Origin of the sequence: Streptomyces ovatisporus (genome assembly GCF_042653885.1) — a bacterium.
In the GTDB taxonomy this organism is placed as follows: domain Bacteria; phylum Actinomycetota; class Actinomycetes; order Streptomycetales; family Streptomycetaceae; genus Streptomyces; species Streptomyces ovatisporus.
Window position 1 is genome coordinate 283,275 of the sequence record NZ_JBHSFH010000015.1, and the last position, 57,671, is coordinate 340,945.

The 57,671-nt window shown below is 70.4% G+C and carries 43 protein-coding genes, 2 pseudogenes and 1 riboswitch (1 of these 46 only partly in view); of the genes and pseudogenes, 15 read left to right on the forward strand and 30 right to left on the reverse strand.

The window, feature by feature from the left end; all coding sequences use genetic code 11:
* Window positions 1-22: 22 nt before the first annotated feature.
* Entirely contained in the window at window positions 23-3,565 is a 3,543-nt protein-coding gene (dnaE, locus tag ACFPA8_RS25320) for a DNA polymerase III subunit alpha (RefSeq protein WP_386452157.1), read from the reverse strand.
* Between the two features lie 265 nt (window positions 3,566-3,830).
* Here dnaE and ACFPA8_RS25325 point away from each other — a divergent pair, with 265 nt between their 5' ends.
* The 4 genes from ACFPA8_RS25325 to ACFPA8_RS25340 all read left to right on the forward strand — a co-directional run bounded on the left by ACFPA8_RS25325 (window position 3,831) and on the right by ACFPA8_RS25340 (window position 8,827).
* Window positions 3,831-5,183 (forward strand): DUF2252 domain-containing protein, encoded by a 1,353-nt coding sequence (locus tag ACFPA8_RS25325; RefSeq protein ID WP_386452159.1) that lies wholly within the window; start codon window positions 3,831-3,833, stop codon window positions 5,181-5,183.
* Between the two features lie 82 nt (window positions 5,184-5,265).
* On the forward strand, window positions 5,266-5,982 hold the full coding sequence (locus tag ACFPA8_RS25330) for a hypothetical protein (RefSeq protein WP_386452161.1): 717 nt from the start codon (window positions 5,266-5,268) through the stop codon (window positions 5,980-5,982).
* 179 nt (window positions 5,983-6,161) lie between these two features.
* On the forward strand, window positions 6,162-6,962 hold the full coding sequence (locus tag ACFPA8_RS25335) for a thioredoxin domain-containing protein (RefSeq protein ID WP_386452163.1): 801 nt from the start codon (window positions 6,162-6,164) through the stop codon (window positions 6,960-6,962).
* A 179-nt stretch (window positions 6,963-7,141) separates the two neighbouring features.
* On the forward strand, window positions 7,142-8,827 hold the full coding sequence (locus ACFPA8_RS25340; RefSeq protein ID WP_386452165.1) for an alkaline phosphatase D family protein: 1,686 nt from the start codon (window positions 7,142-7,144) through the stop codon (window positions 8,825-8,827).
* 145 nt (window positions 8,828-8,972) lie between these two features.
* Here the strand turns inward: ACFPA8_RS25340 and ACFPA8_RS25345 are convergent, their stop codons facing one another.
* Entirely contained in the window at window positions 8,973-9,545 is a 573-nt protein-coding gene (locus ACFPA8_RS25345) for a dienelactone hydrolase family protein (RefSeq protein ID WP_386452166.1), read from the reverse strand.
* A 111-nt stretch (window positions 9,546-9,656) separates the two neighbouring features.
* On the opposite strand from ACFPA8_RS25345, the gene ACFPA8_RS25350 reads away from it, so the two are divergent.
* Window positions 9,657-10,739, forward strand: coding sequence for a mechanosensitive ion channel family protein (locus ACFPA8_RS25350; RefSeq protein ID WP_386452168.1), 1,083 nt, complete (start codon window positions 9,657-9,659; stop codon window positions 10,737-10,739).
* 21 nt (window positions 10,740-10,760) lie between these two features.
* Here ACFPA8_RS25350 and ACFPA8_RS25355 read toward each other — a convergent pair whose 3' ends face one another.
* The 4 genes from ACFPA8_RS25355 to ACFPA8_RS25370 form a co-directional block, all read right to left on the reverse strand.
* On the reverse strand, window positions 10,761-12,353 hold the full coding sequence (locus tag ACFPA8_RS25355; protein WP_386452170.1) for a Na+/H+ antiporter: 1,593 nt from the start codon (window positions 12,351-12,353) through the stop codon (window positions 10,761-10,763).
* 3 nt (window positions 12,354-12,356) lie between these two features.
* Complete coding sequence (locus tag ACFPA8_RS25360; RefSeq protein WP_386452172.1) at window positions 12,357-13,298, reverse strand: RluA family pseudouridine synthase; 942 nt, start codon at window positions 13,296-13,298, stop codon at window positions 12,357-12,359.
* A 103-nt stretch (window positions 13,299-13,401) separates the two neighbouring features.
* Window positions 13,402-13,983, reverse strand: coding sequence for a signal peptidase II (gene lspA, locus ACFPA8_RS25365; RefSeq protein WP_386452173.1), 582 nt, complete (start codon window positions 13,981-13,983; stop codon window positions 13,402-13,404).
* Window positions 13,984-14,048: 65 nt separating this feature from the next.
* On the reverse strand, window positions 14,049-14,915 hold the full coding sequence (locus ACFPA8_RS25370) for a TraR/DksA family transcriptional regulator (protein WP_386452175.1): 867 nt from the start codon (window positions 14,913-14,915) through the stop codon (window positions 14,049-14,051).
* A 445-nt stretch (window positions 14,916-15,360) separates the two neighbouring features.
* On the opposite strand from ACFPA8_RS25370, the gene ileS reads away from it, so the two are divergent.
* Window positions 15,361-18,504 (forward strand): isoleucine--tRNA ligase, encoded by a 3,144-nt coding sequence (gene ileS / locus ACFPA8_RS25375; protein ID WP_386452177.1) that lies wholly within the window; start codon window positions 15,361-15,363, stop codon window positions 18,502-18,504.
* A 298-nt stretch (window positions 18,505-18,802) separates the two neighbouring features.
* On the opposite strand, the gene ACFPA8_RS25380 is transcribed toward ileS, so the two are convergent.
* The 16 genes and pseudogenes from ACFPA8_RS25380 to rsmH all read right to left on the reverse strand — a co-directional run bounded on the left by ACFPA8_RS25380 (window position 18,803) and on the right by rsmH (window position 36,921).
* The gene (locus ACFPA8_RS25380) at window positions 18,803-19,918 is read right to left on the reverse strand and encodes a DivIVA domain-containing protein (RefSeq protein WP_386452179.1); all 1,116 of its coding nucleotides are present in this window, start codon (window positions 19,916-19,918) and stop codon (window positions 18,803-18,805) included.
* A 52-nt stretch (window positions 19,919-19,970) separates the two neighbouring features.
* Entirely contained in the window at window positions 19,971-20,255 is a 285-nt protein-coding gene (locus ACFPA8_RS25385; RefSeq protein ID WP_028435711.1) for a YggT family protein, read from the reverse strand.
* Window positions 20,256-20,328: 73 nt separating this feature from the next.
* The gene (locus ACFPA8_RS25390; protein WP_189039847.1) at window positions 20,329-20,964 is read right to left on the reverse strand and encodes a cell division protein SepF; all 636 of its coding nucleotides are present in this window, start codon (window positions 20,962-20,964) and stop codon (window positions 20,329-20,331) included.
* Between the two features lie 155 nt (window positions 20,965-21,119).
* Complete coding sequence (locus tag ACFPA8_RS25395) at window positions 21,120-21,848, reverse strand: YggS family pyridoxal phosphate-dependent enzyme (RefSeq protein WP_386452181.1); 729 nt, start codon at window positions 21,846-21,848, stop codon at window positions 21,120-21,122.
* 3 nt (window positions 21,849-21,851) lie between these two features.
* A complete protein-coding gene (pgeF, locus tag ACFPA8_RS25400) occupies window positions 21,852-22,583 on the reverse strand; it encodes a peptidoglycan editing factor PgeF (protein WP_386452183.1) in 732 nt (243 codons plus the stop codon).
* Complete coding sequence (gene ftsZ / locus ACFPA8_RS25405; RefSeq protein ID WP_386452185.1) at window positions 22,580-23,797, reverse strand: cell division protein FtsZ; 1,218 nt, start codon at window positions 23,795-23,797, stop codon at window positions 22,580-22,582. The genes pgeF and ftsZ overlap by 4 nt, the downstream gene beginning before the upstream one ends.
* Before the next feature lie 237 nt (window positions 23,798-24,034).
* On the reverse strand, window positions 24,035-24,868 hold the full coding sequence (locus ACFPA8_RS25410) for a cell division protein FtsQ/DivIB (protein WP_386452187.1): 834 nt from the start codon (window positions 24,866-24,868) through the stop codon (window positions 24,035-24,037).
* Window positions 24,869-24,884: 16 nt separating this feature from the next.
* Window positions 24,885-25,979: an undecaprenyldiphospho-muramoylpentapeptide beta-N-acetylglucosaminyltransferase gene (murG, locus tag ACFPA8_RS25415; RefSeq protein WP_386452367.1), complete on the reverse strand. Its 1,095-nt coding sequence runs from the start codon at window positions 25,977-25,979 to the stop codon at window positions 24,885-24,887.
* Between the two features lie 6 nt (window positions 25,980-25,985).
* Window positions 25,986-27,556 (reverse strand): annotated as a pseudogene (ftsW, locus tag ACFPA8_RS25420) (putative lipid II flippase FtsW).
* Window positions 27,557-27,608: 52 nt separating this feature from the next.
* Entirely contained in the window at window positions 27,609-29,045 is a 1,437-nt protein-coding gene (gene murD / locus ACFPA8_RS25425) for a UDP-N-acetylmuramoyl-L-alanine--D-glutamate ligase (RefSeq protein ID WP_386452189.1), read from the reverse strand.
* A 44-nt stretch (window positions 29,046-29,089) separates the two neighbouring features.
* Window positions 29,090-30,154: a phospho-N-acetylmuramoyl-pentapeptide-transferase gene (gene mraY, locus ACFPA8_RS25430; RefSeq protein WP_386452191.1), complete on the reverse strand. Its 1,065-nt coding sequence runs from the start codon at window positions 30,152-30,154 to the stop codon at window positions 29,090-29,092.
* Window positions 30,151-31,578, reverse strand: a complete 1,428-nt coding sequence (locus ACFPA8_RS25435; protein WP_386452192.1) for a UDP-N-acetylmuramoyl-tripeptide--D-alanyl-D-alanine ligase — start codon at window positions 31,576-31,578, stop codon at window positions 30,151-30,153. Before ACFPA8_RS25435 ends, mraY begins: the two co-directional genes overlap by 4 nt.
* Window positions 31,579-31,583: 5 nt before the next feature.
* Entirely contained in the window at window positions 31,584-33,278 is a 1,695-nt protein-coding gene (locus tag ACFPA8_RS25440) for a UDP-N-acetylmuramoyl-L-alanyl-D-glutamate--2,6-diaminopimelate ligase (protein ID WP_386452194.1), read from the reverse strand.
* A 138-nt stretch (window positions 33,279-33,416) separates the two neighbouring features.
* Window positions 33,417-35,558, reverse strand: a complete 2,142-nt coding sequence (locus tag ACFPA8_RS25445; RefSeq protein ID WP_386452196.1) for a peptidoglycan D,D-transpeptidase FtsI family protein — start codon at window positions 35,556-35,558, stop codon at window positions 33,417-33,419.
* Window positions 35,555-35,929, reverse strand: coding sequence for a cell division protein FtsL (gene ftsL, locus ACFPA8_RS25450; protein WP_386452198.1), 375 nt, complete (start codon window positions 35,927-35,929; stop codon window positions 35,555-35,557). The genes ACFPA8_RS25445 and ftsL overlap by 4 nt, the downstream gene beginning before the upstream one ends.
* Window positions 35,926-36,921 carry a 16S rRNA (cytosine(1402)-N(4))-methyltransferase RsmH gene (rsmH, locus tag ACFPA8_RS25455; RefSeq protein ID WP_386452368.1) on the reverse strand — a complete coding sequence of 332 codons (996 nt, stop codon included), beginning with the start codon at window positions 36,919-36,921 and terminating at the stop codon, window positions 35,926-35,928. The genes ftsL and rsmH overlap by 4 nt, the downstream gene beginning before the upstream one ends.
* A gap of 328 nt (window positions 36,922-37,249) precedes the next feature.
* On the opposite strand from rsmH, the gene ACFPA8_RS25460 reads away from it, so the two are divergent.
* The 4 genes from ACFPA8_RS25460 (at window position 37,250) to ACFPA8_RS25475 (ending at window position 42,840) form a co-directional block, all read left to right on the forward strand.
* Window positions 37,250-37,822: a beta-class carbonic anhydrase gene (locus tag ACFPA8_RS25460; RefSeq protein ID WP_386452200.1), complete on the forward strand. Its 573-nt coding sequence runs from the start codon at window positions 37,250-37,252 to the stop codon at window positions 37,820-37,822.
* A gap of 73 nt (window positions 37,823-37,895) precedes the next feature.
* Entirely contained in the window at window positions 37,896-38,927 is a 1,032-nt protein-coding gene (locus tag ACFPA8_RS25465) for an AAA family ATPase (RefSeq protein WP_386452201.1), read from the forward strand.
* Window positions 38,927-40,444, forward strand: a complete 1,518-nt coding sequence (locus tag ACFPA8_RS25470) for a DUF58 domain-containing protein (protein ID WP_386452203.1) — start codon at window positions 38,927-38,929, stop codon at window positions 40,442-40,444. Before ACFPA8_RS25465 ends, ACFPA8_RS25470 begins: the two co-directional genes overlap by 1 nt.
* Window positions 40,441-42,840, forward strand: coding sequence for a transglutaminase TgpA family protein (locus tag ACFPA8_RS25475; protein WP_386452205.1), 2,400 nt, complete (start codon window positions 40,441-40,443; stop codon window positions 42,838-42,840). The genes ACFPA8_RS25470 and ACFPA8_RS25475 overlap by 4 nt, the downstream gene beginning before the upstream one ends.
* Before the next feature lie 256 nt (window positions 42,841-43,096).
* Here ACFPA8_RS25475 and ACFPA8_RS25480 read toward each other — a convergent pair whose 3' ends face one another.
* The 3 genes from ACFPA8_RS25480 to ACFPA8_RS25490 all read right to left on the reverse strand — a co-directional run bounded on the left by ACFPA8_RS25480 (window position 43,097) and on the right by ACFPA8_RS25490 (window position 45,414).
* The gene (locus ACFPA8_RS25480; RefSeq protein ID WP_386452206.1) at window positions 43,097-43,513 is read right to left on the reverse strand and encodes a DUF3040 domain-containing protein; all 417 of its coding nucleotides are present in this window, start codon (window positions 43,511-43,513) and stop codon (window positions 43,097-43,099) included.
* Between the two features lie 290 nt (window positions 43,514-43,803).
* Window positions 43,804-44,565 (reverse strand): methyltransferase, encoded by a 762-nt coding sequence (locus tag ACFPA8_RS25485; protein WP_386452207.1) that lies wholly within the window; start codon window positions 44,563-44,565, stop codon window positions 43,804-43,806.
* 165 nt (window positions 44,566-44,730) lie between these two features.
* On the reverse strand, window positions 44,731-45,414 hold the full coding sequence (locus ACFPA8_RS25490; protein WP_386452209.1) for an SAV_6107 family HEPN domain-containing protein: 684 nt from the start codon (window positions 45,412-45,414) through the stop codon (window positions 44,731-44,733).
* A 275-nt stretch (window positions 45,415-45,689) separates the two neighbouring features.
* Between ACFPA8_RS25490 and ACFPA8_RS25495 the strand changes: the two genes are divergently transcribed.
* The 4 genes from ACFPA8_RS25495 to ACFPA8_RS25510 all read left to right on the forward strand — a co-directional run bounded on the left by ACFPA8_RS25495 (window position 45,690) and on the right by ACFPA8_RS25510 (window position 51,292).
* Window positions 45,690-46,526: an ATP-binding cassette domain-containing protein gene (locus ACFPA8_RS25495; protein WP_386452210.1), complete on the forward strand. Its 837-nt coding sequence runs from the start codon at window positions 45,690-45,692 to the stop codon at window positions 46,524-46,526.
* A complete protein-coding gene (locus ACFPA8_RS25500) occupies window positions 46,498-48,579 on the forward strand; it encodes a YhgE/Pip family protein (protein WP_386452212.1) in 2,082 nt (693 codons plus the stop codon). The genes ACFPA8_RS25495 and ACFPA8_RS25500 overlap by 29 nt, the downstream gene beginning before the upstream one ends.
* Before the next feature lie 28 nt (window positions 48,580-48,607).
* Window positions 48,608-49,357, forward strand: coding sequence for a TetR/AcrR family transcriptional regulator (locus ACFPA8_RS25505; RefSeq protein ID WP_386452214.1), 750 nt, complete (start codon window positions 48,608-48,610; stop codon window positions 49,355-49,357).
* A gap of 399 nt (window positions 49,358-49,756) precedes the next feature.
* Window positions 49,757-51,292 carry a phytoene desaturase family protein gene (locus ACFPA8_RS25510; protein ID WP_386452216.1) on the forward strand — a complete coding sequence of 512 codons (1,536 nt, stop codon included), beginning with the start codon at window positions 49,757-49,759 and terminating at the stop codon, window positions 51,290-51,292.
* Between the two features lie 1,197 nt (window positions 51,293-52,489).
* Here ACFPA8_RS25510 and ACFPA8_RS25515 read toward each other — a convergent pair.
* The 5 genes and pseudogenes from ACFPA8_RS25515 to ACFPA8_RS25535 form a co-directional block, all read right to left on the reverse strand.
* Window positions 52,490-52,742, reverse strand: a pseudogene (locus tag ACFPA8_RS25515) (hypothetical protein); the annotation flags it as partial.
* A 40-nt stretch (window positions 52,743-52,782) separates the two neighbouring features.
* Window positions 52,783-53,700: a methylenetetrahydrofolate reductase [NAD(P)H] gene (metF, locus tag ACFPA8_RS25520; protein WP_386452218.1), complete on the reverse strand. Its 918-nt coding sequence runs from the start codon at window positions 53,698-53,700 to the stop codon at window positions 52,783-52,785.
* A 151-nt stretch (window positions 53,701-53,851) separates the two neighbouring features.
* Window positions 53,852-54,541 (reverse strand): thiamine phosphate synthase, encoded by a 690-nt coding sequence (gene thiE / locus ACFPA8_RS25525; RefSeq protein WP_386452219.1) that lies wholly within the window; start codon window positions 54,539-54,541, stop codon window positions 53,852-53,854.
* Window positions 54,542-54,870: 329 nt separating this feature from the next.
* Window positions 54,871-55,236, reverse strand: a complete 366-nt coding sequence (locus tag ACFPA8_RS25530) for an Rv2175c family DNA-binding protein (protein WP_045864131.1) — start codon at window positions 55,234-55,236, stop codon at window positions 54,871-54,873.
* A gap of 68 nt (window positions 55,237-55,304) precedes the next feature.
* Complete coding sequence (locus ACFPA8_RS25535; protein WP_386452369.1) at window positions 55,305-56,489, reverse strand: NAD(P)/FAD-dependent oxidoreductase; 1,185 nt, start codon at window positions 56,487-56,489, stop codon at window positions 55,305-55,307.
* A 193-nt stretch (window positions 56,490-56,682) separates the two neighbouring features.
* Window positions 56,683-56,794, forward strand: a riboswitch (TPP riboswitch).
* On the opposite strand from ACFPA8_RS25535, the gene thiO reads away from it, so the two are divergent.
* Window positions 56,792-57,671, forward strand: partial view of a glycine oxidase ThiO gene (gene thiO / locus ACFPA8_RS25540; protein ID WP_386452220.1) — the 5' portion only. It continues 443 nt past the right edge of the window; 880 of the gene's 1,323 nt are visible here — the first part of the coding sequence; the start codon lies at window positions 56,792-56,794; its stop codon lies off the right edge, out of view. It overlaps the preceding riboswitch by 3 nt.

Here is a 57,671-nt window from a genome sequence, read left to right on the forward strand (position 1 = left end):
GCCCTCCTCCCGTACCTGCCGCTCAACCCGCCATGCAGGAGGGGCCGAGCAGCTCCTTGAGGTCGCCGAAGAGAGCGGGGTCGGGTGTGACGCGGTGCCGGTCCAGACGGAGCACCGTCGTCTTGCGCGCACCCTGCAGACGGACGCGCACCTCGCTCGATCCGCGGTGGTGGGTGAGCACTTCGCCCAGCTTCTCCACCAGCGGCGGCGTGATCTTCACCGTCGGGATGGTGATGGTGACGGGGGCGCTGGCCGACGCCTCGCTCAGGTCCGGGATCATCAGCTCCATCGCGACGAGCCGGGGCACGTCCTCCCGCTTGTCCAGCCGCCCCTTGACGAACACCACGGCGTCCTCGACCAGTTGGGTGGAGACCAGCTGGTAGGTGGCGGGGAAGAACATGCAGTCGATCGAGCCGGCCAGGTCCTCGACGGTGGCGATCGCCCAGGCGTTGCCCTGCTTCGTCATCTTGCGCTGCAGCCCGGAGATGATGCCGCCGATGGTGACGATGGCCCCGTCGGAGTAGTCGCCGCCGGTCAGTTGGGCGATCGCCGCGTCCGCCTTGTCGTTGAGGACGTGCTCCAGGCCGAAGAGGGGATGGTCGGAGACGTAGAGCCCGAGCATCTCCCGCTCCTGCGCGAGGAGGTAGGTCTTCTCCCACTCCTCCTCGGAGAAGGTGACGTCCAGCCCGAAGCCCGGCGAGTCGTCTCCGCCGTCGCCGCCGAGGTCGCCGAAGAGGTCGAACTGGCCCTCGGCCTCCTTGCGTTTGACCTGCACCACGTTGTCGATCATCGGCTCGAACTGGGCGGTCAGTCCCTTGCGGGTGTGCCCCATCTCGTCGAACGCACCGGCCTTGATCAGCGATTCGACGGTGCGCTTGTTGCAGACGACCGCTTCCACCTTGTCGAGGAAGTCGGGGAAGGAGGAGTACTTCCCTTTCGCCTTGCGGCACTTGACGATCGAGTCGACCACGTTCTGTCCGACGTTCCGCACGGCGGTGAGACCGAAGACGATGGTCTGGTCGTCCCGCGAGGTGAAGTTGGCCTCCGACTCGTTGACGTCCGGCGGGAGGACCTTGATGCCCATCTTGCGGCACTCGTTGAGGTAGACCGCCGACTTGTCCTTGTCGTCGCGCACCGAGGTGAGCAGCGCCGACATGTACTCCGCGGGGTAGTTGGCCTTCAGATAGGCCGTCCAGTACGTGACCAGCCCGTACGCCGAGGAGTGCGCCTTGTTGAAGGCGTAGCCCGCGAAGGGCACCAGGACGTCCCAGACGGCCTGCACGGCGTCGTCCGAGTAGCCGTTGTCGCGCATGCCCTTCTGGAAGTTCACGAACTCCTTGTCGAGAACCTCCTTCTTCTTCTTGCCCATGGCGCGGCGGAGCAGGTCGGCCTGGCCGAGGGAGTAGCCCGCCAGCACCTGCGCGGCCTTCTGCACCTGCTCCTGATAGACGATCAGGCCGTAGGTGATGTCGAGGACCTCTTTGAGGGGCTCCTCCAGCTCCGGGTGGATCGGGGTGATCTCCTGCTGGCCGTTCTTGCGCAGCGCGTAGTTGATGTGGCTGTTCATGCCCATGGGGCCGGGCCGGTACAGCGCCGAGACGGCGGAGATGTCCTCGAAGTTGTCGGGCTTCATCATGCGCAGCAGGGAGCGCATGGGGCCGCCGTCGAACTGGAAGACCCCGAGTGTGTCGCCGCGGCAGAGCAGTTCGAAGGTCTTGGGGTCGTCGAGCGGAAGATCGAGGAGCCTGAGGTCGACGTCCTTGTTCTTGCGGATCATCTTGACCGCGTCGTCCATGATCGTGAGGTTGCGCAGGCCCAGGAAGTCCATCTTGAGCAGGCCCAGCGCCTCACAGCTGGGGTAGTCCCACTGCGTCACGACGACGCCGTCGTTCTTCGGGGAGAAGACCGGCACGTGGTCGATCAGCTTCTCGCTGGACATGATCACGCCCGCCGCGTGCACGCCCATCTGCCGCACCAGGCCCTCGATGCCGCGTGCCGCGTCGATCACCTTGGTGACGTCCGGCTCGTTCTCGTACATCGAGCGGATCTCGCCCGCCTCGCTGTAGCGCGGGTGGTCCTTGTCGGTGATCCCGGACAGCGGGAGGCCCTTGCCGAGGACGTCCGCGGGCATCGCCTTGGTGATGCGGTCGCCCATCGCGTACGGGTAACCGAGCACGCGGGCCGAGTCCTTGATGGCGTTCTTGGCCTTGATGGTGCCGTACGTGCCGATCATGGCGACCTTGTCGGCGCCGTACTTCTCCGTCACGTACCGGATGACGTCGCCGCGCCTGCGCTCGTCGAAGTCGATGTCGACGTCGGGCATGGTGACGCGCTCGGGGTTGAGGAACCGCTCGAAGATCAGCCCGTGCGTCACCGGATCGAGGTCGGTGATGCCCATGGCGTAGGAGACGATCGAGCCCGCCGCCGAGCCGCGGCCGGGGCCCACCGCGATGCCGTTGTCCTTCGCCCAGTTGATGAAGTCGGCGACCACGAGGAAGTAGGCGGGGAAGCCCATGGAGACGATGACGTCCATCTCGTACTCCACGAGCTCCTGGCGGTCCTGCGGGACGCCGCCGGGGTAGCGGCGGGCCATGCCCCGCTTGACCTCCTCCTTGAACCAGGAGACCTCGTCGTACCCCTGGGGCACGTCGAAGCGCGGCATCAGGTTCTTCGTCTCGAACATGCCGGCCGTGTCGACGCGTTCGGCGATGAGCAGCTGGGTGTTGCGGCAGCCCTGCTGCCACTCCTCCGAGGAGTCGATGGCGTACATCTCCTCCGCGGACTTCAGGTAGTAACCGGCGCCGTCGAAGCGGAAGCGGTCCGGGTCGGAGAGGTTGCTGCCCGTCTGGATGCACAGCAGGGTGTCGTGCGCCGACGACTCACGTTCGTAGGTGTAGTGCGAGTCGTTGGTGACGACGAACGGGGCGTCGATCTTCTTCGCGACCTCTTCCAGGCCGGCCCGCGCCCGCTTGTCGATGTCGATGCCGTGGTCCATCAGCTCGACGAAGAAGTTCTCCTTGCCGAAGATGTCCTGGAACTCCCCGGCCGCCTGGACCGCCTCGTCCATCTGCCCGAGGCGGATCTTCGTGCTCACCTCGCCGGAGGGGCAGCCGGTGGTGGCCATCATCCCCTGCGCGTACTCGGCGAGCAGCTCGCGGTCCATGCGGGGCTTGCGGAAGAAGCCCTCGAGGCTGGCGCGGGACTGCGCGCGGAAGAGGTTGTGCAGGCCCTCCTTGTCCCGGGCCCACATGGTCATGTGCGTGTACGCACCGTTACCGGAGACGTCGTCCCGCTTCTGGTGCGGCGTGCCCCACTTGACCGGGCGCATGTTGCGGCGGTGGTCCGGCGCGACGTACGCCTCGATGCCCATGACGGGGGTGACCCCCGCGTCTTTCGCCTGGTGGAAGAAGTCGTAGGCGCCGTGGAGGTTGCCGTGGTCGGTCATCGCGATGTGCGACATGCCCATGTCCTGACAGGCCTTGAACATGTCCTTCAGCCGCGCCGCGCCGTCCAGCAGCGAATACTGAGTGTGCACGTGCAGATGTGTGAACGGCTGCTGGGTCACGGCGCGGGACACCTCCGGGCAGATTGCTGGAACGGCTCCGGAGTCTACGTCCCGGCACCGACATCCCGTGTCTGCGCACCCGGCCCCAACTACCCCCGGAATGTGGCCTTCCGGTCCGGCCCGTGCCGGCCCGGACGTCTGCAGGCACTCCTCCGCCGCCCCGCCCGTTGAAGCGTGCGAGCGGCCACCCGGTACGTTGCCGCTGCTGGTCAGTCAGCTGAACGCGTCAACGAGCCGACGGCATCCCACTCGGAAGGGCACCCCCATGGCAACGCAGCAGGACGGCACCGCGGACAATCGCGCCGAGCGCATTCTCGAGGTCTTCGACCGCGCCTTCGGTGAGCTGCTGGCCGCCGACCCGGCGGCCTTCCAGGTCAAGTTCCGCAAGATGGCCGCCTCCGCCTTCGCCTTCTACCGGGGCACCGCCTGCCTCTTCTACGCCGACGCCACGGCCGCCGACGGGGAGTCCGGCAAGCACACCGGCCCCTACCTCGACGACCGCACGGGCAGGGTCTGGATCCACGGAGACCTGCACGCCGAGAACTTCGGCACGTACATGGACGCCAACGGCCGTCTCGTCTTCAACGTCAACGACTTCGACGAGGCCTTCGTCGGGCCGTTCACCTGGGACCTCAAGCGGTTCGCGGCCTCCGTGGCGCTGCTCGGTTACACCAAGGCGCTCAGCGACGGCCAGATCTCCGGCCTGGTGCGCACGTACGCCGCCGCCTACCGCGACCGCATCCGCGCCCTGGCCGGCGACGCCGAGAACGAGGACGTGCCGTCCCTCACCCTCGACACGGCCCGGGGTCCCGTGCTCGCCGCGCTGCGCTCCGCCCGGTCCAACACCCGGTTCGGCCTGCTCGAGACGATGACCGAAGTCCGGGACTGGGAGCGCAGGTTCACGCCCGGCGGCGGAGCCGTCGAGCTGGACTCCGGTACCCGCGGCAAGGTGCTGGAGGCCTTCGACACCTACATCGGCACGCTCCCCGGCAGCACCCGGTTCCGCTCCGACGCCTACCGCGTCAAGGACGTCGTGGGGCGGCGCGGCGTCGGCATCGGGAGCGCCGGGCTGCCGTCGTACAACATCCTGCTGGAGGGGCACAGCGACGCCCTGGAGAACGACCTGGTCATCTACATGAAGCAGGCGCAGACACCCGCGGTCTCCAGGCACATCACCGACCCGGAGATCCGCGGATACTTCCGGCACGAGGGCCACCGCACGGTGATCTCCCAGCGCGCCCTCCAGGCGCACGCCGACCCCTGGCTCGGCTGGACGGAGCTGGACGGCGTCGGCCAGCTCGTCGCGGAGGTCTCGCCCTACGCCGTCGACCTCGACTGGACGGACCTGGACGAGCTGGGCGCGATCACCCAGGTCGTCGGCGACCTCGGCCGGGCCACCGCCACCATGCACGCCGCCGCCGACGACGAGAGCGGCCACTCGCTGGTGCCGTTCTCCACGGAGAACGCCATCGACGCGGCGATCGCCGAGGACGAGGAGGGCTTCCCGGAGCTGCTCGTCGAATTCGCCCACGAGTACGGTTCGGCCACCCGCCGGGACCACCAGATCTTCGTCGACCTCTTCCGCAACGGCCGGATACCCGGTCTCCAGAACCCGTGACGGCCCCGCGGGGAGGAGCGGAGGAAACGTCCGTGCATCTTTAGGGACCTCTTAGCCCTCCCCGTGGCACACTTTCCCGGCGATGGACATGGACGCGGCGGGCATACGGACAGTACGGGCGGTCGTCTTCACCGTGCTGTGCGTCACCCTGTCCGCCGGAGCCCACGTACTGCTCTCCGGGATGCCGCTGCCTCTCGCCCCGCTGCTCGCCGTCGGCGGCGTGATCTTCCTGCTGGCCTTCGCCCTGGCGGACCGCGAGCGCGGCTACGGACGCATCGCCGCCCTGCTGATCCCGCTGGAGCTGCTCGCCGACACCGTCTTCACCAGCGGGCAGCACACCTGCTACGGACAGGCGGGCGGCCCCGTCACCGGACCGCTGCGCTCGGTCGGGGTGGACCTGCTGTGCGGCGGCGGCAGCTTCGGCACTCCCCTGGCGCGCGTCGCCGCGGAGGGGCGTCACGGCGCCCGGTCCCTGTCCGAGGGGCTGCCCGCCGGGCCGTGGGACGCGGCTCCGTCCACGACGCCCTTCCTGCTGCTCGCCGCGCACATCGCCGTGGGACTGGTCGCCGCGGCCTGGCTGCGGCGCGGCGAGGCGGCGCTCGCCGGACTGCTGCGCGCCGCTTCCGTGGCCGCTTTCCGGCCGCTGCGCGTGGCGTTCGCCGCCTGGCGCGGCACGTGCGCGCAGGGGTCTCCGGCACCGGCACCCTGGTCGGCGGCTCCGGTGGCTCCCCGCACTCTCCCGCTGCTCACCCACAGCGTGCACCGGCGCGGCCCGCCGTCGCTCACGCCCGCGGCCTGAGATCCGAGCCCGAGGGTTCCAGGACCCGACCGCTGCGTACGCACCCGGCTCCGCGAACGGTTCCGCCACCGCGAGTCCCGAGTGCGCAGTACGAACGTCAGGCCGCACAAGCCGAGCCGGGTACTGAACCGTCCACCCTTCCCCCACGCACGACGTGACGTCACACGGAGAAGAAACCCATGAGCAAGCGCAACAGCCAGGAAGCCAAGCGTGCCGCCCGCGAGCGTCTGCGGGCCGAACGCGAACGGCAGGCGAAGAAGGAGAAGATGCGCCGCCAGATCGTCGTCGGCGTGTCGGTCGTCGGCGTCCTCGCGGTGGCCGGCGGCATCTTCTACGGCATCACCAAGCTGAACGAGCCCAGCGGCTGGGAAGCGGCGAAGGAGCAGAAGCTCGTCAAGCCGGCCAACGTCACGGGCAGTTCGGGCACGGGCGTGCTGATCGGCGACGAGGGCGCGAAGAAGACCGTCGACGTGTACGAGGACCTGCGCTGCCCGGCGTGCGCCCAGTTCGAGCAGGGCATCGGCAAGGTCCTCACCGACGGGACCGGCAAGGGCGAGTACAAGATCAAGATGCACTTCGGCGACCTGATCGACGGCAACGTCGGCGGCGCCGGCTCCAAGACCGCCATCAGCGCCCTGGGGGCATCCCTCGACGTGAGCGAGGACGCGTTCCTCGCCTACCACGAGAAGCTGTACAGCAAGGAGTTCCACCCTGAGGAGACGCAGGACAAGTTCGCCGACGACTCCTACCTGCTGAAGGTCGCCGACTCCGTGCCCGAGCTGAAGGGCAACGCCGAGTTCAAGAAGGCGGTCGAGGACGGCACCTACGACAAGTGGGCGCTGAACATGGTCGAGGACTTCAACAAGGGCAAGGTCAAGGGAACCCCGACCATCCGCATCGACGGCAAGGACGTCGAGCAGTCGCAGCTCCCGGCCGAACTGAAGAAGCTGGGCGTGAAGCTCACCGCTCCCAAGCAGTGAGCATCCCGGGCGGGGGGCCGCGGCCGGTGTCGCCGCGGCCCCCCGCCCGGCGCTGAGGAACCCGGCGGCCGCACCCTGCGAACGGTGGCCGGACCGTGGCCGGAACGGACCCCGACGGGCAGGCGAACTCTTGCCTGCGGTCTGCCCGTTGGGGCTACTTGTGCGTAACATCAGGCTCCGTGACCGACACCCATAGCAGACCTCACACCTCTGTCCCCGGAGTCAGACCCGCGTCCGGACATCCCCGGCGCCGCACTGTCGTCGCGGCCACCGCCGCATCGGCGGCCCTGCTGCCCCTCGCGGGCGGACTCCCCAGCGCACACGCCGCCGAAGGCCCCGCGTTCCTGCACGGCGTGGCCTCCGGCGATCCCCTCCCCGACGGCGTCCTGCTGTGGACGCGCGTCACACCGTCCGCAGAGGCCGTGCCGGGCTCCGGCAAGGGCAGCCCCGTCAAGGTGACCTGGCAGGTCGCCGAGGACGAGGGCTTCGAGCACGTCGTCGCCCACGGCACCGTGACCACCGACGCCGCCGCCGACCACACCGTCAAGGCCGACGTCCGCGGCCTGCAGCCCGCCACCGCGTACTGGTTCCGCTTCGCCGCCGGCGAGGCCGGCTCCCCCGCCGGCCGCACCCGTACCACTCCCGCCGACGACGCGGACGCCGCCAATTTCCGCGCCGGCGTGGTCTCCTGCTCCCACTACGAGGCCGGGTACTTCGCCTCCTACAGGCACCTGGCAGCCCGCGACGACCTGCACGCGGTCATCCATCTCGGCGACTACATATACGAGTACGGACACCAGGAGTACCCGCTCGAGGGCGACGTCGTCCGCACCGTCCAGCCGGAGCACGAGACCCTCAGCCTCGCCGACTACCGCGTCCGGCACGCCCACCACAAACTCGACCCCGACCTGCAGGCCATGCACGCCGCGCACCCTGTCGTCGCGATGTGGGACGACCACGAGGTCGCCAACGACACGTGGTCCGGGGGCGCAGGGAACCACACCCCCGGCGAAGAGGGCGAGTGGGCGGATCGCGTACGCGCCGCGAAGCAGGCGTACTTCGAGTGGATGCCGGTACGTCCGTCCACCGAAGGCACCACCTACCGGCGCCTCAAGTTCGGCCGGCTCGCCGATCTGCACCTGCTGGACCTGCGCTCCTTCCGCGATCAGCAGGCGAGCTTCGGTGACGGCGACGTGATCGACGACCCGGACCGCACCATCACCGGGCGCAAGCAGCTCGACTGGCTCAAGGCGGGCCTCTCCTCCTCCACCGCCCGCTGGCGCATGGTCGGCACCTCGGTGATGATCTCGCCCGTCGCCTTCGGCGCCGTCCCCGCCCATCTCCTGGGCCCGCTCGCGGAGTTGCTGGGCATCCCGCAGGAGGGGCTCGCCCTCAACGTCGACCAGTGGGACGGTTACACGGACGACCGCCGCGAACTGCTGACCCACCTTCGCGACCAGGGGATCGGCAACACGGTGTTCCTCACCGGTGACATCCACATGGCCTTCGCCAACGAGGTGCCGGTCAAGGCGGCGACCTACCCCGAAGACGCCCCCGTGGCCACGGAGTTCGTCGTCGCGTCCGTGACCTCGGACAACCTGGACGACATTCTCGGCGTCGCCCCCGACACCGTCTCGTCCGTGGCCGAGGCGGCCGTCAGGGCCACCAACAGGCACGTGAAGTGGCTCGACATGGACTCGCACGGCTACGGGGTCCTCGACATCGACGCCGAACGGGCGCAGATGGACTACTTCGTGCTCTCCGCCAAGGAGGAGCAGGACGCCACCACCGGGGTACGCCGCTCCTACCGCACGCTCTCCGGCAGCCAGCGTCTCGAAGAGGCCGACGCTCCGCTGCGCGGCTGAACCGGACCGCCGGCGCGGGCGAACAGCAGGCACTCATGACGGACTTCCCCCGGCTGAGCATTCCGGGGGAAGTCCCGCCGGAACCGGGGCTCTTCCGGGCCGCCGGGGCGTCCAGCCGTCGTCCCCGCGCCGCCCGCGCGCAGCGTCAGAACTCCGACAGGAAGCCCAGCGCCGTGCGCCACATCTGCTCCACCGCCTCGCCGTCGAAATCGTCGAGCCCCTCGTCGGTGAAGAGGTGCCCGGCCCCCGCATACCGGAAGATCTCCACGTCCGCCCCCGCCCGCTGCATCCGCAGGTACCAGGCGTTCAGCCAGTCGTGCGGCTCGAAGGGATCAGGCTCGGCGACGTGCAGCTGTACGGGAAGCTCGTCCACAGCGGCGTCCTCGGCGATGTCCGAAGTCCCGTGCATGAGCAGCAGCGCCCGCGCACGGGTGTCCGCGAGGGCGAGGTTCTGAGCGATCGAGCCACCGAGTGAGAACCCCGCGTAGACCAGGCCCCGCTCGGACAGCGGCGCGGTGACGGTCACCGCCCGCATCAGCAGTTCGTCCCGGCCGATCTCGTCCTTCAGCTCCATGGCCTCCTCGACCGTGTCCGCCGTACGCCCCTCGAAGAGGTCGGGGGTGTGCACCTCGTGCCCGGCGGCCCGCAGACGCGCCGCAGCCTCGTGCACAGCGGGTCTCAGCCCGTATACGGAGTGGAACAGCACGACGGTGGCCAAAATGTCACTTCCCTCACATAGCGTCGGCAGCCTTCTTCCAGGCCGGGACCCCGCCCATGGTGGCAGGTACGGTCGTGGGTGCCCGCCGATCCCCCTAGGAGTCAGCCAGTCATGGAGAACGTGCTTCGACCGCTCATCGTTTTCGGCGGTGCGCTCGTGCTCGCGTTCGCCGTCGCCTGGGCCACCGACCGGTTCCTGCGCCGGATGGACGCCCGCCGCCCCGAGACCCCGCTGTGGGGGCTGCTGCGCCGCGGGCGCGTGCCGCTTCAGGCCGTGGTCTTCGTCGCGCTGCTCAACGGCTTCTACGAGTACGCCGAGATCGCCCGCCGCGACCAGCCGACCGTCAACCTCTGGCTGCACATCATCCTCATCGGCGCCGCCGCCTGGCTGGCGCTGCGCATCCTCGCCGCCATCGTCGAGACGGCCACGGCCCGTTACGCGGGGGTGGCGCACGACCCGGCGCGCGCCCGCCGCGTGAAGACCCAGCTCACGCTGATCCAGCGGCTGGTCACCGCTGTCGTGGTGGTCATCGCGGCCTCCGCGATCCTGCTGCAGTTCCCCGCGATGAAGACGCTGGGCACCTCGATGCTCGCCTCCGCAGGCGTCCTGGGGATCGTCGCCGGTATCGCCGCCCAGTCGACGCTCGGCAACCTCTTCGCGGGACTGTCGATCGCCTTCGGCGACATGGTGCGCATCGGCGACGAGGTCGTCGTCGACGGCGAGATGGGCACGGTGGACGAGATCACCGTCTCCTACCTCGTGCTGCGCACCTGGGACGAACGCCGGATCACCATGCCCGTCTCGTACTTCACCAGCAAGCCGTTCGAGAACTGGTCCCGAGGCGGCCCCCAGCAGACCGGCACCGTCTTCCTGCAACTCGACCACTCCGCCCCCGTCAAGGAGCTGCGCGCGAAGACGGAGGAACTGGTACGCGCGAACGACTTCTGGGACGGCCGCAGTTGGAGCCTCGTCGTCACCGATACGACGCCCTCCACCATCGAGGTGCGCGTCGCCGTCTCCGCCCGCACCTCGGACGACCTGTGGACGCTCCGCTGCGACCTGCGCGAGCACCTGATCGGCTGGCTTCAGCGCGAGCACCCCTCCGCCCTGCCGAGGGTGCGCTTCGCCGCACCCGAGGATCTCGCGGCGTCCTCGAACGGCCACTGGGACCACCAGGAGAGCCGGCTCTCCTGAGCGGCGGCCGGCTGACCGCTTTCAGCCGCGGAAGCTGCGCAGATCGAGCTGGTGGAGAACCCTGTCGCAGACCTCGGGGTCGGAACCCGCTTCGCTGCGCGCCGCCAGGATCTCGTGCCGGGCGGCCGACAGCAGCTCCCCGTTCAGCCTGTGGATCTTCCTCATCCGTGCCGTCCGCTTCGCGTGCGTCTCACGCCGCTCCTCGTCGACGATCTCCGGCGATATGCGCGCTCCGACGTCGTGGGCGCGCCTCAGCAGCGCCTCGGATATCTCCTCCGGAAGTTCCTCGGCGGCCTCGATCTCCCGCAGCCGCTTCCGGGCCGCCTTCGCGCAGCGCAGGGCGAGCCGCCGCTCCTGCTCCCGCTCCGCGGCGCTGTCCGACTGCACCCGCAGCTTCTTGACCAGCCACGGCAGCGTCAGACCCTGCAGAACGAGGGTGGCCAGCACGACGGCGAAGGCGATGAAGAGGATCGCGTCCCGCTCCGGGAAGCTCCCCCCTCCCGCCACGTGCAGGGGCACGGCCAGCGCCAGCGCCACCGAGGCCACACCGCGCATCCCCGCCCACCAGACGACCGTCGTCTCACGCCAGTTGAGCGGGATGTCCTCGTCCAGGTCCTTGCGCCGGTGCAGGCGCTTGGCCAGCCACGCGGCGGGCAGCAGCCACGCCAGACGCAGTACGACGACTGCGGCGATCACCGCGAGAGCGGCAGGGAGCAGCTCGTTCCAGCGTCCGGTGACAGGACCCACCACCACTGCCAGTTCGAGGCCGATCAGCCCGAAGGCCACCCCTGTCACGAGGGTGTCGACGATCGACCAGAAGCTCTGCCCGACCAGCCTCCCCTGCACGTCGTCCGCGTCCACGGCCCGTCCGGAGGACAGGTAGAGCGCCGTCATCAGTACGGCCAGGACGCCCGAGCCCTTCAGCTCCTCGGCCAGGACGTAGGAGGCGAAGGGCACCAGCAGCGAGAGCCCTGTCTGGAGTGTGGCGTCCCCGAGGAAGAGCGCCAGCTTGTTCGTCGCCCACCCCAGTGCGAGCCCCACCACGACGGCGACGAGCGCGGAGAGCACCAGCTCCCCCACGGCCCCGGGGACCGAGAAGGTGCCGGTCACCGCCGCCGCGATCGCCACGTGGTACATCGTGATCGCGGTGACGTCGTTGAAGAGGCCCTCGCCCTCCAGGATCGACACGAGCCGCCGCGGCAGTCCCAGCTGTCCGGCCACGGTCGTCGCCGCGATCGGGTCCGGCGGCGCCACCAGGGCGCCCAGCGCGACGGCCCCGGCGATGCCGAGCCCGGGAACCAGTGCGTGGGAGACGGCCGCCACCGCCGCGGTCGTCACGAAGACCAGCGCGACCGCCAGCAGGAAGATCGGCCGCTTGTTCGCGGCGAACTGCCGCCAGCTCGTACGGTGCACCGCTGCGTACAGCAGCGGCGGCAGCACCAGCGGCAGGATGAACTCCGGAGGCACCTGCACGTCCGGCACGAACGGCAGCAGCGCCAGCACCCCGCCCAGCAGCGTCATCAGCACCGGGGAGGGCACCCCGGTCCGGTCCCCCAGCGGGACGGTGAGGACGGCACCGAGCAGCAGGGCGAAGAGCAGGGCGAGCTGGTCCACGCTTCAGGCGCTTTCTTCCCGCACCCGGTCCAGGGCACCCTGCAGATCCTCCGGGTACGTGCTCTCGTACTCGACCCATCCGCCGTCGGACGGGTGCTCGAAGCCGAGCCTGACCGCGTGCAGCCACTGCCGCTCCAGCCGCAGCCGCTTGGCGAGCGTCGGGTCCGCGCCGTACGTCATGTCGCCCACGCAGGGATGCCGGTGGGCCGCCATGTGCACGCGGATCTGGTGCGTACGCCCCGTCTCCAGCTTGATGTCGAGGAGGCTCGCGGCGCGGAACGCCTCGATCAGGTCGTAGTGGGTCACGGACGGCTTACCGTCGGCGGTGACCGCCCACTTGTAGTCGTGCTGCGGATGGCGTCCCACGGGGGCGTCGATCGTCCCGCTCATCGGGTCCGGATGTCCCTGCACGAGCGCGTGGTACCGCTTGTCCACGGTCCGCTCCCGGAACTGCTGCTTGAGCAGTGTGTACGCCCGCTCGGACTTCGCGACGACCATCAGCCCGGACGTACCCACGTCCAGCCTGTGCACGATTCCCTGACGCTCGGCGGCGCCCGAGGTGGCGATGGAGTATCCGGCAGCGGCGAGCCCGCCGATCACGGTCGGCCCGCTCCAGCCGGGGCTGGGATGCGCGGCGACTCCGACCGGCTTGACGATCACGACGATGTCCGCGTCGTCGTGCACGATCTCCATGCCCTCGACCGGCTCGGCGACGATCCGGACGGGCGCCGGCGGCGCGGGCAGCTCGACCTCCAGCCAGGCCCCGCCGTGCACCCTGTCCGACTTCCCGGCAGCGGATCCGTCCAGCAACACCTTGCCGTCGGCGGCCAGTTCGGCCGCCTTGGTGCGCGAGAAACCGAACATCCGGGCTATGGCGGCGTCGACGCGCTCACCTTCGAGACCGTCGGGTACGGGCAGGGTCCGGGTTTCGGGAAGGGTGCTCACCCGATCGAGTATGCCGGACGCCCGCACGTGCCTCTGACAGTGCTTTACCGCACGGACGGGCACCTCGCGGCCATGCCGTCCGCGCAGCGACGCCGTCGGACGGTCAGTCCTTGTGCAGCGTCCCGTCCGGGTCGAGGCCACGGAAGGAGAGAATCACGATCACGATGCCCCCGCAGACGATCGCCGAGTCGGCGAGATTGAACACCGCGAAGTGCGTGGGGGCGATGAAGTCCACGACCGCGCCCTGGAACACACCGGGTGAGCGGAACACACGGTCGGTCAGGTTCCCGAAGGCCCCGCCCAGCAGCAGCCCGAGCGCGATCGCCCACGGCGTGCTGTAGAGCTTGCGCGCGATCCGTGCGATGACGACGATCACCACCGCGGCGATCGCCGTCAGCACGAGCGTCAGCGCCTCACCGATACCGAAGGCGGCGCCCCGGTTGCGTACGACGTCCAGTTGAAGCACCGTGCCGATCACCTGAATCGGGGCGTGATGCTCCAGTTCGGCCACCACAATCAGCTTGGTGATCAGGTCGAGTGCGTAAGCGATGGCAGCGACCACGACCAGCACTCCGATGCGCCGGTTGCCCCGGGACGCGGGCTGCACGCCGTCACCGCGTGAGCCGTCGGCAGGTTCTTCCGTGGTCTCGTCAGGAGTACCGATAGTCCGCTCCACCTCTGTCACCCGACGAGGGTACGACACATGCGCTCGGCCGTGGTCACCTTCCCCAACTGCCCTGCGGCCCTTGCCTACCGGCGTTCCTGCTGCTGCTTGCACTCCACACAGAGCGTCGCCCGGGGGAAGGCCTGCATCCGCGCCTTGCCGATCGGGTTGCCGCAGTTCTCGCACAGCCCGTAGGTGCCGGCGTCCAGGCGTTCGAGGGCCCGCTCGGTCTGGTAGAGCATCTCGCGGGCGTTGGCGGCGAGCGCCATCTCGTGCTCGCGCGTGATGTTCTTCGTGCCGGTGTCGGCGTCGTCGTCCCCGGCGCCGTCCCCCGAATCCCGCATGAGCCCGTCCAGTGCTTCGCCGGAGGCCACCAGCTCCTCCCTCAGGCGCTCGGCCTCGCTCTCCAGCTCGCCACGCGCCTCCTCGACCTCCTGCGGGGTCCAGGGATCCTCGCCCGCCCGTACGGCGAGCTCTTCCGGCTCGACGGGAGCGCCTGCCGCACGGGCTGTGGGCACCTTGTCGGCCTTCGCCACCGGAGTCTTCTTCGCAGCCACCGTCTTGGCTCCTGTCGTCTTCTTCGCCGTGGTCTTCGCTGCAGCGCGCTGGGGCGCCGCTGTCTTGCCGGCCGTCGTCTTCTTCGCCGCCGCCTTCTTGGCCGGGGCTTTCTTCGCCGCCGCCTTCTTGGCCGGGGCCTTCTTCCCGGCGGACTTCTTGGCCGTCGTCTTCTTCCCCGGGCTCTTCGTCGCAGGCGCCTCCCCCTCCGCCGCGGACTTCTTCGCCGCCTTCTTCGCCGCCTTCTTTGCCGGCTTCTTGGACGCGCTCTGCCCGGACGGCGTTGCCTTCTTCCCGGACGGGGACTTACGGGCCGCAGCGGCCCCGCGGGTCGCAGCCTTCTGCGTGGACTCTTTCGCAGCTGCCGAACTTCTCGCGGCAGACCTTCTCGCCACCATGGCCGCTGCCCCTTCACATTTTGTGATCTTGCTCGCGAAACGTGACCGGAACGATAAATCGACCGCGAGTGCCCCACAACGGGGGCACGCCGGTCTGCAACCGTTGTGCCCCGCCCGGCCCTGCGAAAACCGGCCGACCCCTGCCCGCGCAGGCCCGTACACTGGGTTCAGCGAAAGGCGATGAAGGGGACGAGTAGCGTCCGTACGCAGCCGTGAGCGACCTGGGGACGGTGTGAGCCCGGGGGCCAGCGCGACGTGAAGATCACCCCGGAGCCGCCGGAGGAAAGCACCGGAGTCCGGTGCGAGTAGAACCGGCTGCGCGACCTCAATGAGGGGGCAGTGGTCCATCCGCTGCCAAGGAGGGTGGTACCGCGGGACAACCGCCGTTTCGGCGGGAGCTCTCGTCCCTCCGACGGAAGATGACAGTCCGCCGGAGGAAGTCCCGATGCCGCAGTACCGCCAGGTGCCAGCCCAGGTCGACCTGCCCGCCCTCGAGCACGCAGTGCTCAATTTCTGGCGGGACAACAAGGTCTTCGCCCGCACGCTCGAGCAGTCCGAGGGACGGCCCGAGTGGGTCTTCTACGAAGGGCCGCCCACCGCCAACGGCATGCCCGGCGCACACCACATCGAGGCCCGCGTCTTCAAGGACGTCTTCCCCCGCTTCCGCACCATGCGCGGTTACCACGTCGCACGCAAGGCCGGATGGGACTGCCACGGTCTGCCCGTGGAGCTGGCCGTGGAGCGCGAGCTGGGCTTCAACGGCAAGCAGGACATCGAGAACTACGGCATCGCGGAGTTCAACGCCCGCTGCCGCGAGTCCGTCACGCGGCACACCGACGCCTTCGCCGAGCTGACGACGCGCATGGGCTACTGGGTCGACATGGACGACGCCTACCGGACGATGGACCCGGAGTACGTCCAGTCGGTCTGGTGGTCGCTGAAGCAGATCCACGAGAAAGGCCTGCTGGTCCAGGACCACCGCGTCGCCCCCTGGTGCCCGCGCTGCGGCACGGGCCTGTCCGACCACGAACTGGCCCAGGGCTACGAGACGGTCGTCGATCCGTCGGTCTACGTCCGCTTCCCGCTGACGTCCGGCCCGCTCGCCGGTGAGGCGGCCCTGCTGGTGTGGACGACCACCCCGTGGACGCTCGTGTCCAACACCGCGGTGGCCGCACATCCGGACGTGGAGTACGTCGTCGCGACGGACGGCCTCGAGAAGCTCGTCGTCGCCGAGCCGCTGCTGCAGAAGGCGCTGGGCGAGGGCTGGGAGGCGACCGGTGAGCGCTTCACGGGCGCCGAGATGGAGCGCTGGGGGTACGAACGGCCGTTCAACTTCGTCGAGATCGAGAACGCCCACTACATCGTCAACGCGGACTACGTCACCACCGAGGACGGCACCGGCCTCGTCCACCAGTCGCCCGCGTTCGGTGAGGACGACATGCGCACCTGCCGCGCGTACGGGCTGCCGGTGGTCAACCCCGTCCGCTCCGACGGCACCTTCGAGAACGGCCTGCACATGGTGGGCGGGCAGTTCTTCAAGAAGGCCGACGAGGCGCTGGTCGCCGACCTGGACGCCCGCAACCTGCTGCTGCGTCACATGCCGTACGAGCACAGCTATCCGCACTGCTGGCGCTGCCACACCGCGCTGCTCTACTACGCGCAGCCGTCGTGGTACATCCGCACCACCCAGATCAAGGACGCCCTGCTCCAGGAGAACGAGCGCACGAACTGGTACCCCGACTCGGTCAAGCACGGCCGCTTCGGCGACTGGCTCGACAACAACATCGACTGGGCACTCAGCCGCAACCGCTACTGGGGCACGCCGCTGCCCATCTGGCGTTGCGCAGAGGGGCACTCGACGTGCGTCGGCTCTCTCGCGGAGCTGACGCGGCTGACCGGCCGCGACCAGTCCGCACTGGACCCGCACCGGCCCTACATCGACGAGGTCACCTTCGACTGCCCGGCTGCGGGCTGTTCGCTGGAAGCGACCCGCGTCCCCGAAGTCATCGACGCCTGGTACGACTCGGGCTCGATGCCCTTCGCCCAGTGGGGATACCCGTACAAGAACAAGGAGATCTTCGAGAAGCGCTACCCGGCGCAGTTCATCTCGGAGGCGATCGACCAGACCCGCGGCTGGTTCTACACGCTGATGGCCGTCGGCACGCTCGTCTTCGAGAAGTCCTCCTACGAGAACGTCGTCTGCCTCGGTCACATCCTCGCCGAGGACGGCCGGAAGATGTCCAAGCACCTGGGCAACATCCTGGAGCCGATCCCGCTGATGGACCAGCACGGCGCGGACGCGGTGCGCTGGTTCATGGCCGCCGGCGGCTCACCCTGGGCGGCACGCCGCGTGGGCCACGGCACCATCCAGGAGGTCGTCCGCAAGACGCTGCTGACGTACTGGAACACGGTTGCGTTCCAGGCCCTGTACGCCCGTACGTCCGCCTGGTCGCCCTCCGAGGCCGACCCCGCGCCGGAGCACCGCCCGCTGCTCGACCGCTGGCTGCTCAGCGAACTGCACGCGCTGGTGGACCAAGTGACGATGGCGATGGAGGGCTACGACACCCAGCGCGCCGGAAAGCTGCTGTCGACCTTCGTCGACGATCTGTCCAACTGGTACGTACGGCGTTCCCGCCGGCGCTTCTGGCAGGGCGACGCGGGGGCCATGCGCACCCTGCACGACACCCTGGAGACTGTGACGCGGCTGATGGCGCCCATCGTCCCGTTCGTCACGGAGCGCGTCTGGCAGGACCTGATCGTGCCCGTCACACCGGGGGCGCCCGACTCGGTGCATCTGGCCAACTGGCCGGAGGCGGACCTGAGCAGGGTCGACCCGGAGCTGTCACAGGACATGCTTCTGGTGCGGCGCCTGGTCGAACTGGGCCGTGCGACCCGTGCCGAGTCAGGCGTGAAGACACGTCAGCCGCTCTCCCGCGCCCTGGTCGCCGCACACGGCTTCGAAACGCTCTCCCCCGACCTGCGCAACCAGATCACCGAAGAGCTCAACGTCAGTGCGCTGGCCAGTCTTTCGGAGGTGGGCGGTTCGCTCGTCGACACCACCGCCAAGGGCAACTTCCGTGCACTGGGCCGACGTTTCGGCAAGAGCACCCAGGAGGTCGCCAGGGCGATCGCCGACGCGGACGCCGCAGCCCTCTCGGCTGCCCTGCGCGAGGGCACCGCCACAGTGGACGTCGACGGCGAGCAGGTCTCCCTCTCGCCGGAAGAAGTGATCATCACCGAGACCCCTCGTGAGGGCTGGTCGGTGGCGTCCGACTCCGGCGCGACCGTCGCACTGGATCTGGAGATCACTCCCGAGCTGCGCCGTGCGGGTCTCGCACGGGACGCGATCCGCCTCATCCAGGAGGCCCGCAAGAACTCGGGGCTCGACGTCGCGGACCGCATCGCGCTGCTCTGGTCCTCCTCGGATCAGGAAGTCGAGCAGGCACTGATCGACCATTCCGGGCTGATCTCCGAGGAGGTCCTCGCCGCGGACTTCACGCCCGGCGACACGGCGTCCGCGGACCCGGACTTCGGCCCGCCCTTCGAGGACGAATCACTGGCCCTGACGTTCCGCCTCCGCAAGTCGTGACCGGCAGCCTGTACCACTGAGCCACGTGGGGGCACCCGCCGTACAAGGTGTCCCCACGGCCCTGTGGGCTCCACCTGCTCCTGCCGGAGCCCGGAAGACCCATGGGCTGCTCCTACGGGCAGCGCGGCGGTTCGCGGGCTCTCAGGACGCTGTGCGGCGCCATAGCGGCTCACGGCAGCGGCACCGCCCCGCAGGCGAAGAGACAGAAACAGGGCCGGGCCCGGGAGCTTTCGCTCCCGGGCCCGGCCCTGTCACGTCGTGGCGACCGGACTGCCGATGGACTGCCGCCGTCAGACGGTCAGTTGTCGTCCTCGTCGATCAGGAAACCGCGCATCGGCGACGGCGCCTGCTGAGGCTGGGGGCCGCCCTGCGGGCGGACCGGAGCCATCGGCTGCGTCATGGCCGGGGACATCTGCTGCTGTCCCCCGCCGTAGCTCGGACCGCCCTGACCGGGACCGCCCATGCCGTGGCCGTTGCCGCCCATCGACTGGTGACCGCCCATCGTGCCCACGCCGGCGGGTGCACCCGCGGGAGCCATCGAGGGGGACGGAGGCAGCGAAGCGGTCGCCGGAGTACGCGGCGGGGCGAGCGAGTCGTCCGCCTGGTTCTCCAGCTGACGCAGCTGGCTCTCCAGGTAGGACTTCAGGCGCGTGCGGTACTCGCGCTCGAAGCCCCGCAGGTCCTCGACCTTGCGCTCCAGCGTCGCGCGAGCGGACTCCAGGGAGCCCATCGCGACGCGGTGCTTCTCCTGTGCGTCCCGCTCCAGGGCGTCGGCCTTGGCGCGGGCGTCCCGCTCCAGACCCTCCGCACGGCTGCGGGCCTCACCGACGATCTTGTTGGCCTCGGAACGGGCCTCCGCGATCGCCTGGTCGGCCGTCTGCTGGGCAAGGGACAGCACGCGCGCGGCGCTGTCGTTGTTCTGTCCGCCACCTGGCATCTGAGGACCACCCGGGCCCATGGGGCCGCCGGGACCACCGGGGCCTCCCTGCGGACCGCCGGGGCCCATCGGACCGCCCGGACCGGCAGGAAGCGCAGGCTGGCCGCCCGGCAGCTGCGGCGGACCGCCCATCGGGCCGCCCGGGCCCTGCTGCGGGTGGCCGGGACCGGGACCGTGCGGCCCGGGACCGCCGTGCTGACCAGGGGGAACCGGACCTGATATGGCAGCGGGCACAGGACCTCCGCCTTGGCGGTCCTGCGGCTCGGGCTTTCGCATACCGCCCTGCTGCTGGCTCTGCGCGGCAGCACGGGTCGCTGCGGCCAGTTTGGCGCGCAAGTCCTCGTTCTCCCGCAGCAGACGGGTCAGCTCCGCTTCGACCTCATCGAGGAAGGCATCGACCTCGTCCTCGTCATAGCCTTCTCGGAGGCGGACGGTCGTGAACTGCTTGTTCCGCACGTCCTCGGGGGTCAGTGGCATCTCTTCACCTCAACGTAAGTCGTCGGCATCTCGGCAAGACCATTTCGATCGTTCACAGCCTGGCCACGACGTTGATCAGGATGTAGACGATGATCATTAGTACGAAGAAGGACAGGTCGAGCGCCACGCCCCCGAAGCGCAACGGCGGGATGAACCGCCGCAGAAGCTTGAGTGGCGGATCAGTGACAGTGTAGGTCGCCTCAAGAACGACCACCATCGCCTTGCCGGGCTGCCATGAGCGGGCGAACTGGAAGACGTAGTCCATCACCAGCCGGAAGATCAACACGAGCAGGAAGCAGTACAGCGCGACTTGGACCACCTCTAGTGCGGTACTCACTGCGCTTCCCTCTCCCCTCGCCGCGTGGGCGCTCTCGTGCGACCTTACGGCCCGTTCCTTGATCCTTGCGTCTTCAGCTCTGGTTGAAGAACCCGCCCTCTGCGATGCGGGCCTTGTCCTCCGCCGTGACATCGACGTTAGCAGGAGACAGCAGGAAGACCTTCTGCGTCACTCTTTCAATACTCCCGTGAAGACCGAAGACGAGTCCGGCTGCAAAGTCGACAAGTCGCTTCGCATCAGTGTCGTCCATCTCGGTCAAGTTCATGATCACGGGGGTGCCTTCGCGGAAGTGTTCCCCGATGGTACGGGCCTCGTTGTAGGTCCGGGGGTGCAACGTGGTGATCCGGTAGGGCTCCCGCTCGGACACGACTTTGGGCATGATCACCGGGGCGCTCTTCTCCAGACTCTGGCGTTCAGGTGTGATGGATGACACGGGGGCAATTCTCCCGGATCGTCCACTTTCGATGACCGCCGGGGGAGACGGCTGCTCCCTCTCCCGCTGGGCGGGAGGGTGCATGACGCGCACCGGTTCCGCCGGTTCGTCCTTCTGCAGGGAGTCATGAGACTGCAGCGGCTCGTGCCGCCGGCGGTCCCGCTCGGGCTCCGGTTCGGGCTCGAACTCGTCGTCGGGGTCGAACCCCGGGCCGTCGTACCCATCGTCCTCCACGAGGCCGAGGTAGACCGCCATCTTGCGCATAGCGCCGGCCATTCTCTGCGTCCTCCGCTCTGTGGTGGGTCCCCTGCCCCCGGCGGGAAGGCCTCACGGCCCGCACCGGCGACTCGGAATTACCCGGGCCCATCCGCCTGTCGTTTCCCAACCCGAAATGACCATATTTTCTGCTGTGGTCCGACTTCTTGGCGACGTTACCCGAGCCGCGGGCGCTCTCCGAGTACCGCACTGCCGACGCGCACATGTGTCGCTCCCGCAGCCACTGCCTCTTCGAGATCCGCGCTCATCCCTGCTGACACCATGGTTGCAGCAGGATGCCTCGTCCGCAGGTCAGTTGAGATTTCCTGCAGTCGTTCGAACGCGGCGGCAGGGCGTCCCGCGTACTCCCCCGACAGCGGCGCGACCGTCATCAGTCCTGCCAGACGCAGACCTTGGGCGGCGGCAACGGCATCGGAGATTTCGCCGACGGACTGCGGAGCGGCCCCGCCTCTGCTGCCCGACCGGCCTGATTCGGCGTCAAGTGCCACCTGGACAAGGCAGTCCAGCCGGCGGTCGTGACCGACGGCCGCGCCGTCGAGCGCCGTCACGAGACGGACGCGGTCGACGGAATGCACCACATCTGCGTAACCCGCCACGGAACGCGCCTTGTTGGTCTGTAGCTGACCCACGAAGTGCCAGGTCAAAGGGGCTTCCGCGCACGCCGCCGCCTTCGGTGCCGCGTCCTGGTCCCGGTTCTCCGCGACGTGCCGCACGCCCAGTTCGGACAGCAGCCGGACATCCTCAGCCGGGTAGGTCTTGGTGACGACGATGAGAGTGACGTCTTCGCGCCTGCGCCCCGCCGCGTCACAAGCGCCCTCGATGCGCTCCTCCACCCGGGCGAGATTCTCTGCGAGTTGGGCCTTGCGAGCCGTGAGGTCCGTCACAGTTCAGTTCGCCTCCAGCCACACGTAACTGGCGAGCCGGCCGGTGACCTTTTCGCGCCGGTACGAGAAGTGATCAGCCGACTCCATGGTGCAAACAGAGGACTGTTCCAAGGTTGTGACACCGAGCGCCTCAAGTTGTGCGCGTACTCCGGCAGCCACATCGACCGAAGGCGTGCCCCAGCTCGTCCGGGCCCCGGCCTCCGGAACGACCGAGGCGACCTGTGCGCGCATCTCTTCGGGAACCTCGTAGCAACTTCCGCACACGGCTGGTCCGGTACGTGCGACGAGCCGCTCGGGCACGGCCCCGCGCGCCGCCATCGCCTCGACGAGCGCGGGCACGACTCCGGCGACCAGACCGGGCCGCCCGGCGTGGGCGGCACCCGCGACCCTCGCGACGGGGTCCGCCAGCAGCACAGGCGTGCAGTCCGCGGTCAGAACCGCGAGAGCCAGCCCCGGACGCATCGTGACGACGCCGTCGAGCGGTGGCGCGTCATCGCCGAACGGCCGGTCGACCAGGGCGACATCGCCCCCGTGGACCTGATGCATCCAGACCACGTTCGACGGCTTCAGGCCCAATGAGGCAGCGGCCCGTGCCCTGTTGGTGCGGACGTGCGCCGCGTCGTCGCCGACCCGGCCGCCCAGATTGAGTGACTCATACGGAGCGGCGCTCACCCCGCCCCACCGGTCGGTGAAGGCGAAGTGCGCGCCGCTCGTCGAGTGGTGCTCGTCTATCACTTCAAGAAGTCCGGCACATCCAGCTCCTCGGCCTGACTGTCCGTGTACGGACGGGCCGGCGGGACGGTCGGAGGCAGCGAGTCCCGTCCGGAGCCGGAGGACTCGCCGACGGGAGCAGGGTCGCTCTCGCGCGGTGTGACCGTGCCCAGGCCGCCGAAGGAGGGCCTGTCGCCGTCCGAGTCGCTGCCGAAGGAGCTCGCGGACGGGCCCGGCTCGTCCTTCGGGGTGTGCGAACCGAGGGCCTTCTCGCGGTTCCTGGAGGGCGGCTGGCCGCCGTCGAAGCCCGCGGCGATGACGGTGACGCGCACTTCGTCGCCGAGCGCGTCGTCGATGACGGCACCGAAGATGATGTTGGCCTCGGGGTGTGCCGCCTCGCTCACCAGCTGAGCGGCCTCGTTGATCTCGAACAGACCGAGGTCCGAACCGCCCGAGATGGACAGCAGCACGCCCCTCGCGCCGTCGATCGATGCCTCCAGCAGCGGCGACGAGATGGCCATCTCCGCGGCGGCCACCGCACGGTCGTCCCCGCGGGCCGATCCGATGCCCATCAGCGCCGATCCCGCCTCCGACATCACGGACTTGACGTCGGCGAAGTCGAGGTTGATCAGGCCGGGCGTGGTGATGAGGTCCGTGATGCCCTGAACACCCGAGAGCAGCACCTGGTCCGCGGACTTGAAGGCGTCCAGCACGCTGACCTGACGGTCCGAGATGGACAGCAGACGGTCGTTGGGGATGACGATCAGGGTGTCGACCTCGTCCCGCAGACCCGCGATGCCGTCCTCGGCCTGGTTGGCGCGCCGGCGGCCCTCGAAGGTGAAGGGACGGGTGACGACACCGATCGTCAGGGCACCGAGAGAACGCGCGATGTTCGCGACGACGGGGGCGCCGCCGGTGCCGGTGCCGCCTCCTTCGCCCGCGGTGACGAAGACCATGTCGGCCCCCTTGAGGACCTCCTCGATCTCCTCGCGGTGGTCCTCGGCGGCCTTGCGGCCGACGTCGGGGTTGGCGCCCGCTCCCAAACCGCGCGTCAGTTCGCGGCCCACGTCGAGCTTGACATCGGCATCGCTCATCAACAGGGCCTGCGCATCTGTGTTGATCGCGATGAACTCGACGCCCTTGAGACCGACCTCGATCATCCGGTTGATGGCGTTCACGCCACCGCCGCCAATCCCGACGACCTTGATGACTGCGAGGTAGTTCTGCGGTGCTGCCACGTCGAAGGCCTCTCGCCTCGAGTTACGTATCCCTGTAGGGCGGTCCACATCGACCCGAACCCCAAGCGCGAAGTTTAGGGTTACCAGTGTCCGTCTTCCTTGGAGTCTTGGGAACGGACACTAAGTCGACAAGTGGTGGGTGTTCAACGAACACGCCGAACCTCCCGTTTTTCTTTTCACCCTATGTGATCAGGTCCCAGCGTCGTCATCCAGGGTGCTGGCCTGCACTGACGTCCGTCAACTCCCCGACGCCGCAGGGGCGCTGGGGACACTCACGTCGAAGTGCCGGGCGTCTTTGGCTGCTTTCAACAGCGCCGCGAGTGACTTGGCCTTCGCGGCCCTGTGTTCGCCGCTCCCCCACAGCACCGTACGACCCCCCGTCAACTCCAGTGTGATGGAGTCGTAGGAACGAACGCGGACGGTTCGGGTGTTCCGTGCCACGGATTTCGGGAGCGAGCCGGCGACCGAGACGGCTTCGCGGCGCAGGCGTTCACTGCCGAAGTGGCGAAGGCCCGCGGAGCCCTGCACTTCCATCGCCAGAAGCGGAACGTCCTTCGGCTGCTTCGGAACAACAGCGAAACGCACGCCTTCGTCGTCCACTTCGACGAAATTCCCGTCCTCCTTCATGGCCAACTCGGGCTTCCGTTCGGTCACCTTCACGCCGATTCCGTGGGGCCATGCCCGCACGACGTCGACGGTGTCGAGGCGTGGCAGGCGGCTCCTGAGCCGCCGTTCCGCCGCCGCCCTGTCCACCGAGAGCAGCGGTGCCCCAACCGGAATACGGGCCGCGGTGCGGACCTGCTTCTCCGTCAGTACCTCGTTCCCGCTGACCGACACCCGTTCGACGGTCACCCAGTCCGAACCGTAGAGCGCCCATGCCCCGAAACCGCCGAGGACGAGCGTCAGCACGAGGGCGAGCAGCAGCAGGCGTCCCGGAAGTCGCAGCCGGAGCCGTGGCCTTCGGTCCCGCTCCGCAGCCGGACGCGGGCCGGAGTCCGCCCGGGGGCGGGCCGACGGCGTCCTGCCGCGCCGCTCGGCGCTCTCGGTCGTCCGCCCCGTCGGTCCGGCCACGCTTCCCTGCCTTCTCTCACGCCCCTCGGCGTGCCGCGATCGCCTCGTACACCATGCCGACCAGCAGCTCGTCGGCGTCCGGACGGCCGAACTCCGCCGCGGCACGGGCCATGTCGTGCAGACGGTGCGGGTCGGAGAGGACCGGGAGCACATTGCTCAGGATCCAGTCCGGCGACACCTCGGCGTCGTCGACGAGGAGCCCGCCACCAGCCTTGACGAGGGGCTGTGCGTTCAGCCGCTGTTCGCCGTTGCCGATCGGCAGCGGTACGTACGCGGCCGGCAGCCCGACTGCCGACAGCTCCGCGACGGTCATCGCGCCCGCGCGGCAGAGCATCATGTCCGCTGCGGCGTACGCGAGATCCATCCGGTCCACATACGGTACCGGGATGTACGGCGGCATTCCGGGCATGTTGTCCGGCTGCGGCAATTCGTTCTTGGGTCCGACGGCGTGCAGGATCTGAATTCCCGCGCGCTGAAGGTGCGGTACGGCTTGCTGTACGACCTCGTTGAGGCGGCGGGCGCCCTGGGAGCCGCCGGTCACGAGCAGCGTCGGAAGGTTCGCGTCCAGGCCGAAGGCGGCGCGTGCCTCGGGCCTCTTCGCCCCGCGGTCGAGGGTGGCGATGGCGCGGCGCAGCGGGATGCCGACGTAGCGGGCGTTGCGGAGCTTGCTGTCCGGGGTGGAGACCGCCACGTGGCGCGTGTAGCGCGAACCGATCTTGTTGGCCAGGCCGGGGCGCGCGTTGGCCTCGTGCACGACGATCGGCACACCGAGCCGCTTCGCGGCCAGGTAGGCGGGAAGAGCGACGTATCCGCCGAAGCCGGCGACGCAGTCCGCCTTGGTGCTCTCGAGGATCTGCTCGGCGGCCTTGATGGTTCCGCGCAGCCGTCCGGGAACGGTGATCAGCTCGGGTGTGGGCTTCCGCGGGAGCGGTACGGCCGGAATGAGCTCCAAGTGGTAGCCGCGCTCGGGAACGAGGCGGGTCTCAAGTCCGCGTTCCGTGCCCAGCGCAGTGATGCCCACCGTCGGGTCCTGCCTGCGCAGAGCGTCCGCGAGGGCGAGCGCGGGCTCGATATGGCCGGCGGTGCCCCCGCCGGCGAGTACGACGTGCACTCTCATTCACCGCTCTCCGGACGGCCGCCGAACCGGGCGCCGTCTCATCGTTTCGATCTCACCCCTGCCAGCCTTCTCTGCAGGCGTTGCAGCAGAGCAGGTTGCCGCATGGCCAGGGCCGCGCTCGCCGCGGGGTCGCTTCGCGCGAACGCGATCAGCAACCCGATGGCGAACATCGTCGGCAGCAGGGCGGATCCTCCGTAGGAGAACAGCGGGAGAGGGACACCGGCGATCGGCAGCAGGCCGAGCACCGCACCGATGTTGACCACGGCCTGCGCCGTGATCCAGGTGGTCACACCTCCCGCGGCATACCTCACGAAGGGCTCCTCCGTGCGTCCGGCCACGCGGATACCCGCATAGCCTAGAGCCGCGAAGAGAGCGAGCACCGACAGCGTCCCCGCCAGACCGAGTTCCTCGCCTGTCACGGCGAAGATGAAGTCGGTGTGCGGTTCAGGGAGTTGGCCCCATTTTTCCACACTGGCGCCGAGTCCCGAACCGAACCATCCGCCGGATGCGAGCGCGTAGATCCCGTGCACGGCCTGCCAGCACTGGTCGTCCGGGCCGGGATCGGTGGCGCCGATGCAGGCCAGCCGGGCCATCCGGTTGGGGCTGGACATGATGAGGAACGCGCCCACGGCCACTGCCGCGGCGAGCACTCCCGTGAAGAGCCGCGTGGGTGCCCCCGCGAGCCAGAGCAGTCCGAAGAGAATCGTTGTGAGAATGATCGCGGTGCCCATGTCGCCGCCGAGCATGATGAGTCCGAGGAGCAGCAGTCCCACCGGCACGAGCGGCACGAGCATGTGTTTCCACTGGGTGAGCAGCCTCCTGCCGCGCTTGCGTGCCAGGAGGTCCGCCCCCCAGAGCACGAGCGCGAGCTTTGCGAACTCGCTCGGCTGGAGCTGGAACGGGCCTCCCAGATAGATCCAGTTCTGGTTGCCGTTCACCGCGTGCCCCATCCCGGGGACCTGCACCAGGCACATGAGCACGACGGAGACGGCCAGCAGCGGATACGCCAGCGCCCGGTGCAGTCTCATCGGCATCCGCGCGGCGACGAGCAGCAGAACGGCTCCCAGGACGGCCGCGATCAGCTGCTTGCGGAAGAAGTACGTGGAGGACAGTCCCGATTGCAGCGCCTCGATCTGCGACGCCGAGAAGACCATGACCAGCCCGAGCACCGTGAGGAGGAGGCTCCCGCCGAGGATGAGGTAATAGGCCGTGAGAGGCCGGTCCCAGGCCCGCCTTGCCTTGTCGAACAGCGAGGGCAGACCGCGGCGCGGCGGTTCCGGGCCGCGCGGGGGCCGGCCGGTCAGGCGCGGGCGGTGCGGGGCGGAGCCCGAAGTGCTTTTACCGGCGCGGGGTTTGGCCGTCCCGGTGGCTCGGGAGCGCTGTGTGCCCCGTAGGGCGGTGGAGAGCCGCGGACCGTCCAACGGGGAAGGTACGTGCCCAGCGGCGCCGGAGAGCGGCGCCGGAGCGGGCAGTGGAGCCCCGGGCGTGACCGGCCCCCGCAGGGCGCGCGCGAGCGTCCGCAGCAGGGTCGGGGCCGGGAGAGAGGTGGCCGCATGGCGGTCGGGCGTCATCTGTCGCTTCCCCTCCGTCAATTCCCGCGAGTCGGTCCGCGGGACCGGCGGGTCACTCCACGTCGTGTGCGCGGTCGGCGGCCAGTTCACGGACCGCTTCGGCGAAGGCGTCACCGCGCGCGTTGTAGTTGACGAACATGTCCATCGAGGCGCACGCCGGGGCCATCAGCACCGTATCCCCGGGCCGGGCCAGCCGAGCCGCTTCGTGGACCGCTGCCGCCATCGCCTCAGTGTCCGTCCGCGCGAGGTCCACCACCGGGACATCCGGGGCGTGTCGCGAGAGGGCTTCCCGGATCAGTCCGCGGTCGGCACCGATGAGGACCGCTCCGCGCAGGCGGGGGGCGGAGGTTCGCACGAGCTCGTCGAACGTGGCGCCTTTCGCGAGGCCGCCGGCGATCCAGACGATCGACTCGTAGGCGGCCAGCGAAGCCTGCGTGGCATGGGTGTTGGTGGCCTTCGAGTCGTCGACGTAGGCGACGCCCCCGACGTCCGCGACGTGTGCGATGCGGTGGGCGTCGGGGCTGAAGGCCCGCAGCCCGTCCCGTACGGCCGACGGGGGCACTCCGTAGGCACGCGCGAGTGCGGCGGCGGCGAGGGCGTTCGCGATGTTGTGCGGGGCCGCGGGCGTGACGTCGCCGACTTCGGCGAGCTCCTGGGCCTGCCGGTGGCGGTCTTCGACGAAGGCGCGGTCGACGAGAATGCCGTCCACGACGCCCAGTTCGGAGGGGCCGGGCGTGCCCAGGGTGAAGCCGACGGCGCGGCAGCCCTCTTCGACGTCGGCCTCGCGCACGAGGCGCTCGGTGGCCGGGTCGGCGCAGTTGTAGACGCAGGCGACCTGATTGCCCTCGTAGATACGGCCCTTGTCGGCGGCGTACGCCTCCATCGTGCCGTGCCAGTCGAGATGGTCGGGGGCGAGGTTGAGCACGGCCGCCGAGTGCGCCCGCAGGCTCGGTGCCCAGTGGAGCTGGTAACTGGACAGTTCGACCGCGAGTACGTCCGGCGGCTCCTGCTCGTCGAGTACGACGTCGATGAGCGGTGTGCCGATGTTGCCCACGGCGGGCGCGCGCAGACCGGCGGCGCGGAGGATGGCGGAGAGCATCTGGACGGTCGTGGTCTTGCCGTTGGTGCCGGTGACCGCGAGCCAGGGCGCGGCGGTGCCGGATCCACCGGCGGCGGCTCCGCGCAGCCGCCAGGCCAGCTCCACGTCGCCCCACACGGGGACGTCCGCGGCGCCCGCCGCTGCGAAGAGCGGGCTCTGCGGTTTCCACCCCGGCGAGGTCACGATCAGGTCGGTGCCCTCGGGGAGGGTCTCGGCATCGCCCAGCCGTGCGGTGACGCCCTGCTCCCGCAGCCGGTCCGCGTGCTCGCGGTGGGTGCCGCTGTCGCCGCCGTCGACGACCGTCACGTCGGCGCCCATCCGCGTGAGAGCCAGTGCGGCGCTTCGGCCGCTGACGCCGAGACCGGCGACCGTCACACGTCGCCCGGCCATACTCCCGGCGGTCGTGGCCCCGCCCGACGGGCCCGTCCCGGCGCTCACTTGCTCGCTGCCCACCCTGCGTAGAAGATCCCGACGCCGACGATGGCGCACATGCCCTGGATGATCCAGAACCGGACCACGACCAGAACCTCCGACCAGCCCTTCAGCTCGAAGTGGTGCTGGAGGGGCGCCATCTTGAAGACTCGCTTGCCGGTCAGCCGGAACGAACCGACCTGGATCACCACGGACATGGTGATGAGGACGAAGAGGCCGCCGAGGATGGCGAGCAGCAGCTCGGTCCGGGAACAGATCGCGAGCCCGGCGAGTGCGCCGCCCAGCGCGAGCGAACCGGTGTCGCCCATGAAGATCTTGGCCGGGGAGGTGTTCCACCACAGGAAGCCGAAGCAGGCGCCCATGAGGGCTGCCGCGACGACCGCGAGGTCGAGCGGATCGCGTACCTCGTAACAACCCGGGCCGGCCGTGAAGGGGTTGGCGCAGGACTCCTGGTACTCCCACACGCAGATGAAGACGTAGGCACCGAAGACCATCACCGAGGCGCCCGTGGCCAGGCCGTCCAGACCGTCCGTCAGGTTCACGCCGTTGGACATGGCGAGAATCATGAACAGCGCCCAGATCACGAAGAGGACCGGGCCGATCGACCACCCGAAGTCCTGCGTGAAGGACAGCTTGGTCGAAGCGGGCGTCAGGCCGCGCAGGTTGGCGAAGTTCAGCGAGAGCACCGCGAAGGCGACACCGACGATGAGCTGCCCGGCCATCTTCGCCTTGGCGCGCAGGCCGAGGCTGCGCTGCTTGACGATCTTGATGTAGTCGTCGAGGAAGCCGACGAGCCCCATGCCGGCGAAGAGGAAGAGCACCAGGACGCCCGAGAAACTCGGCTGGCTGCCCGTCAGCAGTTTCGTGAGGGCGTACGCGGCGACCGTGGCCAGGATGAAGGCGATGCCGCCCATGGTCGGGGTGCCGCGTTTGCTGTGGTGGTTCTGCGGCCCGTCGTCACGGATGAACTGTCCGTAGCCCCTGCGTGCGAGCAACTTGATCAGCAGGGGCGTCCCGATCAGGGACAGGAAGAGTCCGATGACGCCCGAGAAGAGAATCTGACTCATACCCATCGGGCGGCGACCTCACCCTCGTTGCCCACCGGCTCCGTGAGCGCGTCCGCGACGCGTTCCAGACCCACCGAACGGGAAGCCTTCACCAACACGACATCCCCCGGGCGCAGTTCGCTCCGCAACAGCTCGACCGCCGCCTCAGCGTCGGACACGTGCACCGACTCCTCACCCCACGAACCCTCGTTCTTGGCGCCCATGTCCAGCCAGACGGCCTCCTGGCCACCCACCGCCACGAGCTTGCTGACGTTGAGCCGGACGGCGAGCCGTCCGACCGCGTCGTGCTCGGCAAGCGACTCGTCGCCGAGCTCGGCCATCTCACCGAGCACCGCCCACGTCCGCCGTCCCTGCCCCATCGCGGCCAGCGCGCGGAGCGCTGCCCGTGTGGACTCGGGGTTGGCGTTGTAGGCGTCATTGACGACCGTGACCCCGTCGGCGCGCTCGGTGACCTCCATCCGCCAACGCGAGAGCGTGCTCGCGGCGGAGAGCGCGGTGGCGATGTCCCCGGCGGGCATGCCCAGTTCGTGGGCGACGGCCGCCGCGGCGAGCGCGTTCGACACGTGGTGCTCACCGTACAGGCGCATGGTCACGTCACCGCACCCGGTGGGTGTGTGAAGCGTGAAAGTGGGCTGTCCGCGCTCCGTGAGCCGGACATTCTCGGCGCGGACGTGTGCGTCCGGTGACTCGCCGAAGAGGACGACGCGGGCCGCGGTGCGTGAACTCATCGCCCGCACAAGGGCGTCGTCCGCGTTGAGCACGGCGACGCCGCCCCCCTCCCCCGCGGGCGGAAGCGATTCGACGAGTTCGCCCTTCGCCTCGGCGATCTGCTCCCGGCCGCCGAACTCGCCGATGTGGGCCGTTCCCACGTTCAGCACGACGCCGATGCGGGGCGGTGTGAGCCGGGCCAGGTAGCGGATGTGGCCGATGCCGCGGGCCCCCATCTCCAGTACGAGATGGCGGCATTCGGCATCGGCGCGCAGGGCGGTGAGCGGCAGCCCGATCTCGTTGTTGAGCGAACCGGGCGTCCACACGGTGGGCCCGAGACGCTCCAGCAGCTGGGCGATCAGGTCCTTCGTGCTGGTCTTCCCGGCGGAGCCCGTCAGTGCGACGACCTGGGTGCCGAGCCGCTCGACGACGTGCCGGGCGAGGGCGCCGAGGGCGCGGGTGACGTCATCGACGACGACGGCGGGTACACCGACGGGCCGGGTGGAGAGCACCGCCACCGCCCCCGCTTCGACTGCGCTGCGGGCGAAGTCGTGTCCGTCGACGCGTTCACCGGCGAAGGCGGCGAAGAGACTGCCCTCCACGACCTTCCGCGAATCGATGACGACAGGGCCTCTGACGTGGGCATCCGGGTCCGGTATGTCGCTCTGCTGTCCGTTCACGACAGCGGCGATCTCGGCGAGAGAGAGGGGGATCATCGGTCTCAGGCGTCTGTCCCGTTGGTAGGGGTTCTCGGTGGCATGGCGGCAGCTGTCGCCATGCCTGCCTCTTCCTGCTTCAGCCGGATGGCCTCACGCAGCACTGCGATGTCGTCGAAGGGCCGTACGACGCCCGCGATGTCCTGGCCCAGTTCGTGGCCCTTGCCCAGGACGAGCACCGTGTCGCCGGGCTCGGCGCGGGCGACGGCGAGCCGGATCGCGGCGCCCCGGTCCTCCTCCATCAGCACTGTGCCGCGCTCGTAGGCGGGCACTTCGGCGGCACCGGCGAGCATGGTGGCGAGGATCGCGAGCGGGTCCTCGGTGCGCGGGTTGTCCGAGGTCAGTACGGCGGTGTCGGCGAGCCGCGCGAGCGCCGAGCCCATCGCGGGGCGCTTGTGCGGGTCGCGGTCGCCGCCGCAGCCCAGTACGGCGTGCACGCGCCCGTCGGTGACCTTCCGCATCGCGTACAGCACGGACTCGACGGCGTCGGGCTTGTGCGCGTAGTCGACGATCGCCAGATAATCCTGACCGGCGTCGACGCGCTCCAGCCGGCCCGGCACCCCCGGCACGGACGCGATGCCGTCGGCCGCGGTCTGCGGATCGATGCCCGCGACGACGAGGGCGGTCAGGGCGGCCAGGGCGTTCGCGACGTTGAACGGCCCCGCGATGGGTGCGGCGGCGGGCACCGACTCGTCCTTGGGCCCGACGGCCGTGAACGTGGAGCCGAGCGGCCCCACTTGGACGTCCTCGGCACGCCAGTCGGCGTCGGGGTGGCCCTCGGCGGAGAAGGTGGTGACGGGCACCTCGGACTCCGTCAGGAGCCGCTGCCCGTACTCGTCGTCGAAGTTGACGACGCCCGCGCGGGAGCGGGCCCTCGTGAAGAGCTGGCGCTTCGCCCGGAAGTAGTCCTCCATGTCCGGGTGGAAGTCCAGGTGTTCGGGGCTGAGGTTGTTGAAGACGGCGACGTCGAAGACGCTTCCGTCCACGCGGCCCAGCACCAGCGCGTGGCTGGAGACCTCCATGGCGACGGAGGTCACGCCGCGCTCCCGCATCACCGCGAAGAGAGCCTGCAGGTCGGTGGCCTCGGGCGTCGTACGCTCCGACTTCAGCCGCTCGTCGCCGATGCGGGACTCGACGGTGCCGATCAGGCCCGTCAGCTCGTCCGCCTTCTCGGCGGCCTTGCGGAGCCCGCCCTCGACCAGATAGGCGGTGGTGGTCTTGCCCGACGTGCCGGTGATGCCGATCTGCAGCAGGTCCTTGCCCGGCTCGCCGTAGATCGCGGCGGCGAGGGCACCCATACGGGCGCGGGGGTCGGGCACTGTCAGGACCGGCAGGCCGGTCGCCGCGGAACGCTCGGTGCCCGCGGGGTCGGTCAGCACGGCGACGGCGCCGAGGCTGGCGGCCTGCGAGGCGAAGTCGGCACCGTGGAAGCGCGCACCCGGAAGTGCCGCGTAGACGTCACCCGACCGCACTGCGCGCGAATCGTGGGTGATTCCGGTCGCTGCGGCGTCCTCCGTGCCCGCGGGGGCCCCGGTCTTCAGCTGGAGCGCCAGCTCCGCGAGCGGTACGGGCCGTACATGTGCGGGGCGGGGCGGCCCCGAAGTGACGTCCGTCGTCGGCTTCGGCGCTGGCTCCGGGGTAGGAGCGGCTGCGCGGCCCCCCGCCGAGGGCGAGAGGGAGTTCTGATCAGCTTGTGGCACGGCGGTGAGCGTACCGGGCGCGGGGGGCGTGCCGCGAAGCGAGGGGCTTCCCGGAAGGGCGGCATCCGGCCCGTCGTGCTGATTCTGAGCGTCCGTTCTCACCTGATGTGCGTCCCCTCTGAAGCCAGTCGTCGTGGCTCATCGGCCCTTTTTCTTCTTGCTGTCCTTCTCGGCGCTGACAGGCAGCGGATCGGCCTTTGCTCCGGTCGGGGGGATCTGCAGGCTTTTCAGGGCGAACTTCATGACCTGCTTGTAGACGGGCCCGCACACGTCGCTGCCGAAGTAGCTGCCCTTCTTCGGGTTCTGCACGGCGCAGTAGACCGTCACCCGGGGCTTGTCGGCGGGGGCGAAACCGGCGAAGGACGAGGTGTAGCCGTCGTAGCGGCCGGTCCTGGGATCGACCCGGTTGGCCGTACCCGTCTTGCCCGCGACCCGGTAGCCGGGGATCTTCGCCGTCGTGCCCGTCCCCTCCATGTCGCTGACGACCGACTCCAGCATCCGGGCGAGGGTCCTGGCCGTCCTCTCGCTCACGACCCGGCGGCTGCCCGGCTCACGCGCGGGGGTGTAGCTGCCGTCGGGGCCCGTCGTGCCCCGTACGAGCGAGGGCACCTTCCGGACACCGCCGTTGGCGATGGTGGAGTAGATCGAGGCAGCCTGGACGGCGTTGAGGGACAGGCCCTGGCCGAAGGGGATCGTGTACTGCTGCGACGCGCTCCACTTCTCGGGCTTCTCCAGGATGCCGGAGGTCGCCCCGGGCAGTCCCAGACCGGTGGGCCTGCCGATGCCGAACTCGCTCAGGTAGTGGTGGAGGACCTTGTTGGCCTCCTTCTGGGTGTCCCCCAGCTGCTCGGTGGCGAGGATGGTGCCGATGTTGCTGGACTTGGCGAGCACGCCGTTCAGCGTCAGCTTCCAGGTCTCGTGGTCGACGTCGTCGGCGAAGGCGCGGTCGGCGCGCTTGAGGCGGTTCGGGACGGTCACCTTCGTGAGCGGCGTGGCCCTCCCCTCCTCGAGGACCGCGGCCATCGACATCAGCTTGCTGGTCGAACCGGGCTCGTAGACGTCCTGCGCTGCGGCGTTGCCGAGGGCGTCGGGATCGGCGCGGGAGATGTCGTTGGGGTCGAAGCCGGGGGCACTCGCCATCGCCAGCAGTTCACCTGTCCGGGTGTCCTGCACGACGACGTAGCCGCTGTCGGCGTCGGACGTCCCGACCTGCTCCCCGATGGCCTGCTGCGCCGCCCACTGGATGTCGCGGTCGAGGGTGAGCTGCACGTCGGTGCCGGCGCGCGCCGGGCGTTCCCGCTCGCCCGCCGTGGGGACCTGGCGGCCGCCGGACTGGGCGTACGTGATCTTCCCGTTCCGGCCTGCCAGCTTCTTGTCGAGCATGGCCTCGACGCCGGCGCCGCCCTTGCCCTCGGAATTGACGAACCCGAGTACGCCCGAAGCCAGTTCGCGGTTGGGATAGATGCGCTTCGGGTGCTTCTCGCGGTAGACGCCCGCAAGCACGTCCGCGGCAGCAGCCTCCTTTTCGGCCTTATCGAACTCATCGGACTCATCGGACTTCCCGGTCTTCCCTGCCTCATCGGCATCGCCGCTCTGCTGCGCAGCCTCGGACGCCTTCGCGGCGACCTCCCGCTTCAGGCCCTTGATCCGCTGCCAGGTGCGCGGCGTCTGCTGCCGGGCGAGCAGCACGTAGCGGGTGTTCTTCCGGGACAGCTTCCGGGTCAGCTCCTGCTCGTCCTCGTGGAGCACGGGTGCGAGGAGGGCTGCGGCACGCTCGGGGGCGTCGCCGATGCCGGTCTGCTTGCGCGTGAAGAGGTACGGGTCGGCTGTGACGTCGTAGGCGTCGACCGTGGTGGCCAGCGCCGCGCCGTCCCGGGAGGAGATGGTGCCGCGCTCGGCCGCGAGCGGCACCGTGATGTACCGGTTGACGGCGGCCTTGTCGGCGAACGCGCTCGCGTCGACGGCCTGCACCTGCAGCAGCCGCACGGTGAACGCCAGCATGACCACCGTCAGCCCGAAGGCGATCAGGCGCAGCCGTGGCCGGGCACTCGCGAGGCGCAGCCGGCCACCCTGGGAGGGCATGGGCGCCCTGGCACCGACGGACTTCGTACGGCCCCCAGCCCTGCCCCTGCCCGGCGCCGTCCTGCCGGCGACCGCCTTGCCCGCCGCTCCCCTGCCCGGACTCCCGGCGGCCGCACGGGAGTTGGCGTCGCGCGCCGGCCGGCCCGTACGTGACGCCGGCCGGCCGTCGCGCCGCGGGTCACGCGGGCGTTCACTCACCGCTCCTCCTGCTTCGGGTCACCGGTGGCCTTCTCCGGCTTGCCCTTCACCGTGCCGTCGTGCTCCAGGAAGGCGGGAGTGCCGCCGGGCACGAGGCCGAGGTCGCGGGCGCGCTTCTCCAGCGCCCCGGGCGCCGAGTAGGAGTCGACCTCCTGCTGGAGTGCCTGCTGTTCGTCCGTCAACTCGTCCGTCTGCTTCTCCAGCTTGCTGAGCCGGAAGGACCCCTGGTTGACGGCGGCGTTCAGCAGCAGCAGACCCAGCAGTCCGGCGCCCAGTATCAGCACGACCAGCAGCACGAACGGCGTACGGGCCGCACTCGCTCCGGCCGGTACCAGACGAGCAAGCCGGGACAGCCGCTGCTGTGCACTCATGTCGTGTGCTCCTCCCTGATGCGCTCGGCGCCGCGCAGCCGGGCGGGTGCGGCGCGGCGGTTCTCGGCGATCTCGTCCTCGGTGGGGAGTTCGGCACCGCGCGTCAGCAGCTTGAGCCGCGGTTGGTACTGCTCGGGCACGACGGGCAGGCCGGGCGGCGCGGTGCTGGTGGCTCCCGCGGTCAACACCCGCTTGACGAGCCGGTCTTCCAGCGACTGGTACGACAGCACGGCGATGCGTCCGCCGACGGCCAGTGCGCCGACGGCGGCCGGAACCGCCCGCTCGAGCGATTCGAGTTCGCCGTTCACCTCGATCCGCAGCGCCTGGAAGGTGCGCTTGGCGGGATTGCCTCCGGTGCGCTTGGCCGCCTGCGGCAGCGCGTCGCGGATCAGCTCGACGAGCCTCGCGCTGCTGGTCAGGGGACGCTCGGCGCGCTCGCGCACGACTGCCTCGACGATGCGCCGGGCCTGCTTCTCCTCCCCGTACACGCGCAGCAGCCGGACGAGTTCGCCCGGAGGGTAGGTGTTGAGCACGTCGGCGGCGCTGCGGCCCCTCGTCTGGTCCATGCGCATGTCGAGGGGGGCGTCCTGGGCGTACGCGAAACCGCGCTCGGGCTCGTCCAGCTGCATCGAGGAGACGCCGAGGTCGAACAGGACGCCCTGGACGCGCTGCACTCCGAGCCGGTCGAGGACGTCGGGCAGTTCGTCGTACACCGCGTGCACGAGGGTGGCGCGGTCCGCGTAGGGAGCCAGCCGCTCGCCGGCGAGCCGGAGGGCCTCCTGGTCGCGGTCGAGGGCGATCAGGCGCGCCGCCGGGAAGGTGCCGAGCAGCGCTTCGCTGTGGCCGCCGAGGCCGAGGGTGCAGTCGACGACTGTCGCGCCGGGCTCCGCCAGTGCGGGGGCGAGCATGTCGAGGCACCGCCGCAGCATCACCGGATTGTGGCGGTCACGGACTGCGGGGTCTCCGCCGGTGGGCTGTTCCTCGGTCGTCATGCGCCCTTTCCTGCCCACGTGCTGCTTGGTCCCCGCCCGCTCGAAGGGGAAGTGGCCCGCGGTACCGGGGAAGAGGGTCGCCGGGAGCCGGAGCGGGAGGAGGCCGAGCCGCACGTACGCCCTGCGCACGCGGGGAGATTCAGGTCCCGGAAGCGTCTCGCCTCCCACTTCGCGCCACTTTAGTCCACTCGTCCCTTCGGTCAACAAGCGCCGAGGCGCGTTGGGAGGGCACCCGCGGGCTTGTGGGGTGCCTCACAGAAAGGCGTTCCGACCGATTCGTCCTCGCCCGCGTGAAGCCTTACGGGCCGAGCCGGTCTAACGTCGTCACATGTCGACGTACCAGCGGAAATCCCCGCCGCACACAGAATCCCCCGCCGGCAGGAACAGCCCCGGCACCGTGACCGACCGGCTCGTCGAAGCCAACGCGCGCTATGCCGAGCACTTCACCGACCCCGGCATGGACGCCCGCCCTGTCCTCAACGTCGCCGTGGTCGCGTGCATGGACGCCCGTATCGACCTCCACGAGGTCCTCGGCCTCGAACTCGGCGACTGTCACACCATCCGCAACGCGGGCGGCGTCGTCACCGACGACATCATCCGCTCCCTGACGATCAGCCAGCGCGCCCTGGGCACCCGTACTGTGGTGCTCATCCACCACACCGGCTGCGGAATGCTCAACTTGACGGAAGACTTCCGGCACGAGCTGGAACTGGAGGTGGGGCAGCGGCCGTCATGGGCCGTCGAGGCGTTCCAGGATCTCGACCAGGACGTCCGGCAGTCGATGAACCGGGTGCGGACCTCACCGTTCCTCCTGCACAAGGACGACGTACGCGGTTTCGTCTTCGACGTGAAGACCGGCCTGCTCCGCGAGATCGACCCGGAGATCCCCCCGGAACGGTGACGCGGGACCCCACGGGCGTGAAGAATGCGTGTACGAGCAGCAGATGACCAACGGGGATGGCCGAGGAGGGCCGGTGACGACGTATGACGAGCGAGCGGACCTCAGCGATCTGAGCAGCACGGCGGATCGGGTGCGCCGCTCGATGGAGTCGGTGATCGAGGGGAAACCCGAGGTCGTGAGGCTCTCGTTGACCGTGCTCATCGCCGAGGGGCACCTGCTGATCGAGGACGTGCCGGGCGTGGGCAAGACCATGCTCGCCAAGGCCCTCGCCCGGTCCGTGGACTGTTCGGTGCGGCGCATCCAGTTCACGCCCGACCTGCTGCCCTCGGACATCACCGGGGTGAGCATCTACGACCAGCAGCGCCAGGACTTCGAGTTCAAGCCCGGAGCGATCTTCGCGCAGATCGTGATCGGTGACGAGATCAACCGCGCCTCTCCCAAGACCCAGTCGGCGCTGCTGGAGTCGATGGAGGAGCGCCATGTGACGATCGACGGGCAGACGTACGAACTGCCCGCGCCGTTCATGGTGGTGGCGACGCAGAACCCGGTCGAGATGGAGGGCACCTACCCCCTGCCCGAAGCACAGCGCGACCGTTTCATGGCACGGGTGTCGATCGGCTACCCCAGCCCGGCGGCCGAACTGGAGATGCTCGACGTGCACGGCGGCGCCTCACCGCTGGAAGATCTCCAGCCGGTGGCGCACGCCCACGAGATCAGCAAGCTGATCGAAGCGGTGCGCGGCGTCCACGTCGCCGATCCGGTTCGGCGCTACGCGGTGGACCTGGTCGCCGCGACGCGTACGCACCAGGACCTGCGGCTCGGCGCCTCTCCGCGTGCGACGCTGCACCTGCTGCGTGCCGCTCGCGCCGGTGCGGCCCTGTCCGGCCGTGACTTCGTGCTGCCGGACGACGTGCAGTCGCTGGCCGTCCCCGTACTCGCGCACCGCCTGCTGCCCACCGCGCAGGCGCAGTTGAGCAGACGTACGGCCGAACAGGTCGTCACCGAGATTCTGCACCGCGTGCCCGTACCGAGTGCGACGCACGGGGGAGTGGGCGCTCCGGCGCCCCCCGACGGCTACGGACAGCAGTCGCCGCGAGGCTACTGATGTCCGGGAGTACGGCTGCCGGAGCGGACGCCGCCCGTCGCCGGCGCGGCCGGGGCAGGGAGCGCCGCGGCGAGGAACGTGCGGACGACCGGCCCCGGCCGGACCCGGACGAGAAGCAGCAGGGCCCGCTGCGCTCCGCCTTCGGCGGACTCACCACCCGCGGCAGGTCTTTCCTCGCGGCCGGTGCCGCCGCGGCTGTCTGCGCTTATCTGCTCGGGCAGGCCGACCTGCTGCGCGTGGGGATGCTGCTGTCGGCGCTGCCGCTGGTCTGCGTGCTCGTGCTCTACCGCACGCGCTACCGCGTGGCCGGATCGCGCAGGCTCTCCCCGGCGCGTGTGCCGGCCCGTTCGGAGGCGCGCGTCCATCTGCGCGTCGACAACATCTCCCGCCTTCCGACAGGGCTGCTGATGCTTCAGGACCGCGTGCCGTACGTCCTGGGGCCCCGGCCTCGCTTCGTACTGGACCGGGTCGAGCCGGGCGGGCAGCGGGAGGTGTCGTACAGGGTGCGTTCCGACATGCGCGGCAGTTACCCCCTCGGGCCCATGCAGCTCCGGCTGACCGACCCGTTCGGGATGTGCGAACTCACCCGTTCCTTCAGCACGTACGACACGCTCACCGTGGTGCCGCAGGTCGAAGCGCTGCCGTGGGTGCGGATGTCGGGCGACACGACCGGTTACGGCGACGGACGGCAGAGGTCGCTGGCGCTCGCAGGCGAGGACGACGTCATCCCGCGGGGCTACCGGCACGGTGACGACCTGCGCCGCGTCCACTGGCGTTCGACCGCCCGCTACGGCGAGTTGATGGTGCGACGCGAGGAACAGCCGCAGAAGGCCCGTTGCACCGTGCTGCTCGACACCCGCCGTGCCGCATACGCGGGCACGGGCCCGGACTCACCTTTCGAGTGGGCGGTCTCCGGTGCCGCGTCCGTCTGCCTGCACCTGCTGGAGAAGGGCTACGCGGTCCGGCTGCTGACCGACACCGGCACGATGGTGCCCGGCCCCGAGGGCGTCGGGTTCGCCGGTGACTCCTCCGACACCGCCGGACTGCTGCTGGACACCCTCGCGTTGGTGGAGCACTCCGCCGAGACGGGGATGTCGTACGCCTACGACATCCTGCGCGGCGGTACGGCCGGCCAGGAAGGGCTGCTGGTCGCCTTCCTCGGAGATCTCGACGAGGAGCAGGCGGTCACGGTGGGGCGTATGCGGCAGCGTACGAACAGGGCCGTGGCCTTCACCTCGCAGCTGACGGCGCACGGGGCCGGGACCGGAGACGGGGCCGCAGACGACAGCGAGTACGGCTCGGCCGCAGACGCCGCCCTCGGCGTCCCGGCCGGGGTGGAGCGGCCGGACGAGGCTGCGGCGTCAGCCGCGCCGCGGGATTCCGCGGACGGGGAGGAACCCGCGCTGCGTGTACTGCGCGAGTCGGGCTGGACGGCGCTGCGCGGCGGCCCCGGCGTCGCGATGTCCGCCCTGTGGCACGAGGCCGACAACGCAACAGTGAAGGGGCTGGAGCGATGAGCGGACGGGGACGGCTCGCCCTCTGCGCGGCGCTTGCCACGCTGGCCGCGGCCTGTGCGCTGCTGCCGCTGGTGGACCCGGCCACGTGGCTGCTGCAGGCCGCGCTGCTGCTCGCGGGACAGACGCTCGTGGGCGCCGCGGCCCGTCGCGTGCCGCTGGCGCGTGCCCTGACGGTGGCGGTGCAGGTGCTGGTGTCGCTGATGATGCTGACGCTGTTCTTCGCCCGCGACGAGGCGCTCGGCGGGATGATTCCCGGTCCCGCGGTGCTGGAGGAGTTCCAGCGGCTGCTCGGCCAGGGCGGCCACGACGTGGGCCGCTACGCCATACCGGCGCCGGTGACGGACGGCATACGGCTCATGCTCGTCGGCGGTGTCCTCGTGATCGGTCTCCTCGTCGACGCGCTGGCGGTGACGTTCCGCAGCGCCGCTCCGGCCGGGCTGCCGCTCCTGGCGCTGTACTCCGTCGCGGCCGGTCTGGCCCGGGACGGTGCGGCCTGGCCGTGGTTCCTGTGCGCCGCGGGCGGCTACCTGCTGCTCCTCCTCGCCGAGGGGCGCGAGCGGCTCTCGCAGTGGGGGCGGGTCTTCACCGACCGGGGACGCCCCGGCGCTCCGCCCCCTCAGCCCGGGTCGGTCGAGGGCCCGGCGATGGCGCCCGTACGGACGGGCCGCCGGATCGGGGCCCTCAGCCTCGGTCTCGCCCTCGTCGTCCCGGCGGTGCTCCCGTCGATGGGCAGCGGACTGCTGGACGCGGCGCGCAACGGCAGCGGCGGCGTGGGCGAGAACGGCGGCACGGTCTCGGCGGTCAACCCCCTGGTGGCGCTGCAGGACAGCCTCAACCAGGCCGAGGACCGTACAGCGCTCACGTACACCACCAGCACCCGGGACACCCAGGAGATGTATCTGCGGATCGTCGCCCTGGACCAGTTCGACGGCGCCTCCTGGAAGCCTTCGGAACGCCGCATAGACGCCGTGCCCGATCCCCTGCCCTCGCCTCCCGGCCTCTCCCCCGACGTGGCCACCGAGCGGGTCCGCAGCACTGTCGTGGCAGCCGACTGGTACGCGCAGAACTGGCTGCCCATGCCCTATCCGGCCAGCCGCGTGAACATCGGCGGAGCATGGCGCTTCGAGCCGGAGGGCCGCACGCTCGTCGGGGACCGCGGAGAGACCACTCGCGGTGCGCGCTACGTGGTCGAGAGCCTGATGGTCCAGCCGACCGAGCGGCAGCTGCGACGGGCGGCCGACCCTCCGGACCCGGTGGCCGAGGAGTACACCAAGGTCCCCGAGTCGCTGCCGTCCGTCGTGCGCGGCACCGCACAGCGCGTCACGAGGGGCGCGACGAACGCCTACGAGCGGGCGGTGCGCCTCCAGGACTGGTTCGCGTCCGAGGGCGGATTCACCTACGACACCCGGGTCCGCGCCGGCAGCGGGTCGGCCGCGATCGCCAACTTCCTGGAGCAGAAGGAGGGCTTCTGCGTCCACTTCGCGTTCTCGATGGCGGCCATGGCCCGCACCCTCGGCATCCCCGCTCGCGTCGCGGTCGGCTTCACGCCGGGCACCGCGGGGGCCAACGGGCAGATGGCGGTCGGGCTCAAGGACGCGCACGCCTGGCCGGAGCTGTACTTCGAGGGAGTCGGCTGGACGCGATTCGAGCCCACTCCCACGCGGGGCTCACCTCCCGCCTATGCGCAGCCCGACACCCCGGACCCGAGTGAGAACCCGGCCGAGCAGCTTCCCGACCGTGGCGAGAGCAGCGAACCGACGCCCGCACCGTCCGAGTCGGACGACTGCACCTCCGCGGAGAAGCGGCTCGACCCGGAGTGCGGCCAGGCCGCACCCGCCCCGGACAGCGGCGGCACCGACGACGGCGCCCCCGTCGGCAGGATCGCGGGGGTGACCGCACTGGCGCTGCTTGTGCTGGGCGTACCACTGCTGCCGATGTTGTGGCGCAGACGCCTGCGGGCCCGGAGGCTGGGCGGCCGGGGCGGCCCGTCGCCCGGCGCGGATCCGGGCGGCGCGGTACTCGCCGCCTGGCGCGAACTCGTCGACACCGGCTGGGACTACGGGGTCGTCCCGGAGGACTCGGCGACACCGAGGAAGACGGCGGAGCGCATCGCCCGCATCGGCGACCTGGATCAGGAGGCGACAGAGGCCGCGTACCGGGTGGCTCTCGTGGTGGAGCGGGTGCTGTACGCACCGGGACGCCAGGCCGGGACGGACGTACGGACGGACGTGCTCGGAGTCAGCGGCGCTCTGCGGGACGCGGCTCCGCGCGGCCTGCGGCTCCGCGCTCTGCTGCTGCCCCCCTCGTCCATCCGGGTGATATGGAAGGTGACGGGGCGGCTGGCGCAGCTGCGCGAGCGGTGGACGACGGCCCTGCGGGTGCGCTTCGCGAAGTAGGACGGGTGCGGCCCTGCCCGTACGTCTTCACGGCCGCCGGGGCGGTGCCGGGGCGTACCCCGCACAGGCAGGGCCCGGCCCTCCGGCCCGTCGGCGGGGAAACCACAGGTCCTCCGGTGCCGGAGGGCAGTAGCGGACAGGCACCGGACATGGCTGTGGGGCTCCCTCCCGTACTCCGGAGAGGGAGCCCCACAGCCGTGTCACGGAGGAGGACGCCGCATCGGGCGCTGTGCTCGCCTGGTACTTGCGCTGAGCGCTACTGACCTTCGTCGCGGCGGCGCTGCCACCGCTCTTCGATGCGGTTCATCATCGAACGTCGTGCGCGTGGCTGACGGCGGGTGGGAGTCCCGCTGCCTCCACTGTTGCTCTGGGCGGCTCCCTGCTCCTGCTGCTCGCCGTTCTTGGGGGCTTTGCGCCAGCCGGTCACCGCGAGCACGGCGCAGCCGAGCATGACGAGGAAACCCACGACGCTGATCCAGATCTGCTGCGCGACCATTCCGGCCATGAGCAGTGCGATGCCCACCAGAAAGCCTGCGACGGCCTGGTAGACCCGCTTGCGGGTGTACCTGCGCAGCTCACTTCCCTCGAGCGCTGTCGCGAACTTGGGATCTTCGGCGTACAGCGCTCGCTCCATCTGCTCGAGCATGCGCTGCTCGTGCTCAGAGAGCGGCACGGAGTCCTCCTACTCGTCGGTCGCGGGGGCGACCGGATGCGACCATCCAAGGATAGGCAGGGAATCGCCCCCGTGAAACCCGCCCCTCTGCGCCATTACCTCTCACCAGGGCCGAGACGACGGACATGAGTGCGGGACTGTTCAACTCGTGCATTCCCGCACCGCCTTTCCGCCATGCCGAACCGCGTGCACCGATCATACGGCGGTCAACAGCTGATCGGGTGAGCTCCGATGCACTGCTGCGCCTGCTCGGTGGTTCCCGCCCCGTGGCGCAAGGGTCCGTTCGCTGTTCACCCGCCGTGGTACCGCGTCTCGGCGAGGACATGCAGCTGACTCGCGACTGCCTGGAAGGCGGGCAGTCCGGACGCGGCGGCTTCCAGCTGTGTGAGGGCCGCCTCGGCGTCCGGCTCGGTGTCGACCAGGGCGCCGGGAACCAGATCGGCGAAGACGCGTACGCCGTGCACCGCCCCGACCGTCAGGCCCGTCGCGCCGATCAGCCGCGTCAGCTCCTCCGCGGTGAACCGGCGGGGCATCGGGTCGTTCTCCCCCCAGCGCCCGTCCGGAGCGGTGAGCGCGTGCCGCGCCTCCGTGAAGTGGCCCGCGATGGCGCGTCCCAGTACGGCGCCGCCGAGGCCGGCTGCGAGAAGGCTGAGGGTGCCCGCCTCGGGGCGCAGCGCGGCGACGACGTTGCGCAGGCCCTCTGCGGGATCGTCCATGTACTCCAGGACCCCGTGGCAGAGCACCACGTCGTGACCGCCGCGCTCGACGACGTCGAAAAGCCCGTGGGCGTCGCCCTGCACCCCGCGCACCCTGTCCGCGACGCCCGCCTCCGCGGCCCGGCGCTCCAGGCCGAAGAGGGCGTCGGGGCTGGGGTCGACGACGGTGAGCCGGTGGCCGAGTTCGGCGAGGGGCACGGCGAAGTTGCCGGTGCCGCCGCCCGTGTCGAGGACGTCCAGGAACTCCCTGCCGGACGCCTTGACCCGCTGGTCGAGGGCGCCTTGCAGGACTTCCCAGACCACGGCGGTACGGAGTGATGCGCTGGGGCGGGACATTGGACGGTGCTCCTCGGCGGCTCAGGGGCGTGCAGGCCCCACCCTATTGCCTACTCCTGCGCGCCGATCCCACGAGAACGGAGCCCCGTCAGCGCCCCGACCCGCGTGGACGCGCCGCGGCAGCGCGCCACGGCACCGCGCCACGGCGTCCGCGCACACGGGGAGTCAGCCCGCCCGCTTGCGCTGGTGCGTCGGCCGGCCGCTCTGCGGACGTATCCGCCCCTGGGGACGGCCTGTTGAGGCCGGGGAGCGGGAGGCCGGGGCCTTCGCCGGGCCCGCCCCCTCCTGCTCGTCGTCGACGGGTGCGACGCGCGGCTGAGGCAGCGCGGGCTGCGAGACGAGCATCCGCTCCACCAGCCGCAGGAAGACCCCCGCGTCGCGCACCAGATCGTCGGCGTCGCGCCGGCTGGCCGCGCCCTGGATCCCCGCCTCGGCGCGGGCCCGCTTGGGCGCGCCGGAGGCGAAGAGCAGGCTCCACTCGGACAGTTCGGGAGCCGCCTCCGGCAGCACCTCCCAGGCGCTGCGGATGGCGCGCCTGCGCCGCTCGCTGGTCTCGGGACGGCCACGGACGGCCAGCACGGCGGCAGCGGTGCGGAGGGCGGCCAGATGCGCGATGGCGTATCTCTCGTTCGGAGTCTCCATCGCCGCCGCCTCGTCCAGGCCGTGCTGCGCCTGCGCCAGCAGATCGAGCGCAGCCGGCGGAGCGGCCGCACGGCGCAGCACTGGATGGACGTCGCTCGCCGGCGTCGCCCGTGAAGAGTTCGGGGGTGCTCCCCGAGGATGTCGCTGCACGGGAACCAACCTCCTGTCGTCGTCTGGCACTTCGATGGTTCGGCCGTATGTACCCATCGTGATGCACGCCACTGACAATCGGCTCCGACCTGCGCAAACACCCATTCCTCAGACGTGACCGCCCATCTCGCCCCCTCCTCGCGCCCATCTCGCCCCCTCCTCGCTCCCCTCCCAGGCCGACCGCGCCCATCCCGGGCCCGGGAGCGCCTTCTGAGGGGGGTGCCCGGACACGAGCACTCCACGGTCCTGCATACTTTTGCACTGACCAGTCAGTGCAAAAACTGCTCTGCCACGGGACGAGCGGGCACACGCAGCGGAGAGGGGCGGAAGCCATGGGCGGAGCGCCGGAGGAATCCCGCGCCGACGACGGTTCGCAGAGCCGTGGAGGTGCGGGGGTCCATGCCGAAGGTCTCGGTCTGGACGGGGCGAGGGGTGAGGTCTTCAGGGACGTCGCCTTCGACGCGGCCCCAGGCTCGCTCGTCGCCCTGGAGGGTCCGTCCGGTTCGGGACGCACCTGTCTGCTGCTGGCACTCACGGGGCGGATGAAGACCACCGCGGGGCACGCAGTCGTGGGCGGGCACCGGCTGCCGGCGGAACTGGCCGCCGTCCGCCGTATCAGCGCACTCGGAGCGGTGCCGGGGGTGACCGATCTCGAACCGGCCCTGTCCGTGGCCGAACAGCTCCGCGAACAGGTGCTGCTCCAGCGGCGGTTCGACGGCTCGCTGCGTGCTCTGCTCACCTCGCCCAGCCGTCGTGCCGCAGTCTCCCGTACACGCCTCGACGCCTCGCTGACGGCTGCCGGGCTCGACCTCGCGTCCCTGCCGAAGGGCCCGCGCACGCGCGTACGGGATCTGGAGCGCCTGGAGAGCCTGCGGCTGTCCGTCGCGATCGGACTGCTGGGCGAGCCGCGGCTGCTGGCAGTCGACGACGTCGACCTGAAGCTCGCCGAAGACGAACGCGAGCAGGCCTGGGCGCTGCTGCGTTCGGTCGCCTCGGCCGGGACGACCGTACTGGCCGTGTGCAGCGAGGCGCCCGAGGGCGCGCTGGTCGTTCGTACGGGCGCGCAGCAGGACGCGACGGCTGCGGGCGAAGGACGCCACGCCCGGGAATCGGGCCCGACGACGGAGGGGGATGCGGCAGATGCGCTCGCCGAAGCTGGCCGCGCTTGAGCTCAGGCGTTTCGGGAGGGGAAGGCTGCCGCGGGCGGCTATGGCGGCGATGATGCTGCTCCCCCTGCTCTACGGCGCGCTCTACCTGTGGTCCTTCTGGAATCCGTACGAACGGCTGGACAAGGTGCCCGTCGCGCTCGTCAACGAGGACAGAGGCAGCGAGGCGGACGGCGAACGGCTCGACGCCGGCGACTCGATAGCCGAAGGGCTGCGTCGGAGCGACACGTTCGACTGGCGCGAGACCGACGCCGCCGACGCGCGGAGAGGCGTCGAGGACGGGCGCTACTACCTGTCGCTGACGGTGCCCGCGGACTTCAGCGACCGCGTGGCCTCCAGCTCGGGCGAGAACCCGCAGACGGGCGCCCTGAAGGTGAGCACGAACGACGCCAACAACTACGTGGTCGGGCAGATCTCCCGCACCGTCTTCTCAGAGGTGCGGGCCGCGGCCTCCAGCAAGGCGTCACGCGGTTTCTACGACAAGATCTTCGTCTCGTTCTCAACGCTGCACGACCGGACGTCGAAGGCCGCGGACGGAGCCGACAAGCTCGGCGACGGTATCGGCCGGGCGAAGAAGGGCACCGGAGAGCTGAAGAACGGCATCGGCAGGGCGGAGAGGGGCAGCGGCACCCTCAAGGACGGCACGGAGCGGCTGCACGACGGTGCGGGTGAGTTGAAGAAGGGCTCGCGGCAGGTCGCCGACGGCACCCGGAAACTCGCCGGCAAGGTCGACGGCGTGGCCGGCAGGGTCCGGCCCTTCCTGGACGAGCACGGGGACGACATCGGCAAGGCGGCGCGCGATGTCGCACGCCTCAGCAAGACGCTCCGGGAGAACCTGGACGAGCTGCCGCGCGCGACGGGCAAGGCCGCCGCCGACTCGCGCAAGGCCGCCGACACGCTCGCCCGCCTCTACCGGGTGCGCTGCGAGGGGCCTGCCGAACTGGACACCTCGTGCACCCAGTTGAAGAAGGCGGTCGATGCGGCCCGGACGTCCGCCGGCGTCGCAGAGGACGTCGACGACCTCGTGAAGAAGCAGAAGAACCTCGACCGCCTGGACGACAGCCTGGCAGACCTGCACACACAGGCGAACGCCCTGGCCGACCGCGCCCCGCACCTCGCCGAGGACGTGGACTCGGCGGTGGCGAAGATCCACAAGCTCGACGAGGGAGCCCACAAGGTCTCCGCCGGGGCGGCGGAACTGGACGCGGGGATCGGACGCGCCCGCAGCGGCGCAGCACAGCTCGATTCGGGCCTGGGCCGCCTCTCGGAGGGCGCGGGCACGCTGAACGGCGGAATGTACCGGCTCGCCGACGGTTCCTCGCAGTTGTCGCACGGGCTGCACGACGGCGCGAAGAAGATCCCCGACTACGGCAAGAAGGAACGCGAGGCCCGTACGGACGTGATGGCCGACCCTGTCGGTCTCTCCTCCGCCAAGACACATTCCGCGCCCAACTACGGCACGGGGTTCGCACCGTATTTCATACCGCTGGCGCTCTGGGTCGGTGCGATGATCGCGTACATGCTGCTCCAGCCTCTCAACAAGCGTGCGCTGGCCGCAGGCGCGCCCGCCGGGCGCATCGCCCTCGCGGGGTGGCTGCCGGTCGCGGCGATCGGTGCCGCACAGACCGGCGCGCTGATCGCAGTGCTGCACTGGGGGCTCGGGCTCCAACTGGCGCGCCCTGCGGCCGCCGTCGGCTTCCTGCTGCTGGTGACGGCGTGCTTCACGGCTGTGGTGCAGCTGCTCAACGCCCGCTTCGGGCCCGCCGGACGCATCCTCGTGCTGGCCATGCTGATGCTTCAGCTGACGTCGGCCGGCGGAACGTATCCGATTCAGACCAGTCCCGGGTTCTTCAACGCCGTGCACCCCTACCTTCCGATGAGTTACGTCGTTGACGGACTGCGGCACCTCGTCACGGGCGGCGATCTGTGGCCGGTCCGGCGAGCCTGCCTGGTGCTGCTGGCCTTCACCGTGAGCGCGCTCGTCCTGACCGCCTCGACCGCGCGGAGCAAGCAGGTGTGGACGCTGGACCGGCTGCACCCGGAGATCGCACTGTGAGCGGCGTCGCTCAAGGAGGGCCGGACCGATGACGAGGACCACCGCTGACGGGGCGGGGACGGACGGCCCCCACGCCGGGGACGGTCGACGCCGCGACGACGGGCGCGGCACCGGCGGCCGGGAGGGCACAGGCGGCCGGGAGGGCACAGGCGGCGTACGCGCCCGCGCCCGGCGCAACCGCAGCTCGACCCGCCAGAAGCTGTTCAGCGCGGCGGTCACGCTCATCGCCGAACAGGGCTTCTCCGCCACGACGGTGGAGGAGATCGCAGACCGGGCAGGCGTCGCCAAGGGGACCGTCTACTACAACTTCGCCAGCAAGAGCGAACTGTTCGAGGAACTGCTGCGGTACGGCGTGGAGTTGCTCACCGCCGATCTGCGGGAAGCAGCCGAGTCGACGACGCGCGCCGGGGGCGGGCGGGTCGACGCACTCGATGCGATGGTGCGCGCGGGACTGGCCTTCATCGACCGCTATCCGGCCTTCACCCAGCTCTACGTGGCGGAGCTGTGGCGTACGAACCGGGCCTGGAACTCGACCTTGACGATCGTCCGCCAGGAAGCGGTCGCCGTGGTGGAGGCCCAGCTGCGCGGCGGAGTCGAAGAGGGCGAACTGAGCGGAGAGATCGACATCTCACTCACGGCGTCCGCCCTCGTGGGCATGGTGCTGGTCGCGGCCCTCGACTGGAAGGCGTTCCAGCCGGAACGCTCCCTCGACGACGTGCACGCTGCACTCTCGCTGCTGCTTCAAGGACGAGTCGGGGGGTGTGCGCAGCCCCGGTAGCCGGCGATGCCCGCAGTCACAGCGGACGCGCCCCGGACAACCCGGTTCAAGGGGCTGCGCACGGTCATCCCCCGATCCCCCTGTCCCCACGGGCCCCCGTGACCCGCGTTCCCCCCGGCAAGGGCTGCTGCCCCGTTCCGCCACCCCGTGTCGGCGGTGCCGGAGCAACGCCCCTTGCCGTGCGCATCACTCTGCCGTCCGGGCGCACCGCCGCCCATCCGCTCGGATACTCAACTGCTCCACTAGGTAGCGCTACTCAGCCGTCCGCGCTCCAGCCCGGGCAGAACGCACCAGAGAGGTCCACGGCCCCGCGCCCGCGTAGTCCGCACGTCCCCCCGGGAGTTCGGCAGGGGCACCGACTCGTCCTGGCACTCGGCCGCCCGGCTAAAGTCCCTCGCCATGGCACGTATCGCAGTGATCGGCGCGGGACTGGGCGCGCTCGCGGCATCCGCACGGCTGGCAGTCGCGGGACACGAGGTGACGGTCTACGAGCGTGCCGGGACGTACGGCGGCGGAGTACGGCGCCGCGAACGGGACGGCTTCCGCTTCGACACGGGCCCCGGGCTGCTGCACCTCCCCGCCGTCTACCGCGACTTGTTCGTCAAGACGGGCCGCGAACCGCTGGAGGAGTGCGTCGGACTCGTACAGCTCGACCCCGCCGTGCGGCACGTCTTCGCGGACGGCACGGCAGTGTCGCTGCCGCACGCCTCTCGCGCCGGAACCGTCCAGGCGCTGGACGCGGCACTCGGTGCGGGGGCCGGCGAGCGCTGGACGGACCTGCTCGCCCGGGCCCGTACGGTCTGGGAGGCCACCAGGCGGCCCCTTCTGGAGGAGCCGCTCGGCGCGGTCGGTGCACCGGCGGACGGACCGGCCCTCGACCGGAGTCCCTATCCGGCGCTGCGCAGGAAGGGCCTGCTGCGCCGTCGCGCCCCCACCCTCGCGGAGGTGGCCGCCGACGAACTGCGCGACCCGCGGCTGATCGCCATGCTGAACAGCTGTGTGCACGCCTACGGCCTGGACCCCCGGACGGCCCCGTCAAGCGCGACGGTGCTGCCCTGGATCGAGCACACCTTCGGCAGTTGGTACGTGCGCGGCGGGATGCGGGCGCTCGCGGAGACGCTGTACGGCCGTTGCCTGGAGCGCGGAGTGAGCTTCCGGTTCGACACCGAGGTGCTGGCCGTGCGGGAGGAGGACGGGCGGGCGAGCGGAGTGGTCCTGGCAGCGGCCCCCGACGTCGCCGCCGATGCCGTGGTCGCCGGCAGCTGGTGGCCGCCGGCCGCTCCCCGTGCGGGCGCCGACGGAGCAGGGGCCGGTGGTTCAGGAACCGACCGTCCCGGGCCGGACGGGACAGTGCCGTGTGCACCCGCCCGTTCGCGCCTCACGGTGCTTCTCGCGCTGACCGGCGGACGTCCTGCGGGCACAGTGCACCGCACCGTCGTCCACCGGGCGGACGCTCCCGGACAGCCGCTCACCGTGCTGCGTCCCGACGACGCGACGCTCAGCCCGGACGCCGCGCACGAGACAGCCGTGCTGTCGGTGACCGTCGACGCGGACGAGATCCCCGGACGGGCGGAGGCGGACCGGCTGGCCGACAGGCTTGTCGCCGCAGCCGACACCGCCGGGCTGGGGCTCGGGCCGCGGATTCTGTGGCGCGAGATCCGTACGCCGCACGACGTGGAGGCGGAGACGGGAGCCCCCGCCGGTCTCGTACCGGCGCCCGCCCTGGCCGGACCCGGCGGCGGTGGACGGGCCGGGGGCGGTGGACGGGCCGGGGGTGGCACGCGGTGTCGCGCGCCCAACAGGACGGCGACCGAAGGCTTCTACAGAGCCGGCGGCTGGGCACACCCGGGCGGCGGGCTCGCACACGCGGGCATGTCCGGCGCGCTGGTCGCGGGACTGATCGTCGAGGGCGACGACTGGCGCGGCTCGCAGTGAACGACGCCTGCCAGCCGGCCGGGGCCCGGCAGGGTCCCGCCCGCTGGAGTCGCAGCTCTCAGTAGTAGTAGCCGTTGCCGCCGGCGCCGTACCCGTTCGGGTCGTACGGGTAGGACTGCTGCGGCTCGGGCTCCATCTGCTCGTTGGGGTCGCGCTGTTGCGGCACCCACACGCCGCCGCCACCGGTGGGCGCCTGCGGGAAGTAGGACTGCTCGGTGTAGGTGGCACCGCCACCGTAGGAGGCGCCGTAGCCGTCCGTTCCGAAGCTGTCCGCGCCGTACCCGTACGGCGACTGCTGGGGAGGCTGCTGGGCGCCGTAGCCCTGCTGCTCGCCGCCGCCGTAGCCGTATCCGTACTCCTCGAACTGGACGCCGGAGTATCCGGCGTTGCCGTCGTAGCCGTAGTACGGGTCCGCGTACGCGGCGTACTGCTGCTGTTGCGGGGCCTCCTGGCCCTGGCCCGGGTACATGCCCTGCTGCTCGGGACCGGGGTAGCCGTAGCCGCTGAGGGAGAACTCGCCGGTCTCGTCCGGCATGGGGCCGGGCTGGTAGACGGGGACGGACTCTTCCCTGCCGGGCTGCTGGCCGTAGCCGTTGACCGCCTGGAACTGGCCCGTGTCGTAGGAGACGGTCTCGTAGCCCTGGCGGTCGTAGCCGTCGTAGCCGTTCGTGCTGAAGGTGTCGGCGGCCGGGAAGCCCTGGGTCTCGAAACCGTTGGCGTCGAAACCGTTGGCCTGGTAACCGTTGGTGTCGAAGCCGTTGGCCTGGTAACCGTTCGTGTCGAAGCCGTTGGCCTGGTAACCGTTCGTGTCGAAGCCGTTCGCTTCGTAACCGTTGCCCTGGCCGTTGCCGTCATAGCGGTTCGGGCCGTAGTCGTCCCCGCCGAAGCCGCTCATGCTCAGAGCGCCGGTGCTCTCCAGGGAGTCGGAGTCGTACCGGTTGGCGCGGAGCCCTCCGGTCGTCTCCATGGGACCGGCGTCGTACCGGTTCATGCTCAGCGTGCCCGTGTTCTCCATGGCGTCCGAGCCGAAGCCGCTCATGCTCAGGGCGTTGGGCTGGAAAGCGTCGGAGCCGGGACCGCTCCGGCCGGCCAGGGCGGGCGCGGGTTCGGGTGCGCCCAGTTCGTCCAGGGGCGGGGCGGCTGCCAGCTCCGCCTCGGCTGCTTCGTCGTCCCGGCGGCGGAAGTTGGTGCCCGGCAGGCCGTTGAGTGCCCAGCCTGCCGCGAAGCCCCGCCGGTAGGAGAGAGTGACGAAGGTCTGGCCGGTGGCGAAGGCGGCGATGCCCACCCCGATCACGATCACCGAGGGGATCAGCGCCCCCGCCACCACACCGAGAAAGCCGGTGAAGGCGAGTACACGCCAGCGGAGTCGCGCCTTGTACTGCAGCAGGACCTCGCCCAGAAGCCACAGCGCGACGATACCGAACGCGATGTAGAGGACTGTCCAGCCCATGTAAGCCCCCTCTTCTCACTGCTTCGGCCGGCTGCTCCGACTAGGACCGTTCGTGGAGTCCAAGATTCTGATGGATTTCCAGGGTTGCCGTGGAGTTGTTGAGCGTAATGAAGTGAAGTCCGGGGACATCCTCGGCCAACAGCCTCGCACACAACTCCGTCGCGTACTCGATTCCGACCGAGCGTACCGCCGCGGGATCGTCCTCGACCGAGCGGAGTCGCTCTGCCATCTCCGTCGGGATGGTCGCGTTGCTGAGCTGAGCGAACCGTTCGATCTGCTTCACGTTGGTGACCGGCATGATCTCCGGGATGATCGGAGTCTGGCAACCGGCAGCAACCGCGCTGTCCCGCAGCCGAAGGTAGTCCTCCGCCCGGAAGAACATCTGCGTGATCGCGTAATCGGCTCCCGCGCGGCACTTGTTGACGAAGTGTCGCACGTCGGTGTCCCAGTCGTCAGACCGCGGGTGCATCTCGGGGAAGGCGGCGACGCCGACGCAGAAGTCGCCGGACTCCTTGATCAGCTCCACCAGCTCGGAGGCGTAGGTGAGCCCCTCCGGATGCTGCACCCAGTCGCCCATCGGGTCTCCGGGAGGATCGCCCCGCACAGCGAGCACGTTGCGGATGCCCGCGTCGGCGTACTGACCGATGACGTTGCGCAGCTCTGACCGGGAGTGATTGACAGCGGTGAGGTGGGCGACGGGGGTCAGGGTGGTCTCGGTGGCGATCCGCTCGGTGTTACGGACGGTCCCCTCACGCGAGGAGCCACCCGCGCCGTAGGTCACGGAGACGAAGGTCGGCGAGACCGCCTCGATCCGGCGCAGCGCGTTCCACAGCGAGCGTTCGCCCTTCTCCGTCTTGGGGGCGAAGAATTCGAACGAGTAGGAACGCTGCCCGGTCGCGAGCAGGTCACGCACCGTGGTCGTACGGTCTGTCCTGGTAGCTGAGATACCGATGGCCATGCTTGAAGGCTATCGGCCTTGGCTAGAGGGCAACCCGCAGTCGCGTGCCGCCGCGGTCCGTTCCGTCCCGCTCGGCACCCACATGTCCGCGGGGACGGACGGGGCGGGCGGGCCCGGCCGCGCCCGGCCCGGAGGGCGGAGAAGCCGCAGCTCACCGGACGGAGGGCGGCTGCCCGTCCTCCTCGGCACGCTCGCGCAGCCGTCCGGCCAGCCCCGCGGCGGCCGCCTCCGGATCGTCGGCGCCGGTGAGGACCCGTACGACGACGACGCGCCTGGCTCCCGCGTCGAGCACCTGGTCGAGATTGGACGCGTCGATGCCGCCGATCGCGAACCAGGGCCGCGCCGGCGCGAGCGAGGCCGTGTACCGCACGAGAGGCAGTCCGGGGGCGTGCCTGCCGGGCTTCGTGGGCGTCGGCCAGCAGGGGCCGGTGCAGAAGTAGTCCACACCCGGTTCCGTGACCGCCGCATCGACCTCGGCCTCGGCGTGGGTGGAGCGGCCGACGAGGACGTCGTCACCGACGAGGGCCCGCGCCGCCGGTACCGGAAGGTCGCCCTGGCCGAGATGGAGCACCCCTGCGCGGGCGGCATGCGCCACGTCGGCGCGGTCGTTGACGGCGAGGAGCTTGCCGTGGCGCCGGCAGGCGTCCGCGAAGACCTCCAGGTGCTCCAGTTCCTCGGCGGCCTCCAACGTCTTGTCCCGCAGTTGCACGATGTCGACGCCTCCCCGCAGGACCGCGTCCAGGAACTGCGGGAGGTCGCCCTGCTCCTTGCGGGCGTCGGTGCACAAGTAGAGCCGCGCGTCGGCGAGCTGCCGGCGGACGGCTGCGGCGTCGGTGCTCATGGCGTACCCCTGGGGTGTACGGGCCGGCCGACGGGAGCCGGCCCGTACACCCGTGGATCGGTTGACGGAAGGACGGGAAGGACGGGAAAGGGGACGGGAGGACAGGTGCTGCCGACGGGGACGGGCCGCCGCCGGGCGCGCCTTCACGTGCGGTCTGCGGGAGCGCTGCGATGGCGCTTCAGCGAGGGGCGCACGCTCAGCGTCCGGTGTGCCGGGCGCCGCCTGCGCGGGTCCGGCAGCGCGACGGGTTCGGCGAGCGCTGTGCGCACCGCGGCTGCCGTGCGCACGCCCGGTGGACGCTCACCCGGGCACCCGCGTCACGCGGCGATTCACACGGCGAGGGCCTGGGCGCGGCGCTTCACCTCTGTCCCGCGGTTCTCGCGCAGGGCCTGAGCCGGGGTGCCGGGCAGGCTCTCGTCCTCCGTGAACAGCCACTCCAGCATCTCCTCGTCGCTGAAGCCGTCGTCCTTGAGGAGCGTGATCGTGCCGACGAGTCCCTTCACGATGCGGCCCGCGCCGATGAAGTCGGCGGGGACCTGAAGGGTTCTCCCCTCTCCTCGGCGTACGGCGATCAGTTGGCCTTCCTTGACCAGTTGCCGGGCGCGGGTCACCGGCACGTCCAGCTTCTCTGCGACGTCCGGGAGGGTGAGCCAGGCGGGGACGAGAGCATCGGTTTTCGCATCAATCTCTGTCACGTCCTCCAGCCTGCCATCCCGGGGTGACAGTCACTACCGTCCGGCGGCCACTGCGCGGTCCGCTCCGGCTACTTGACGGCCTTCTTCAACGCCACCGCCGCGTCGGCCAGCCCTTCTCCGTCGACCTTCAGGCCACGTTCCATGATCTTTCTGCCCTGGGCGAGGTCGCGGGGGCGGCCCACCGCCAGCAGCGCGGTGAGAGATCCGTCACGCAGCCAGCAGACCGACCAGGCGGCCTCCCCCGGGTCGCCGCGGTGGACGATTTCGTCCCCCGCGGTGTGGTGCCCGGCGTACTGCACGAACCGGCCGAACTGCTCCGACCAGAAATAGGGGACAGGGTCGTAGACGGCGCGTTCCGCTTCGCTGTCCGGGAGGCACTCCGCCGAGATGTTCTCCGCCACCACCCGCGGTCCCTGCAGGGCGTTGTCCCAGTGGTGGACGAGAAGCCGCTCGCCGTAGCGGGCGGACGGGAAGGACGCGCAGTCGCCGACCGCGTAGACGTGCGGCACGGAGGCACGCAGCCACTCGTCCGCCCGGACCGCACCCGTCTCGTCCAGTTCGACTCCGGAGCCTGCGAGCCAGCCTGTTGCGGGCCGCGAACCGATGCCCACCAGGACGGCGTCGGCGTGCAGGTGCGTACCGTCGGCGAGCTGCACGCCTTCCCGTTCGACTGCCTGCACGACGACGCCGGTGCGCAGTTCCGCACCGCACTGTGCGTACCAGTCGCGCATGTACGCGGCGACCTCTGCGGGAAGTGCCCCGGGCAGCGGCTGCCCGGCCGCCTCCACGACAGTGACGGCACATCCCGCTTCCCGTGCGGCTGTGGCGAATTCGGCACCGATCCAGCCGGCTCCCACCACCACGACGGTGCCTCGTGCGGCCAGTACGGACCGGAGTCCGGCGGCGTCGTCCAGGGTGCGCAGGAGGTGGACGCCCGGGACGTCTTCGGTGCCCGGCAGTGTCCGCGGTTCGGCGCCGGTGGCGACGACGAGCTGGTCGTAGGCCACTGCGCCGGAGTCGGTCTCCAGGAGCTGTTCGGCTGTGCGCAGCGCGGTCACACGGCGGCCGAGTTCCAGTTCGACGTCGAGTGCGCCGAAGTCGATGTCGAAGGACGAGCTCTCCGCCCTGCCCAGCAGCACGGCTTTGGACAACGGCGGCCGGTCGTACGGCTGGTGGGACTCGTTGCCGATCAGCCGGATCGCACCCGGCCACCCCTGCTCACGCAGTTGGACGGCTGTCTGCACCCCCGCCATGCCTGCACCGACGATGACGACCCGCTGACTGCTCCGACTGTCGCTCACACGGTCAACTCTATGCCGCGGCCGACTGCCCGCAGAGGCGGCCGTCGAGCGTCTGTCCGTACCGCGCACCCCACAGTTGCAGGGCGGCGCAGTACGCTGGCTGAGGCGCCGCCCCTGCACAGTGAGCAGGACGCGGTCCGACCAGAGACGGCATACGCGGGAGTCCGGCGCACCGGGCTGAGAGGGAGGCAGGCGGCCTCCGACCGTACGAACCTGATCCGGGTCATTCCGGCGAAGGGAGACGCAGCGTTTCCATGCGCACCAGCAGCACATCCCAGACCGCCGCCCCGGCGCCGCGTTCCGGTACGGCCGGACGCGCGGCGGCCCGTCCCGCTGCGGCCCGTCCCGCTGCGGCCCGTGCCGTGCGTCCTGGTGGACGTCCCGACGTGGTCGTCGCCGGCGGCGGCCTCATCGGACTCGTCACCGCATGGCGGGCGGCGCAGCGCGGCCTGACGGCCACTGTCGTGGACCCCGAACCGGGCGGCGGTGCCGCCCGCGTGGCAGCGGGCATGCTCGCCGCCGTCACCGAACTCCACTACGGCGAGGAGGCGCTGCTCGGTCTCAACCTCGCCTCGGCGGCGCGCTATCCGGATTTCGCAGCCGAGCTGGAGGAGGCGAGCGGCAAGGAGATCGGGTACCGCGCGTGCGGCACTCTGGCTGTCGCGTTCGATGCGGACGACCGCGCGGACCTGCGGGAGCTGCACGCGCTGCAGCAGCGGTGCGGGCTGGACTCGCAGTGGCTCTCCGGCAGGGAATGCCGCCGGCTGGAGCCGATGCTCGCTCCGTCGGTGCGGGGCGGGCTGCGCGTGGACGGCGACCACCAGACGGACCCGCGGCGACTGGCCGCCGCACTGCTGTCGGCGTGCGAGCGGGCGGGGGTCACGTTTCTTCGTGCATCTGCCGGGCGCCTGTCCACCGAGGGCGACCGGGCCACTGGCGTGACGCTCGAGGACGGCACTGCTGTGGAGGCGGCACAGACAGTTCTCGCGCTGGGTTCGTACGCCGCCCGGCTGGAGGGGCTGCCGCCGGAGCTGATCCCACCGGTGCGTCCCGTCAAGGGCCAGGTGGTGCGGCTGCGCATGCCGCCGTCCCGGTACGGCCCCTTTCTCTCGCGCACCGTGCGCGCTGTCGTAC

Excerpts from the sequence above, each read along its gene's own strand:
- ACFPA8_RS25325 (WP_386452159.1), top strand. The coding sequence starts at position 3,831 with ATGGCAACGCAGCAGGACGGCACCGCGGACAATCGCGCCGAGCGCATT.
- ACFPA8_RS25330 (WP_386452161.1), top strand. The coding sequence starts at position 5,266 with ATGGACATGGACGCGGCGGGCATACGGACAGTACGGGCGGTCGTCTTC.
- ACFPA8_RS25335 (WP_386452163.1), top strand. The coding sequence starts at position 6,162 with ATGAGCAAGCGCAACAGCCAGGAAGCCAAGCGTGCCGCCCGCGAGCGT.
- ACFPA8_RS25350 (WP_386452168.1), top strand. The coding sequence starts at position 9,657 with ATGGAGAACGTGCTTCGACCGCTCATCGTTTTCGGCGGTGCGCTCGTG.
- ACFPA8_RS25370 (WP_386452175.1), bottom strand. The coding sequence starts at position 14,915 with ATGGTGGCGAGAAGGTCTGCCGCGAGAAGTTCGGCAGCTGCGAAAGAG.
- ileS (WP_386452177.1), top strand. The coding sequence starts at position 15,361 with ATGCCGCAGTACCGCCAGGTGCCAGCCCAGGTCGACCTGCCCGCCCTC.
- ACFPA8_RS25380 (WP_386452179.1), bottom strand. The coding sequence starts at position 19,918 with ATGCCACTGACCCCCGAGGACGTGCGGAACAAGCAGTTCACGACCGTC.
- ACFPA8_RS25390 (WP_189039847.1), bottom strand. The coding sequence starts at position 20,964 with ATGGCCGGCGCTATGCGCAAGATGGCGGTCTACCTCGGCCTCGTGGAG.
- murD (WP_386452189.1), bottom strand. The coding sequence starts at position 29,045 with ATGGCCGGGCGACGTGTGACGGTCGCCGGTCTCGGCGTCAGCGGCCGA.
- mraY (WP_386452191.1), bottom strand. The coding sequence starts at position 30,154 with ATGAGTCAGATTCTCTTCTCGGGCGTCATCGGACTCTTCCTGTCCCTG.
- ACFPA8_RS25435 (WP_386452192.1), bottom strand. The coding sequence starts at position 31,578 with ATGATCCCCCTCTCTCTCGCCGAGATCGCCGCTGTCGTGAACGGACAG.
- ftsL (WP_386452198.1), bottom strand. The coding sequence starts at position 35,929 with ATGAGTGCACAGCAGCGGCTGTCCCGGCTTGCTCGTCTGGTACCGGCC.
- rsmH (WP_386452368.1), bottom strand. The coding sequence starts at position 36,921 with ATGACGACCGAGGAACAGCCCACCGGCGGAGACCCCGCAGTCCGTGAC.
- ACFPA8_RS25460 (WP_386452200.1), top strand. The coding sequence starts at position 37,250 with ATGTCGACGTACCAGCGGAAATCCCCGCCGCACACAGAATCCCCCGCC.
- ACFPA8_RS25470 (WP_386452203.1), top strand. The coding sequence starts at position 38,927 with ATGTCCGGGAGTACGGCTGCCGGAGCGGACGCCGCCCGTCGCCGGCGC.
- ACFPA8_RS25475 (WP_386452205.1), top strand. The coding sequence starts at position 40,441 with ATGAGCGGACGGGGACGGCTCGCCCTCTGCGCGGCGCTTGCCACGCTG.
- ACFPA8_RS25485 (WP_386452207.1), bottom strand. The coding sequence starts at position 44,565 with ATGTCCCGCCCCAGCGCATCACTCCGTACCGCCGTGGTCTGGGAAGTC.
- ACFPA8_RS25490 (WP_386452209.1), bottom strand. The coding sequence starts at position 45,414 with ATGGGTACATACGGCCGAACCATCGAAGTGCCAGACGACGACAGGAGG.
- ACFPA8_RS25495 (WP_386452210.1), top strand. The coding sequence starts at position 45,690 with ATGGGCGGAGCGCCGGAGGAATCCCGCGCCGACGACGGTTCGCAGAGC.
- ACFPA8_RS25500 (WP_386452212.1), top strand. The coding sequence starts at position 46,498 with ATGCGCTCGCCGAAGCTGGCCGCGCTTGAGCTCAGGCGTTTCGGGAGG.
- ACFPA8_RS25505 (WP_386452214.1), top strand. The coding sequence starts at position 48,608 with ATGACGAGGACCACCGCTGACGGGGCGGGGACGGACGGCCCCCACGCC.
- ACFPA8_RS25510 (WP_386452216.1), top strand. The coding sequence starts at position 49,757 with ATGGCACGTATCGCAGTGATCGGCGCGGGACTGGGCGCGCTCGCGGCA.
- metF (WP_386452218.1), bottom strand. The coding sequence starts at position 53,700 with ATGGCCATCGGTATCTCAGCTACCAGGACAGACCGTACGACCACGGTG.
- thiE (WP_386452219.1), bottom strand. The coding sequence starts at position 54,541 with ATGAGCACCGACGCCGCAGCCGTCCGCCGGCAGCTCGCCGACGCGCGG.
- ACFPA8_RS25535 (WP_386452369.1), bottom strand. The coding sequence starts at position 56,489 with ATGGCGGGGGTGCAGACAGCCGTCCAACTGCGTGAGCAGGGGTGGCCG.